This window comes from Fulvivirga sp. M361 (assembly GCF_007097395.1).
Classification (GTDB): Bacteria; Bacteroidota; Bacteroidia; order Cytophagales; family Cyclobacteriaceae; genus Fulvivirga.
Genome location: NZ_VKDC01000007.1, coordinates 230,687 through 288,357 on the forward strand (window position 1 = coordinate 230,687; position 57,671 = coordinate 288,357).

General features: G+C 41.5%; 41 protein-coding genes (2 of these 41 running past the window's edge). 21 read left to right on the forward strand and 20 right to left on the reverse strand.

Features of this window, described 5'->3' with window-relative positions; genetic code table 11:
- From FNH22_RS10250 to FNH22_RS10265, 4 genes are all read right to left on the reverse strand, one after another.
- Window positions 1–843, reverse strand: partial view of a PKD domain-containing protein gene (locus FNH22_RS10250; RefSeq protein WP_143398267.1) — the start only. Its footprint begins 1,014 nt before the window's first position; only the first 843 of its 1,857 coding nucleotides appear in the window; its start codon is at window positions 841–843; the stop codon falls past the left edge of the window.
- 10 nt (window positions 844–853) lie between these two features.
- Complete coding sequence (locus FNH22_RS10255; protein ID WP_143398268.1) at window positions 854–2,290, reverse strand: RagB/SusD family nutrient uptake outer membrane protein; 1,437 nt, start codon at window positions 2,288–2,290, stop codon at window positions 854–856.
- A gap of 12 nt (window positions 2,291–2,302) precedes the next feature.
- A complete protein-coding gene (locus FNH22_RS10260; RefSeq protein ID WP_221420252.1) occupies window positions 2,303–5,407 on the reverse strand; it encodes a TonB-dependent receptor in 3,105 nt (1,034 codons plus the stop codon).
- 261 nt (window positions 5,408–5,668) lie between these two features.
- A complete protein-coding gene (locus FNH22_RS10265) occupies window positions 5,669–6,394 on the reverse strand; it encodes a FadR/GntR family transcriptional regulator (protein ID WP_143398269.1) in 726 nt (241 codons plus the stop codon).
- An 816-nt stretch (window positions 6,395–7,210) separates the two neighbouring features.
- Here FNH22_RS10265 and FNH22_RS10270 point away from each other — a divergent pair.
- The 4 genes from FNH22_RS10270 (at window position 7,211) to FNH22_RS10285 (ending at window position 15,611) form a co-directional block, all read left to right on the forward strand.
- Window positions 7,211–7,552 carry a hypothetical protein gene (locus tag FNH22_RS10270; RefSeq protein WP_143398270.1) on the forward strand — a complete coding sequence of 114 codons (342 nt, stop codon included), beginning with the start codon at window positions 7,211–7,213 and terminating at the stop codon, window positions 7,550–7,552.
- 112 nt (window positions 7,553–7,664) lie between these two features.
- Window positions 7,665–10,883: a hypothetical protein gene (locus tag FNH22_RS10275; RefSeq protein ID WP_143398271.1), complete on the forward strand. Its 3,219-nt coding sequence runs from the start codon at window positions 7,665–7,667 to the stop codon at window positions 10,881–10,883.
- A 31-nt stretch (window positions 10,884–10,914) separates the two neighbouring features.
- Complete coding sequence (locus tag FNH22_RS10280) at window positions 10,915–15,201, forward strand: DUF6443 domain-containing protein (RefSeq protein WP_185154163.1); 4,287 nt, start codon at window positions 10,915–10,917, stop codon at window positions 15,199–15,201.
- A 5-nt stretch (window positions 15,202–15,206) separates the two neighbouring features.
- Window positions 15,207–15,611 (forward strand): hypothetical protein, encoded by a 405-nt coding sequence (locus tag FNH22_RS10285; protein WP_143398273.1) that lies wholly within the window; start codon window positions 15,207–15,209, stop codon window positions 15,609–15,611.
- 13 nt (window positions 15,612–15,624) lie between these two features.
- Here FNH22_RS10285 and FNH22_RS31980 read toward each other — a convergent pair whose 3' ends face one another.
- Window positions 15,625–15,780: a hypothetical protein gene (locus tag FNH22_RS31980; RefSeq protein WP_185154164.1), complete on the reverse strand. Its 156-nt coding sequence runs from the start codon at window positions 15,778–15,780 to the stop codon at window positions 15,625–15,627.
- Window positions 15,781–15,870: 90 nt separating this feature from the next.
- Between FNH22_RS31980 and FNH22_RS10290 the strand changes: the two genes are divergently transcribed.
- The 4 genes from FNH22_RS10290 (at window position 15,871) to FNH22_RS10305 (ending at window position 18,739) form a co-directional block, all read left to right on the forward strand.
- Entirely contained in the window at window positions 15,871–16,335 is a 465-nt protein-coding gene (locus FNH22_RS10290) for a hypothetical protein (protein ID WP_143398274.1), read from the forward strand.
- Between the two features lie 376 nt (window positions 16,336–16,711).
- Window positions 16,712–18,049, forward strand: coding sequence for an IS4 family transposase (locus FNH22_RS10295; RefSeq protein WP_185154165.1), 1,338 nt, complete (start codon window positions 16,712–16,714; stop codon window positions 18,047–18,049).
- A 5-nt stretch (window positions 18,050–18,054) separates the two neighbouring features.
- Window positions 18,055–18,381, forward strand: coding sequence for a hypothetical protein (locus FNH22_RS10300; RefSeq protein WP_143398276.1), 327 nt, complete (start codon window positions 18,055–18,057; stop codon window positions 18,379–18,381).
- Window positions 18,362–18,739, forward strand: a complete 378-nt coding sequence (locus FNH22_RS10305) for a hypothetical protein (protein ID WP_143398277.1) — start codon at window positions 18,362–18,364, stop codon at window positions 18,737–18,739. Before FNH22_RS10300 ends, FNH22_RS10305 begins: the two co-directional genes overlap by 20 nt.
- Before the next feature lie 496 nt (window positions 18,740–19,235).
- Here the strand turns inward: FNH22_RS10305 and FNH22_RS10310 are convergent, their stop codons facing one another.
- The 4 genes from FNH22_RS10310 to FNH22_RS10325 form a co-directional block, all read right to left on the reverse strand.
- Window positions 19,236–20,585 (reverse strand): GntP family permease, encoded by a 1,350-nt coding sequence (locus FNH22_RS10310; protein ID WP_143398278.1) that lies wholly within the window; start codon window positions 20,583–20,585, stop codon window positions 19,236–19,238.
- A gap of 87 nt (window positions 20,586–20,672) precedes the next feature.
- The gene (locus FNH22_RS10315) at window positions 20,673–21,167 is read right to left on the reverse strand and encodes a gluconokinase (RefSeq protein WP_255518024.1); all 495 of its coding nucleotides are present in this window, start codon (window positions 21,165–21,167) and stop codon (window positions 20,673–20,675) included.
- A gap of 12 nt (window positions 21,168–21,179) precedes the next feature.
- Window positions 21,180–23,420, reverse strand: a complete 2,241-nt coding sequence (locus tag FNH22_RS10320; RefSeq protein WP_185154166.1) for a glycoside hydrolase family 3 N-terminal domain-containing protein — start codon at window positions 23,418–23,420, stop codon at window positions 21,180–21,182.
- A 283-nt stretch (window positions 23,421–23,703) separates the two neighbouring features.
- Entirely contained in the window at window positions 23,704–24,741 is a 1,038-nt protein-coding gene (locus FNH22_RS10325) for a LacI family DNA-binding transcriptional regulator (protein WP_143398279.1), read from the reverse strand.
- A gap of 243 nt (window positions 24,742–24,984) precedes the next feature.
- On the opposite strand from FNH22_RS10325, the gene FNH22_RS10330 reads away from it, so the two are divergent.
- The 10 genes from FNH22_RS10330 (at window position 24,985) to FNH22_RS10375 (ending at window position 40,133) form a co-directional block, all read left to right on the forward strand.
- Window positions 24,985–28,029, forward strand: a complete 3,045-nt coding sequence (locus FNH22_RS10330; RefSeq protein ID WP_185154167.1) for a TonB-dependent receptor — start codon at window positions 24,985–24,987, stop codon at window positions 28,027–28,029.
- 19 nt (window positions 28,030–28,048) lie between these two features.
- Entirely contained in the window at window positions 28,049–29,458 is a 1,410-nt protein-coding gene (locus tag FNH22_RS10335; protein ID WP_185154168.1) for a RagB/SusD family nutrient uptake outer membrane protein, read from the forward strand.
- Window positions 29,459–29,468: 10 nt separating this feature from the next.
- Window positions 29,469–29,990, forward strand: coding sequence for a DUF5004 domain-containing protein (locus FNH22_RS10340; protein WP_185154169.1), 522 nt, complete (start codon window positions 29,469–29,471; stop codon window positions 29,988–29,990).
- A 6-nt stretch (window positions 29,991–29,996) separates the two neighbouring features.
- Window positions 29,997–30,821 carry a hypothetical protein gene (locus tag FNH22_RS10345; RefSeq protein WP_143398283.1) on the forward strand — a complete coding sequence of 275 codons (825 nt, stop codon included), beginning with the start codon at window positions 29,997–29,999 and terminating at the stop codon, window positions 30,819–30,821.
- 10 nt (window positions 30,822–30,831) lie between these two features.
- The gene (locus tag FNH22_RS10350) at window positions 30,832–31,971 is read left to right on the forward strand and encodes a SusE domain-containing protein (RefSeq protein WP_143398284.1); all 1,140 of its coding nucleotides are present in this window, start codon (window positions 30,832–30,834) and stop codon (window positions 31,969–31,971) included.
- Window positions 31,972–32,063: 92 nt separating this feature from the next.
- The gene (locus FNH22_RS10355) at window positions 32,064–35,102 is read left to right on the forward strand and encodes an alpha-amylase family glycosyl hydrolase (protein ID WP_185154170.1); all 3,039 of its coding nucleotides are present in this window, start codon (window positions 32,064–32,066) and stop codon (window positions 35,100–35,102) included.
- 375 nt (window positions 35,103–35,477) lie between these two features.
- The gene (locus FNH22_RS10360; RefSeq protein ID WP_143398286.1) at window positions 35,478–36,839 is read left to right on the forward strand and encodes a TrpB-like pyridoxal phosphate-dependent enzyme; all 1,362 of its coding nucleotides are present in this window, start codon (window positions 35,478–35,480) and stop codon (window positions 36,837–36,839) included.
- Between the two features lie 37 nt (window positions 36,840–36,876).
- Window positions 36,877–37,242, forward strand: coding sequence for a cupin domain-containing protein (locus FNH22_RS10365; protein WP_143398287.1), 366 nt, complete (start codon window positions 36,877–36,879; stop codon window positions 37,240–37,242).
- A gap of 104 nt (window positions 37,243–37,346) precedes the next feature.
- Window positions 37,347–38,399, forward strand: a complete 1,053-nt coding sequence (locus FNH22_RS10370; protein ID WP_143398288.1) for a hypothetical protein — start codon at window positions 37,347–37,349, stop codon at window positions 38,397–38,399.
- 597 nt (window positions 38,400–38,996) lie between these two features.
- Window positions 38,997–40,133, forward strand: coding sequence for a glycerate kinase (locus FNH22_RS10375; protein WP_143398289.1), 1,137 nt, complete (start codon window positions 38,997–38,999; stop codon window positions 40,131–40,133).
- Window positions 40,134–40,442: 309 nt separating this feature from the next.
- Here FNH22_RS10375 and FNH22_RS10380 read toward each other — a convergent pair whose 3' ends face one another.
- On the reverse strand, window positions 40,443–40,817 hold the full coding sequence (locus FNH22_RS10380; RefSeq protein ID WP_143398290.1) for a hypothetical protein: 375 nt from the start codon (window positions 40,815–40,817) through the stop codon (window positions 40,443–40,445).
- Window positions 40,818–40,916: 99 nt separating this feature from the next.
- Between FNH22_RS10380 and FNH22_RS10385 the strand changes: the two genes are divergently transcribed.
- Window positions 40,917–43,346: a bifunctional aminotransferase class I/II-fold pyridoxal phosphate-dependent enzyme/GNAT family N-acetyltransferase gene (locus tag FNH22_RS10385; RefSeq protein ID WP_143398291.1), complete on the forward strand. Its 2,430-nt coding sequence runs from the start codon at window positions 40,917–40,919 to the stop codon at window positions 43,344–43,346.
- A 6-nt stretch (window positions 43,347–43,352) separates the two neighbouring features.
- On the opposite strand, the gene FNH22_RS10390 is transcribed toward FNH22_RS10385, so the two are convergent.
- Window positions 43,353–44,819, reverse strand: coding sequence for an ATP-binding protein (locus FNH22_RS10390; RefSeq protein WP_143398292.1), 1,467 nt, complete (start codon window positions 44,817–44,819; stop codon window positions 43,353–43,355).
- A gap of 169 nt (window positions 44,820–44,988) precedes the next feature.
- On the opposite strand from FNH22_RS10390, the gene FNH22_RS10395 reads away from it, so the two are divergent.
- Window positions 44,989–45,840: a sterol desaturase family protein gene (locus tag FNH22_RS10395; protein ID WP_143398293.1), complete on the forward strand. Its 852-nt coding sequence runs from the start codon at window positions 44,989–44,991 to the stop codon at window positions 45,838–45,840.
- A 129-nt stretch (window positions 45,841–45,969) separates the two neighbouring features.
- On the opposite strand, the gene ggt is transcribed toward FNH22_RS10395, so the two are convergent.
- Complete coding sequence (gene ggt, locus FNH22_RS10400; protein WP_143398294.1) at window positions 45,970–47,670, reverse strand: gamma-glutamyltransferase; 1,701 nt, start codon at window positions 47,668–47,670, stop codon at window positions 45,970–45,972.
- 91 nt (window positions 47,671–47,761) lie between these two features.
- Between ggt and FNH22_RS10405 the strand changes: the two genes are divergently transcribed.
- The gene (locus FNH22_RS10405) at window positions 47,762–48,394 is read left to right on the forward strand and encodes a TetR/AcrR family transcriptional regulator (protein WP_143398295.1); all 633 of its coding nucleotides are present in this window, start codon (window positions 47,762–47,764) and stop codon (window positions 48,392–48,394) included.
- Here FNH22_RS10405 and FNH22_RS10410 read toward each other — a convergent pair whose 3' ends face one another.
- The 8 genes from FNH22_RS10410 to FNH22_RS10445 form a co-directional block, all read right to left on the reverse strand.
- Entirely contained in the window at window positions 48,395–49,414 is a 1,020-nt protein-coding gene (locus FNH22_RS10410) for a glycosyltransferase (protein ID WP_185154171.1), read from the reverse strand.
- Window positions 49,395–50,108, reverse strand: a complete 714-nt coding sequence (locus tag FNH22_RS10415; protein WP_143398297.1) for a tetratricopeptide repeat protein — start codon at window positions 50,106–50,108, stop codon at window positions 49,395–49,397. Before FNH22_RS10415 ends, FNH22_RS10410 begins: the two co-directional genes overlap by 20 nt.
- Entirely contained in the window at window positions 50,080–50,403 is a 324-nt protein-coding gene (locus tag FNH22_RS10420) for a hypothetical protein (protein WP_143398298.1), read from the reverse strand. Before FNH22_RS10420 ends, FNH22_RS10415 begins: the two co-directional genes overlap by 29 nt.
- A 64-nt stretch (window positions 50,404–50,467) precedes the next feature.
- Window positions 50,468–51,640: a glycosyltransferase family 2 protein gene (locus tag FNH22_RS10425; protein WP_143398299.1), complete on the reverse strand. Its 1,173-nt coding sequence runs from the start codon at window positions 51,638–51,640 to the stop codon at window positions 50,468–50,470.
- A gap of 458 nt (window positions 51,641–52,098) precedes the next feature.
- Window positions 52,099–53,172, reverse strand: coding sequence for a metallophosphoesterase (locus FNH22_RS10430; protein ID WP_143398300.1), 1,074 nt, complete (start codon window positions 53,170–53,172; stop codon window positions 52,099–52,101).
- An 88-nt stretch (window positions 53,173–53,260) separates the two neighbouring features.
- Window positions 53,261–54,946 carry a T9SS type A sorting domain-containing protein gene (locus FNH22_RS10435; protein WP_185154172.1) on the reverse strand — a complete coding sequence of 562 codons (1,686 nt, stop codon included), beginning with the start codon at window positions 54,944–54,946 and terminating at the stop codon, window positions 53,261–53,263.
- A 53-nt stretch (window positions 54,947–54,999) separates the two neighbouring features.
- Entirely contained in the window at window positions 55,000–56,283 is a 1,284-nt protein-coding gene (locus FNH22_RS10440) for an IPT/TIG domain-containing protein (RefSeq protein ID WP_143398302.1), read from the reverse strand.
- A gap of 171 nt (window positions 56,284–56,454) precedes the next feature.
- A protein-coding gene (locus tag FNH22_RS10445) for an IPT/TIG domain-containing protein (RefSeq protein WP_185154173.1) crosses the window boundary here: on the reverse strand, window positions 56,455–57,671 show its 3' portion. The gene runs 211 nt beyond the window's last position; only the last 1,217 of its 1,428 coding nucleotides appear in the window; its start codon lies off the right edge, out of view; its stop codon occupies window positions 56,455–56,457.

A 57,671-nucleotide genomic window follows, 5' to 3' on the forward strand; every position in this document is an offset into this window, starting at 1 on the left:
AAAAAAGTAAATCGCAATTTCATCGCTATCTCCCGAATTGAAGGTAACAGACCCGGGAACAAAAGTAGAGGGGTCTTCTTGATTGGTTCCTGTGAATGATCCTATTGTTGCCGCTTTTGCCTCTTCTTCCGAACTAACGGGGCCACTTAAAACGGATACCGTTACAAAACCTCCGGGTTTATTATCCTCCAGGTTGTAAAAGAAGCTCAACCTGTAGTCTTGTGCAGTATCCACTTGTACCAGTTGATACCCAATTCGTTCACTGGTCTCGGTACCCGGTAACTTTACCGATTGTAATCCACTATGGACATTGTTATTTGGCTGTGTCGGATCAGACCTCTTTGAAATCTGTACAATACCTCCCAAATCCCCATTAAGCCAACAGTCACGTCCGTCACTTCTGCCTTCTCCATTATCACAACCCCCAGCACCGGGACTCAAAGGTTCAAAGCCAGACTCGAAAATGATCGGCTGGAACGGCCCTTCGGCAACCTCAATGTCCCGAAGCAGGGTATCTACAACACCTAGCTTGTCGGAAGAGATCAACCTAATGGTATAGGTGCCAAACTCGCCGTACGTATTTACAGGGTCCGCTTCCATGGAGGTGTTTCCATCCCCGAAATCCCATTCGAAATTAACGGCACTTTGCGATTCATTCGTAAAAGTTACCATCAACTGATTTTCTGCATCTTGTCGAAACGAAAACCCGGATTCAGGTGGAGTCAAATCCGCGATACTCCCCACATCGGGCAAGTCTGTTTCACAACGCATCAACGATGCTGCCACTACTAAAACTGCGCAGTATAACGAGACGAGTTTTAATTTTCTGCCAAAATTTTTCATAATATACAATTTAATTGCTGTAGCCTGGATTTTGAGTTAATACACCTCTTGAGAGGTTACGCTCATTCTGAGGTATTGGAAGAAGAAGGTCCGTACTTGTAAAAGAAGCTCCGATTTCCAACGCGTGCTCAGAAAGGACTTCTACTTCCGCACCAAATCGGAAGAGATCAAAGAACCGGTGGTTCTCATAAGCCAGCTCCATTCTTCGCTCTTCCAAAAGATCACTTTTACTGATAGAGTTTACGGGAGTGGTGAAGCCGGCCCTGTTGCGTACACTATTATACGCGTCAAGTGCTAAGGCATCACCCGTAGTTTGATTTACGCCCATTACTGCTTCTGCATACATCAACAGTACATCAGCATATCTCAAAACGATCCAATCATTTCCGGATTGTTCTAGTATCGAACCGTTGGGCAGGTATTTTGTGACAAAAAATGTCCCCGGATCATTACTGGATTCCGTAAAAAGGGCCCGGACGGTTTCACCTCTTTCGAAATATTTATTCCGGATATTTTCGGTGGTGAAATTGAAAAACCTAAACCCCTTATCCGTCCATTCTCTACTGTAGTTTTGGCTTGTTTCCGGGTTGTCTTCTACGTAGTTAATCGCAAAGATCACCTCGGAGTTTCCAGTACCGTCGTTTACTTCATTGTAAAAAACATCGCTGTAATTAGCCTCTAAGCTAAATTCTCCCGAATTAATGATCTCTTCACACAATAACCTTGCGGCAGTGTAGTTATTACCTGCATCCGTATCTTCCGCCCCTGCCAGCGTTAAATGCACTTTTGCCAGCAAAGCTTGAGCGGCTGCTTTAGAAGCCCTTGTACGATGGGTATTATCCAGGTTTTTTACTGCAATTTCGAGGTCTTCGATGATTTGATCGTAAATAATACTTTTTTCAATCCGTGTAAAGGAGATCTCCTCTTCCTGGGGTGTTATGACGCGCAATGGCATAGGAACGTCACCGAATAAGCGAACCAATTGAAAATAAACGTAGGCCCTCGCAAATTTAGCTTCACCTTCAAAGGCACCCCTTCTGTCGTCACTGGCAGCATCTAGGTTATCCAACACCAAATGTGTTCGGAAAATGATGTTATACATACTCTCATAGTAATTCCGCACGACAAAGTTTTCAATGTTTACGGCGTACACCTCGAACTGCTGGAAGTCTGAATCTTCATTACCTCCATTTTTAGACTGTGTGTTGTCCGTACGCATCTCCGTAAGGATAAATTCTATTTGCGTAGCTCTTAAATCACTAAAACTCGTACTATTTTCACCTTGTAACCCGTCATAGATACTTAGTATGCCATTCTCAAGTTCGTCATCATTCGTATAGTAAGAATCACCACTTACAAATGAAATAGGATCCGGCTCGAAGTAATCGTCGCATGAAAAGGCTGCGAGAAGTAGTAAGAAAGATAATTTGATATGAATATTTTTCATGATACTGATCCGTTAAAAATTAATATTGACTCCCAGTACAACCTTTCGTGCAATAGGAGCGCCACCCCTGTTGTAACCATAGGTTAAGGCGTTAAAATCACCCGACTGTCTAATGGTTTCCGGGTTGAAGCCAGTGTAATCACTGGAAGTTAAGAACAACAAATTAGTACCGGATACATATACCCGGGCAGATTTTAGTCCTAAATTTTCCATAACACCAGAAGGTAAGGTATACCCTATGTTCAGATTTCTTAAGGCTATGTAAGAAGCGTCTTGTACAATGGCATTGGTTTGGATCTTAGGTCGGACAAAACCGAAATTCGGAGTAGTGTTAGGGTTTGCCTCCATATCAGATCCACTCCAACCAAAGACATCAAAATCTCCAATGTTTCGAATTTCCGCTCCATGACTACCTTGCCACATGAAAGAAATGTCAAAATTATTGATGACTATTTCGTTGGAAATACTCCAGATAAAATCCGGGTAAGGGTTGCCCAGGATAGTCCTGTCATTATCATCAATGAGACCATCTCCATTCAAATCCTTCACATAAGTCACCTCGTTTTGCCCACCAATAAAATCGAAAGGTCGTTGGATGAATTCCAAAGGAACGGCTTCATCTACCACAAATCCATAAAAGTTTGAAATTGGATCGCCTACACTCATCAGCCATTCAGACCCTGATCGGCTACCGTCATCAGGAGATAGAATAGTACCATTGGCGTCCGCAAAATTGGTTAATGTATTTTTATTGGCCGATCCGATGAAAGTAGTATTCCAGCTGAACCCATCCGTATTTATATTGTTCGTGCGTACTTCAAACTCTACCCCTTCATTCTTTACCTCTCCGATATTAATAAGTCCTCCATCAAAACCTGTTGTTGCAGATACAGGCACATTTAACAAAAGGTCGTCACTCGTTCTTTGGTAATATTCCAGACTACCGGTGATCCTGTTATCGAAAAGTCCAAAATCAATACCAGGATTGATCTCAATAGACCGCTCCCATCTGAGGTCAGGGTTGGCAATGTTCAGTGCTCGAAACGCCTGGCCGATCTCATTTCCTTCCGCGACCGGTGTTGCTAAAAAGATGGACTGGTGAGCATACCATTCCTCTACATTGTTAATCAAGTTCACATTGTCGTTTCCTGTTACCCCGTAACTTGCTCTTAACTTAAGATTACTGAGAATAGACGAACCGGAAAGAAAATCTTCTTCAGAAATTCTCCAACCCAATGAGAAAGCAGGGAAAGTTCCGAATCGGGTATCAGGGCCAAAGATGGAGCTACCGTCGCGTCTTACACTAACGGAAGCCAGGTATCTGTCGAGAAATGCATAATTAACCCTACCGATAAAAGATAGGAGCCTGCGTTCTCTCTGGTAAGTGTTGCCGCCAACGAGCGCTACGGATGCTCCCCCCTCAATTCTGGGTATATTATCGTTAGAGAAACCTCTTGCCTCAGTTTCTGTCACCCGGTCTATTTCCTGTTCGCCGGAAATACCTATCGTCGCATTGATTTCATGATCGGCCACTCGCTTTGAATAGTTCACCAAAAAGTTTTGAACCAACCTGAATCGGCTTTGGTTGAATTCACGTGCTAACGCGTCCGAAGGGTCGATAGAATGCTGCAAGCCCTCATACCGTGTTCTCAGCACATCCTGAAAACTTATCGTGGCATTTGCATCTATATTAAAGTCGTTGTTGATCTTATACTTAGCGCCTAAGCTGGAAAAGACCTGGAAACGTCTGTCAATGATCTCCTGCTCCAGTACCCTGGCAACGGGGTTCACCTGGTTGGTATTACTTACGCCGCCCAGATCAATAGAATCTTGAAATATATAGTTGTTGAAATGCACCTGTCTGACATAATCGCCGACCTCCAGGTCAGGAAAACTCGCTATATCAACAAATTGTAGTGAGTGCTCGGTATGAAAAGTAGGGATATAGGGTTCTTGCCTGAATACTTCTCGCGTAGCATCCGGAAACCTCTTCCTGATAGTGTATGAAGGGTTAACATTCAGGGAGAACGAGAACTTGTCGGAAACTTTCGTGTTTACCCTCGCTTTAAAGTTGGCTTTTTTGAAGTCATCGGTCAGCATAACACCTTCATCGTGAAGATAACTTAAAGAAGTACTGAATTTTGTCCGGTCGTTTCCGCCACGCGCGCTGATGGAATGACTATTTACAAAACCACCATCAAAAAAAACATCCTGCCAATCTCTTGATCCGATTAATTGCTTGAATTGTGTACGGGGCGTGACCACTCCATTATTATTAGCGATTTCAAATGCAATCTGATCTTCCACAGAGTTGTCATAAGCATCGCTTCTGATAGCTTCCTGATACCCTGTGAACCCATTGTAAGTAAACTTGGTGGGACCTTCCTTTCCTTGTTTTGTGGTGATCATGATGACCCCGTTAGCCCCCCTTGAACCGAATATAGAGGCAGAAGCAGCATCTTTCAATACCTCAAAAGATTCGATATCGTTCATGTCTATATTTCCAAAAAACTCAGAATCAACAGGAGCGCCGTCAATCACCAGCAAGGGCCCTGAGCCAGCATTAATAGACCCAACACCTCTTACCAAAATAGTGGGATCTCCTCCTATACCGTCTTCAGAGGTCGTAGAAATTTGTACGCCTGATATTTGTCCGACTAGTGCATCATCTACACGCGCAAAAGGAAGTTGGTCCAGATTTTCATTGGTTACTTTTGAGATCGCCCCGGTCAAATGTGATTTCTTTTGTGTACCATACCCTATGACCACTACTTCTGACAGCTCGGTAATGTCTAATTCCATGGTAACATTAAAGGTTGTTCGGCCACTTACAGGAATTACCTGGGTTTTAAAGCCTACAAAAGAAAGGATCAAAACAGCATCCGGATCTACTTCCAATGAAAAGTAACCATCTACATTTGTAATCGTTCCCTGGGTAGTGTTTTCTACTTTTACAGTCACGCCGGGGAGTGATTCTCCATCATCCGAAACAATGGTTCCAGTCACCACTTTGCTTTGAGCACTTACATCAAGGCCATGAATTATTAGTGCAAAGAAGACAATCAACGAACCGAGTGCCTTTCTTTTTATTTTAAACATTTGTAAAATGTTTTTCATTTTTAAAGATTTTGTTGGATTAATTTCTTTTTTACATGAAGGAATATTTAGATTGATCATTGATTTTCAGAAAATGACTATTTTTGAAAGGTCAAAGAGCATCTGTTAACGCAAGCAATACCGATCTCCAAATTGATATTAAAACGTGTTAATGTTCCTCTGCGATGAATGGACTGGACCCTTGGGCAGTCCATTTTTTTTACTCTGAATTCATTTTTCTCATAAGGTGGTTTATAGATTAGGTGTTTGTTTTAATTTGGATTAAGAATGGTCGGTTTTTAAGGTTTTGACATATTCACTAATGTCTTTCAAATGCTCGCGCATTGCCTCGCCAACTTTTTTAACATTCTTATTCACAATATGATCTAATATTATTTCGTGTTGTTCTAACGCAATTTTCGACCTCTCTTCTCCACAGACTTTGTGTTTTGTGAAGTAGTGCATGATTTCGGGTGTGATGACGAGCATCAACGAGTTGAGAACAGAATTTTGACTGGCATCAGCAATTTTTAAATGAAATAGCAAGTCTTCTTCCAACGCCGGCCTGTTTTCTTGCAGCGCACGTTTGTATTCCGTAAGGGCGTTCGTGATGGTCAGGATATCATCCTCCGTTCTTCTTTCAGCTGCTAATTCGGCGGCATTCGTTTCCAGCAGTACCCTGGCCTCGACTAAAGATCGAAAATCACGTTTCTCCAGCTTAAGAACATCAGTGATCAGGCCGTTTAATGCTACTCTTCCCAGCCCTGCTACTACTGTTCCGCTTTGTGGAAGGGTTTTTAGAATACCATAGAATTCCAGCTTTCTAACGGCATCTCTCACACTGGTTCTTCCGATACAAAATCGTTCACTCAGCATTCGCTCCGACGGAAGCTTATCGCCCGGTTTTAACTGACCTGAAGCTATTAGCTGTCTGATCTGCTGAATGATCTTATCCACAGGCTTTTCAACTATAATCTCACTGAAGTTATTTAGTACATTATTCTCCATAATTTAAACTAGCATACCAGTAACTAGTCTGTCAGCAACTGGTTGACCAATTTATGAATCATTTTAATAAATACAAATGATTAAAGTCATTTTCTCGCAAACGATTGCGGGTAAAACGCAAGATAAACAGGCTATTGCGACCTGACTCTGTTACATATAGTTAGGTCGGCTTGAGGCCTGTTCATTTTTAGCATTACGCTACTTTATAAGGTATTCTGCCGGTATTTTTGTTGGTATCGGAGTGCTATGTTACTGCCCGCGCCCCGGGTTTTATTTTTCTACTTCTTTGCTGGAAAACTTTTCATGACGAAATGTAATCTTCAGGCTGCCTTTGTGGTTCGTTGTAAGCGATGAGCTATGATGCCACTGAGGTGCTAAATGATTCATTTGTGCTTAAAGTTTCAAAAAAGCTACTAGTAAAATCGGGTTAGCCCAAGGTAAATGGCTTCAAAATGGTGATTCAGGCAAGCACCAGAGAAGCGTTGGACTAAGGTAAAGAGAACTTGATCTATGTTCACCAGAATTTACGAGAGCTTAAATACTAATGTAATATATACTAATGTTTTGTTCGGCTTTATTGAGATACATTCTGTGATCAAAAAAATTATATAAATTTTTTGAACAATAATTCATTGAGCTTGGAGACAGTTGGACTATGCAATAGTATATATGTGCTTTATGACTTTTGTCATATGTAACCTTTGCTATCAATTTGGTTTTTTAAATAGCAAGGTCTTTTACATTTTTGTCTGGTGTCTTTAGCTTATTGTTTTATAGTCGATGCAATCAAAATAATTGCGTGTTCAGTCAATGAGTATGGCAAAGTTTAGAGCAAGGAATGCCGAATTTTATAAGTGTATATCAACTAATGTGCCTTCTTCTGATGCAGCAAGCCTGGGAATATATGGTGTTAATCTCATTAACGCATATACGGCGGTGTTTTCTTTTTCAATACCCATATATGAGTTGAAAGGTCGATATTTATCGTTTCTCATACCTATTAATTATTCTGCTTCAGGACCAAAAATAGACAAACTACCAGCATTAGTAGTCGATGATTGGAGCTTCGCTGCTGGCTGGTGCCATTGCAAGTTCTACAAAGAAAATCTGATTCAAAGAATTTTAGAATTTGAAAAAATAAGAGCTTCAAATAAATAGATATGAAAAACAGAAAGTAGTTATCAGGTTTTATCAAAGCATTAAGTCTGACACATGGATACAGAGATAGCACTATTCAAATGGGAAATCGGAGTATTAAAAAAATAAGTAGATGAGAAAACCAATATTATTAATTCTTGTATATTTAATAAGTTGTGCCGCTAGCATAGCCCAAAACGGTTCGATAACATTACCCACTACCCCAGAGGCTGCTGCACTACACAAATTTGTTGATGTACCTGTAGATTTGAACTCAGGTGTTCCAAAGATTTCAATTGATATATTTGATCTCAAGTTTAGAGATTTTTCTCTACCAATTAATATCAACTATCACAGTTCAGGCATCAGAGTATCTGAAATATCAAGTAACGTAGGTGCTGGATGGAGCTTAAATGCTGGGGGGCTGATTTCTACTACCGCTCGTGGTGCAGCAGATATGAACGGTAATGGCTATTTCAATAGTTCTCCTAAGACAATATATGATAAATACCTTATTAGTGGCTTTAATGAATATAATGGTACTGATCCCTATGATGATCATGATGCATTGGATGCAATTGCAACAGGTCAACAAGATGGTGAACCAGATCTATTTTATTATAATTATTTAGGAAAAGGGGGAAATTTTGTTTTTGATGAAAATCTTGATATTCGACAGATTCCACATAGTTCAAGCTTAATCGAGTTACAAAATAATAAATTCTTAATAACAGATGAGAAGGGAGTTGTATATCAGTTTGTTCAACGAGAAACCGCGAAGGTTATTGCATCATCTAACTCGAATTGCCCCAAACCAGATTGGTTTAATGGTAATGCCTTTTTAACTTATACTCCGACATGGCATCTCCAAAGTATTGAAGCCCCAAACGGTGATTTGGTAACCTTGCAATACGAACCGGTGAATTATTCATATGATTTTATTTCAAGCCAATATTATTCTCTTTGGAAATTTTGGGATGGACTTCAACAAACCGGTTGTGGAGGTTGTGATAATATTCCCTTAACGACATGCACGAATCAAATGGAGGTGACTGGTGTGAGGCTCGTATCCATTAGTGCAAGTAATGGACATACAATAGCATTTTCTTACAATTCTACTCAAAGAGAAGATCTTCCTGGTACTAATGCCCTAAAACAAATTGATATTTCGAACGGTTCTGAGTTGGTCAAATCTTGGACGTTGAACCACAGCTATTTTGGGAATTCTGAAAAACTTAAGCTAACCACTATTGGCGAAAATGGAAAACCACCTTATATTTTTTCATATAATGAAGCAACAAGTTTTCCATCAAGACTGTCTTATTCACAGGACCACTGGGGGTATTATAACGGTAAAACCAACTCTAAATTAGTTCCAGGTACCTTTATCAGATCGGAGTGGTTGAGTGGTGGAAATAGAGAGCCTGATCCGGCTTATACACAATTAGGCATTCTTACTTCAATTCAATATCCGACTGGTGGGAGTACGGTCTTTGAATATGAACAAAATGACTATTGGTTTGAAGGTGATGAAACGGTTAAAACTGGGAAGTTCAGCCCTAAATTAGCATTGACGAACACAGAAATACTATACCCTGCCATAACCAAAACTTTCACAGTTTTAAAACCAGGTTGGGCTACTATTAACTATAATATCCAATATGACGATGGAAGCTCGAACAATCCTCCTCCCGGAAATATTTGCCAGGCAAAACTCACGTTAGCCGGTCAGGAGATAAGTTCAATTATTTCAAGTACTCCTATGTCAGAGATTGTATTACTCAATCCGGGAGTATATCAAATGGAATTGCTAAGTACAGCAGACGGGTTTTCCGGATTCTATCAAATTAATTGGGTTGAAGAGGATGTTGTTTTTAAACAAGAAAATAAGTTGGGAGGTGGCGTAAGAGTGAAAAGAATAGTCGATAAACCGTCTGTGACATCTGAATTTAAAATAAGAAAATTTTCATACAATGACCCCTCTAATACAATGAGATCAAGTGGGATTTTTAATAATAACATCAAATATACCTATGATTCTTACACAAGAATGATTTGTTCAGGAAGTATTAGTGAGTGTAAGAAATTTAATACAACTTCATCTAGTGTATTGCCCGTTAGGGATATTCGTTATCAATATGTTACTACATATTATGGTGAAAATGGAGAAGGCGGAAAAAGTCTCAATGAATTTTACAGATTCGATGATTTATATCCCTACGCTGATACATGGCCATTTACGAATACTACAAGTTATAATTGGCAGGATGGTATGCTTAAAGAGACTCGTCACTTTAAGCATCTTAATGGCACTTATGCCGTAATACAAAAAGACCATTATGAATATGAACTCAACAACAATCGGGGTTCTTACACATTGGAGCAATTCCCAAATTTAAATAATATTCTTGCCGTTCAGGTAACAACTCTTAGGCCTTATAATCTCATCGGCCTCATACCATATTCCAGTATTCTTGACGCTAAAGTATATTGGCATATTTCAGCATGGAATTATTTGAAAAAACATACTAAAGAAGTGTACAGCCAGGATGACTCGACCCAGGTGACCACGTTTATTACGGATTACCATTATGATAATCCTGACCATATTCAACTGACAAGGGAGGTTACTGCCGACAGTAAAGGCAATACCCTTGAAACAAACTATAAATATCCCTTGGATTTTACTGCACCAGCTGTGGCTATTTCAAAAATGAATGAAAAGCATATAATCACACCAGTAGTAGAACGTACCCGGTGGATAACAGAAGGACCTGACAAATCACTTCTTTCTGCAAGTGCTACAAACTACCAGTATGTGATTGACAATGACATAATAGTGCCACATCAGAGCTTTGAATTAACTCCTATCAATACAATAAATTATACCGAGTCTGTTGACGGACAGGTGTTTGACAATGACTATAGATTGTATAAGACGTATACTAAATTTGATTCCAAAGGGAATGTGCTGGAATATACAAGTATAGATGGTTTGCATACCGCATTTATATGGGGATATAATAATTTGTATCCCATAGCAAAAATTGAAAATTCCACTTATGCTGCGGTTTCAGCTATTTTAGGGGCTGACCTGGGCTTGTTAAATGGTAATAGTCTAACGGAAGATCAGATCAGGACAAAAATCTACAGTTTACGGAGTCATGCTAATATGGTCAATGCACGGGTCACCACATATACCTACAAGCCCTTAATAGGTGTATCCTCAGTAACTGACCCAAATAGTATTATTACATATTATGAGTATGATAACTTGGGACGGCTAAGACTATTACGGGATAATGATGGAAATATCATTAAACGTTATACTTATAATTATAAAGCTCCCTAATGGTATAGGAATGACCCTCAATTTTATAATTATGAAAAGATATCATATATTTTTCTTAGCTCTGTGTTCAAGTGTATTAACAGTTTGTGAAACATATGCTCAGTCCAATGAAAACTATGTACGTGTAGAAACCATGCTCACACCTGTAACCACCCAGGTGGCTGTTGATGCACTGTCGGTATCTGGAAAAACTACCGTCTATGACTACTTCGATGAGCTGGGCAGGCCAGTTCAGCAGGTGGTGATGTCAGGAAGCCCGATGTTAAAGGATGTAGTAAAACCCGTGGCCTATGATAAGCTCGGGAGACAGCAGTTTGATTATCTGCCTTATGTAAGTGCTTCAAAAAATGGTACTTATAAGGTAGATGCGCTGAGTGGTACTACTGGCTATACAGACAGCCGTCAATACATTTTTTATCAGGGTACCGGTAAAGTAGTCAGTGATACCAAACCATATGGTGAAAACTCTTTTGAGCCATCTCCGTTGAACAGGGCGCTGAAATCTTATGCTGCTGGACAGGCATGGGGTAACCCATCTACAGGAGGAGGTAACAAACCTATAGCTTTTAGCTATGGGACTAATGCAGCCTCCGAAGTTATAAGCTGGGAAATACATGATGACGGCACACTTTCAGTTGCTGCCGGGGGGTACTATGGTCCCACTGAGCTTTACAAAAGTACTACCACTGACGAAGAAGGAAATAAGATCATTGAATATACAGATAAGCGGGGCAGGGTAATATTGAAAAAAGTACAAACGGCTGAGAGCCCTGTGGAAACGCGGCACGCCGGCTGGGCCTGTACGTACTATGTGTACGATGTTTTTGACAATCTGCGGGTAGTACTACCGCCGGAAGCTCTCAGACTGCTCACTTTGGGTGGGGTAGCCGCTTATGAGCTGAGTGGAGGTAACCTTTTGTCCGAAAACAAAACCTTTGGTCCTTTAGAATCAGGAGATGCCAACGTTTATTACTACACTCATGGTGTGACAGTGACGATGTCCCCGGGCTTCACTTCAGGTGAGGGGTTTCGAGTCTTAACATTTATCCAGGCACCTACCCAACAATTTTTGGATATGTGGGCCTTCCAATACAAATATGACGGAAGAAAGAGAATGATTGAAAAGAAAGTACCCGGTGCAAAGCCGGTTTATATGGTATATGATAACCGTGATCGGTTGGTCCTGACCCAGGATGGTAATCAAAGGGATGCATCAGTAACCACAGGACGAGAATGGACCTTTACTAAATATGATGCCCTTAACCGACCCATCATGACCGGAATATATACCCATGGCAGTGTAGTGACACAGGCGATGATGAGCGGTCTGGTCAGTACCACGGTATTTTATGAGAGCTACAATGGTAGTGGTGCCTATGGGTATACTAACACGGTTTTTCCTACCACGGCTATAGAGCTACATACCGTAACGTATTATGATACTTATGACTTTAAAAATTTGTTACCAGTGGGTACTTTCGATTATAGGAACAACTTGCTGAACGGGATTCCTTCTCTAGCATTTAGTAGTGTGAAAGACCTGGTGACAGGCACCTGGGTTAGAGTATTAGGTGGAAATGATTTCATGGCCAGCGTCAATTACTATGATAAGTATTACCGGGTAGTGCAGAACGTTTCACACAACGCCCAGTTGGGTATTGATATAATGACCAATTTCTATGATTTTCCGGGAAGAGTATTAAAGACCAAAACCAATCATAATTACGGTTCTGTTTCAGCGCAGACTATACTTCGTGAGTTTGAATATGACCATGCCGGAAGGTTGGAAAAAATATGGCATACCTATAATGGAGGTACACCGGTATTGCTGTCGACCAATGAATATAATGAAATAGGGGAGCTGATAGATAAAAAATTACATTCAGAAGATAACGGGATAAGCTATGCCCAGTCAGTAGATTACCGCTACAACATTCGTGGCTGGCTGACCCGGATCAATAACAGTGGCCTGTCAGAGTCGGAATCTCAGGCAGACAATGACTATTTCGGTATGGAACTGGGCTATAACAATGCTCTGACAGGTGTATCGGCCACACCCGTTTACAACGGTAACATCAGTGCAGTTAAGTGGAGTGAAGATCTGGGAGACAGTCAAAGAGGTTATGCCTTCAACTATGATCAAATGAATCGGATCACGGGCGCAAACCATTTCAAGAACAATGCATCGACATCCCATTTTGGGATAAGTGGTGTGGGATATGATTTGAACGGTAACATCAAAACGCTGACCCGGAAAGACGAGGCAGGGGACAATATGGATGTCCTCAGCTACGATTACGGGTCGGGCACCACGCAAAGCAACCAATTGCTATCCGTATCCGATGCGGGTAACAACAATGAAGGTTTCAGGGACGGAAATACCCTTGGCAGTGACTATCTTTATGATGCTAATGGCAATATGACCAAAGACCTTAACAAAGGCCTGTCTGATATTATTTATAACCACCTCAATCTGCCGCAGCGGGTGGAAAAGGACACAGTTAACTACATTCTTTACACGTATGAGGCATCCGGAACAAAGCTGAGGCAGCAGGTGTATGAAAATGGTGCTCTGGTCAAAACGACAGATTATGTGGGCGAATATATCTATGAAAACGGCGAACTACAACTGGTCCAACACGAGGAAGGGCGTATCGTTTTTGACCCGGCCACCGAGGCGCCGGAATACCAGTACCACCTCAAAGACCATTTAGGCAATAACCGGGTGACGTTTACGACGAAACCTAAAACGATTGAGTTCACAGCGAACTATGAAAACGACCCGGCAGTGCCTGATGACCTGGGATTGTTTGAGAAGGTAGATCACATCACTCTTACTTCCAATGACCTGTTCGACCATACCGATGCAACAGGAACAACGTACACGCACACACAACGACTAACAGGAGGATTAAACTCCCAGATCGGTTCGGTGATCGCTGTCCCTGTAGGTATGGGAGACACGCTCCACGCAGAAGTCTTTGCGAAATACAAAGACAACTCAGGCAATGGCAACAACAGCGGGGCATTGGCTTTAGCCAACCTGTTGGTCACTGCCTTTACAGGGGGTACAGGTTATACGAATGAACTGGGCAACCAAAGCATTCACAACAACTTCCAATCGGGTACTTTGATCGGTACCACAGGATTTGCTCATGAAGATAGTGATGCTCCTATGGCCTTTTTGAATGTGATGTTCTTGCCGGAAGGTGAGCTGATCAGTTTGGACAGTGCGGTATCTTTTGCCTATGATCAGATAGATGCCGCAGCCCAGCAGCCTAATGCATCTGTGAAAGCCACCCATGACCGATTGCATATTGATAACTTTCAGGCTCCTGGCAATGGGTATGTGCTGGTGTATCTAAGTAATGAGAGTAGTGTGATGACGGAGGTGTATTTTGATGACTTAAAAATAACGGTTAATGAGCATCCGGTGATACAGACAGATAACTACTATCCCTTTGGGTTGACACACGGTAACGGGTTCCAGAGGGTAACCAGTCTTAAAAATGACTTCCTGTTTACTGGGAAGGAGCGAATTAATGATCTTGATTTGAGTTGGTATGACTTTGGAGCCAGGATGTATAATTCAAGCATTGGTAGGTGGCATAATCTAGATCCATATGCTGATAAATATTTTCCATTATCACCATTTGCTTACGTGGCAAATGACCCTATTTCTTGGATTGATCCTGATGGCAAGCAAATTATTAATCCTCAAAAATTTGTTTTAAGTAATAAACATCTGATAAAGGCATTGAATAAATTTGATAAAGCCGTTGCAAAGATCACAGGACAAAAGAGAAGTGATTTTACCTTTACTATAACCGGTGGAGATCGATACAAAAAAGATGGCAAGATTTATTCAGCTACTGATGATTCGTGGATTAAACATTCTCATAAAAATTCGAGGCACTTGCGAGAACGGGGTGGGTTAGCAGTTGATGTTCGTAAATCTAAGTTTTCTGATAAAGTTTTGAAGAAGGCAGCTAAGAAAGCAGGGTTGAAGTTTGTTTCAGGCTCGAACTATACGGATGGTCATTTTCATATGGCGCTGGACCCAACCGAACACACTCAGAAATATTTGGATGATCCCAACATTAATAAAAACTATATACCAGGGGAAGCAGACTTTGCATTGCCAGATCAAAGTACAGCTGACATTGAAACTACGGAGGAAAACGATGAAAATTTAAGAATAGAGATAAATAACTTTGTAGAAGGAGAAAGTGATACCAATATCTTAAACAATTTATGGGGTATAATCAAGAAGTTTTTAGGAACGGACAATGAACCTGTAAGCTCAGAAAATTATTAATAAAGATGCGATTTAATTTAGTTACCATAGTACTTATCCTAACAACAGCATGTTCAAATCAAAATGCTAGTCAACCCGATTTTTATTTTGATTTTGTATCTGTTAGTGTTGGGCCAAGTAAGTATGATAATGTCTCCGGTCGATTTAACCGAGTTTTAATCAATAATAAAAGTGGGAGACTTAATTTAATTGTAGAGAAAATATTAACAGATGATGAAGGGTTTGATAAGAGATTGGATAAACGCATCGTTATAAACAACCTCAATTTTGGGAGTGAGACAATTTATGATATCCATGTTACTAAATGGGTCGACACAGATACTTTTCTAGTAAACAAAGACAATGAATGTTATATGGTAGAAGTGATACCTGACGATGTTAGGGTAATCAAAGGTTGTAATAACCAGTGAAACACCAAGGTGCTTACTCTTGCCTAAATCGACCTAATGCATATCCAATGATACCGCCAACAAGAGTTCCAATGGTTACACTATCAATGATTTTATAAAAGCCAAGAAGCACCACCGCTACGAGAAGGATAAAGACCAAGCCTCCCATCTGAGCGTAGTATTCTTTCAAGAAACTAGGTTTAGATTATATCTACACCTTCTTATCCAAGAGAGCAAACTACACCTAGGAGGGTAGATCACGATAAAAAAGGGAATTTAATTGGAGAATCTAAAAAATAATAATACGAGGTTTACGGTTTACTTTGTTGCAAGCTTTACTTTATTTGCCCTTGAAGGTTGTACAATTACAAAAGAACAAGACAGGACAAAAAGTAAAGGGATCATTCTTTTTTCAAAATATAATACAGATTACTTTTTCCCCTTAAAAGCAGATCAAGTAAACTTTGAATTAGAGGACTTTATGTCTTATAATTATGACACAGGGTTTGTCGTCATATGGTATCAAGCAAAATGGAGGGATGATATATTGGGCAGTTATTCAACTGATATTTCGAATGATCAATCCTTTAAGAAAGTTGCTTTTGTTCAAATAGATTATTTGAAACCTAAGCCACATTCTCTTGATAGTGTATATTCTTTTGCGTTTGATTACTTTGGCGAAGAGAAATATATGATATACGATAATAAGGATCGTGAATTTAAAGGTATAACAGGTTTAAAATAGAGCTTAATCCCTCTCTAACTTCAGGCAAAGGTTGAAGTCTACGAATGGAAACGAGCGTCTATGACCCCATCTGAGCGTAATATTCTTTCAAGAAACTAGGTGTAAATTGTATCTACACCTTCTTATCCAAGAGAGAAAACTATAGCGTAGATTGCAACTCATAGCCGTCAAGATAAGCAAGAGGATTTGAATATTTTTAGGGATTAGGCAAAAGCATCCTTTCTAGGACACCCAGTGTTTTTTCCCATATCTTTATGTTTTATTACAGTATTGAAAAAGGGGGTGTGATTACCCTTAGCCCCCTTTTTCTTGATGTAAAGATACTTCATAGGGAAAGAACGAGCTTACTAAATCGGTTGAAAAGTATGCTGAAATTTTGGCTAAAAACTTCAGTCAAACCATTGATATACAGCTTGTTGAAGATTTAGCAAAAAAGAGTGGTTTTGTACAGCGTAGTTCTAAATTATCAGTTCGAGATTTTCTTGAGATGTTGATGTTTGGTAACCTTCAGTCTGCAGGAGCCAGTTTAAATGATTTTTGTGCTTACCTTTCTGAAGAACAAGGGTTTTCTATTAGTAAGCAAGGAATTGATGAGCGCTTTAATAAAGAAGCTGTTGATTTTTTAAAGTCATTACTTAGTACTGAGCTAGAAAAAAAAATTCAGGTTAACCTATCCTCCAGCGACGGTCAACATTTTAATAGTTTACGGGTCAAAGATTTCACCAGATGGAACCTATTGGCTAACTGTTCTACAAAGTATAAGGGGTATGGAGGCAATCAAGGCGTATCAGCTGCTATGGTAAGTATTCAGTATGAATACGATTTGTTAACTGGTAAAATCATAGATCTTTCGGTTAACAGTGGAACCAGGAATGACCATAAAGACTCCATGGAACTAAAAGAGAATATAAATAAAAACGATTTGGTCATTCGAGATCTGGGGTATATATCCAGGAGCTTTATAGAAAATGTTATAAAAAAAGAGGCATACTTTCTTAATAGGTTACCTCCGCAATTAGGCGTTTATCAAGTAAAGGATAAACAAAGAACAGTCAATTTTAAAGATATTGTACAAACGATGAATCGAAAAAAGATTGACCACTTAGATCAAGAAGTTCTTGTTGGCGATAAACAATATCATAGGTGCAGAATGATTGTTACCAAAGTGCCAGATCATATCTACTCAAAACGAATGGCTCTGGCAAAGAGAAGGGCAAAAGACAAAGGCTATAGTGTGAGTAACGAATATAAATCTCGTGCCAGGTTGAACGTATACCTCACTAATGTTGATAACAAGAAAATGTCTACCCAGATGGTAGTTAAGCTTTATAAAGCCCGATGGCAAGTAGAACTTATCTTCAAAGTGTGGAAGTCTTTAGGAAAAGTCAACGCTCTTTCGAAAATGAAAGTAGAACGTTTTGAATGCCAACTAATGGCTAAACTTATTTGGCTGGTGACCAATTGGAAGATGTTTTTCGTTGTCAATAGCTGGATGTACAGCACTAGCCAAAATAATATGTGTAGTCTATGGAAATTCTTCAAACAAACACTTCGAAAACCACTCCTGTTAAGGGATATGCTCTGGAGAAATGCATCCATTGAAAAGTGGTTATACTCCACTTTTCAAAAAGCAAACCAAAACCTTAGACTAGAAAGGAAAAAGGGGAAAACTCCCTTTTACGATATATTCAATCAATTTCAACTCTTAACTTGACGGCTATGAGTTACAAACTATATCTAGGAGGGTTGGATGTGGCAGATATAGCTTCGCAGGGCTTCCTTGGTTTAAATACACCTCAAAGTGCAGCTTTTGGTGCGGTTGTGGATTTCAAGCCTTTCTCAAATGATAAGTTTCAAGTCAATCTAAACTCTGATGCGGCTGTAGATTTTGTTACAGGATATGTGGCAGGACGCGTCTCAAGCATTCCGGGTATTCAGCGTAGCGGAGTAAAACCATTGATCCAGGCTGGAGCAGATTTATCCATGAAAGTTATAGCAAATGGTGTAAAAGTTAACATAAGGCAAAATGAAAATAGAGAACATTAAATTTGGTTTATCAATAGCTTTTTTTGCTGTATTGGTGCTATCTGTTATTGGATACTTGATGTACGAATATATCACTAAATCTAATTCAGAGGTCAGATATACTGTATGTACTATGGTAGATAATTATTCCTCTTCAAAAGATATTGGTAAGAAGTATGAATATACTGCCAATGGAGAATTGTTCGAGAATATATGTACTTCTCATGCATGTGCCGAAGCTAAGTTAGGTTCAAAGTATGTATTAAAGTATTGGGTAGATGATCCAAAACTGACAGAAATATATTTTGATTCCCCCATTGCAACTGATATAGTAGTCCCAAAAGATGGTTGGAAAGAACATCCATATCGTAAAAAATGAAAAGTTCACAGAACCTGTTCGATAAGATACTTATAGTTATGGTGGTGATTCTGTCAAGCTATTTTGTGTTCAACAATCATGGGTTGTTAGTTATTATACTGGTATTAGTCTCAAACTCGTTGTTATTGTATTTTGGAATAGTACGTCCTCTGGTAAAGAATGCAAAACAACCCAAAAGTTGAATTTATAGAAAGGGTAATTTATAGCGTTGGTCTTTTTACTTCTCTCTCAATCGCTCGGGTTTCCGAGTGACAACTATAAAATAGGCCTCCGGCCGGGATGGATTATGAATACGAAAAATTCATGGAAGGGCTGGTAGAGATATCGGTTTTTGTAAGTGTACAGAAAGCTAATTGTTTTTAAGCCTTTCCTATTTTTATTAAGTCGGCTTGTTTCTTACTAGTCCGCATTTATACTAGACCTGTTACCGTTGATCAGACATTGAATCAGGCTCGTTTGAGCTAAATTTCAGAAAATGAAAAGAAACCGAGATACATCAAACACCAAAAAACAAAGACAGCAACATCACAACCACAAACCCGGTCAAGGCCAAAAGAGAGGTCATGACCGTCCAGCTATGGAAAGTTTCTTTTTCCGTAATTCCCAGGTATTTGCTTACGAGCCAGAATCCACTATCATTGACATGGGAAGCCATGGACGCTCCGGAGGCAATGGCAATAACCAGCAACGCTTTGGACAATTCAGAAACTTCACCTGTCAACGTAGGGGCCACAAGACCGGCGGCAGTGATCATGGCTACGGTAGACGAGCCCTGTAAAACCCTTACCAATACTGCAGCCAGGAAAGCAAAAAATAGAATCCCCATGCCGGCATCCGCAAAATAGGTGGCCATCATTTCACCGGCGCCGGTATTGATCATCATCTGTTTGAATACTCCACCTGCGCCTGTCAGAAGAATGATGATCCCTGCTGGGGCCATGGATTTCGTCGTAATGTCCAGCATTTGTGATGCGGAAAAGCCTTTTTTGAGCCCCAAAAAATACCATGCCAGCAGGTTGGCAATTACCAGGGCCACAAAAGGGTGACCGATCATTTGTAACCATTTTTGAGCAATGTAATACATAGACTTTTCATCGGTTAAAAAACCGGATAAAACGGTATTCGCAACGATCAGAACAATGGGAACGGCAATGATGATAGATATTAATCCCACAGGAGGAGGGGAGAGGGGCGATGGTGAATTATCTTCAAAATAAGGGGCATGCACCTTTATTTTCTTGCCAATGTATTTCCCGAAAACCGGTCCACATAAGATCGCTGTCGGTATACCTGCTATAAAGCCGAAAACGATTACCCACCCCAGGTCTGCTTTAAGAATGTCGGCTACTGCCACAGGGCCTGGTGTAGGAGGGATAAAGGCGTGAGTAATGGCCAGGCCGGCCAATAAGGGAATGGCGTATAAGATGAGAGATTTTCCGGTCTTGCGTTGTAGTGCGTAGACCAAGGGGATCAAAATGATAAAAGCCACATCAAAGAAAACAGGGATGGCCACCAAAAAGCCTGTAAGCATAAGCGCCCAGGAGGCTCTTTTTTCTCCGAACTTTTCCAATAAATAGTTGGCCAGTGACCCGGCACCCCCGGAGTGCTCCAGAATGGCCCCGAAGGTTGATCCCAATCCTACCACCACAGCTACAAAGCCCAATGTATTGGCCATCCCCTCCTGGATAGTGCTGATGATGTCCAGGGGGTCCATTCCGGCGATGATACCAACGGCTATGCTGGAGATCAGCAATGAAATAAAGGCCTGGAGCTTAAATTGCAGTACAAGTAAAAGCAAAAGGCAGATCCCCAGGATTACAGCGGCCAATAGAGAAAGATCGATCATCGGAGCTATAGGGTTATTGGTCAATGACTGATTTTATACCTTTACGCAGGATGTTGGCAAATATCGAAAATAAAGTCAGGATCTTTTTCACGAGAGTATATTCAGTTCTGCCCGTATTTTATCTGCCATTTCCTGTGGAAATAGACGAATATCTACTTTTATAGCGTAGTCCGGAATTTCCAGATCATGAAACTGTGATTTCAACAGATCCGCTTTCATAAAATGGTCTTTCCGGTTTTCCAGTCGGCTTCTGATGAGTTCATACGTTCCGTCCAGGTAGACCCAGTGTACATGGTCTACCTGTGACGATAACTGTTGCCGGTATTTTTCTTTCAAAGCCGAGCATGCCAGGATGGCTCCCGTAGACTTGCTACAGGTTATCAATTTATCATTAAGTATCTCCAGCCAGTTTTGGCGATCATGGTCATTCAGCGGGTGCCCGCTTTTCATTTTGATGATATTTGCTTTCGGGTGGAAATCATCTGCATCATAGAATGGGAGGTTAACCTGTTTTGACAATAATTGACCTATTAAGGTTTTTCCACTGCCGCTTACTCCCATAATGATGATGACCTGTTTCAAAAGCGAATGGTTTTAGTTTTCCTTCAAAGAAAAAGAATTTTGAAGTCCTGAAGATGAGTTAGGGCCTACCCATACACGAAACAATCCGGGTTCCGCCCTTTTTTCAAGTTGGTGGTTCATAAATTCAAGGTCTTTTGAGGATAAGCGGAAGGATACTTTTTTAGTTTCCCCTTGATCCAGCGAGATTTTCCTGAACCGCTTGAGTTCACGAACGGGGCGTGTTATGCTGCCTACCACGTCCTGGACATAGAGCTGGACTACTTCCTCACCATTTCGGGTACCGGTATTGGTGACGGAGACGGTGACCGTTAGTGCTTCATTCATTGCCAGTTCTTTATGGGATAACGAAAGCTTTGAATAAGCATAATCCGAATACCCCAAACCATATCCAAATGGGAAATGAGGAGAGAAGCCTGCGTCCAGGTAATGGGAATTGTTGCCCAGAGAGCTTTGCCAGGCCCCTACGGGGATCTCATCGATGTGAACGAACGATGTGCTATCCGCAGGTCTTCCGGTGTTTTTGTGATTGTAAAAAATGGGGCACTGACCCGCCGTTTTAGGCCAGCTTACCGGTAGTCTTCCTCCCGGCTCACTTTTGCCATAGATCATATCGTATAAAGCCGGCCCTCCCATACTTCCCGGATGCCAGCACATAAGTACCGCATCCACTTTATCGATAATACGTGAGATCGCGATCGGCCTTCCTGCCATGATCACTAAAATAATGGGTTTGCCCAACAGGGCTAATTTTTCAATGAGTGACTCTTGTGCACCCGGCAAGCCGATATCCGCCCGGCTATGGGCTTCTCCGGATAGAATGGCTTCCTCACCACCTACAAAAAGGATTACATCCGACTTTTGGGCCAGTCTCAAAGCCTCATCAAACCCTTCTTTGGAACGGTCCCTGCTGAACGTTAGCCCGGGAGAGAAAAGCACTTCAGGACTTTGCTCGTTAAAGGCTTTGAACGGAGTGATTGATTGGTCTGCTTCACCGTCAAATGTCCAGGTACCCAACTGTTCTCTGGGTGCATTGGCCAAAGGGCCGATTAGAGCAATTTTCGTCCCCTTTTTTAAAGGAAGCAATTGCTCATTTTTTAGCAGTACACTGCTTTTGATCGCAGCTTCTTTTGCCTTTTGCAGGTGATCAGGAAGGTAAAACCTTTTTTCGGTGTCTTTATCCCTGTAAGGACGTTCAAACAAGCCCATGCGGAACTTGACCTTCAAAATATTTTTTACATAAAAGTCAATTTGATCCTCGGAGAGGCTTCCTTCTTCAATCAGACTTTCAATATGATCTTCATAGGCTTTGCTGGTCATTTCCATATCCAAACCGGCATTTGCAGCCAGTTCGGCCGCATGTTTTTCATCCCGGGCAAAACCATGGTCGATCATTTCGGTAACGGAATTCCAGTCACTCACTACAAAACCGTCGAAATGGAGTTCCCCCCTGAGCAGGCCTGTCAGTAAGAATTTGTTACCTGAAGCCGGTAATCCGTTTATTTCATTAAAAGAGGACATTACGGTAGGCGCTCCTGCTTTAATGGCAGCTGTGAAAGGAGGAACATAAAGATTTCTAAGCAGTGGTTCATGAATGATAGCCGTATTATAATCTCTGCCCCCAATGGCGGCACCATATCCTATCAGGTGCTTAGCACAAGTCACCATAGAAGTAGGGTCTTTCAAGCTGTTTCCATGGAATCCCTCTACGTATCCTTTTGCCAGTAAAGATGCCAGGTAAGGATCTTCACCCGGAGATTCAGCGATTCTTCCCCAGCGACTGTCCCGGGCAATGTCAAGCATAGGAGCGAACGTCCATCGTATCCCGACGGAAGAAGCTTCTATGGCTGAAATTCGCCCACACGCCCTGGCTACTTCAGGGTCCCAGGAGGCGGCGATACCCAGCGGGATGGGAAAAATGGTCCTGAAACCATGGATGACGTCCCTGGCAAAGATCAAAGGAATGCCATGCGGGCTTTCTTCTGTGGCCAGACGTTGAAGTTCATCCACATAATCGGTATTCATGACATTGAGAAAAGCCCCGACCTTTCCCTCTCTCACAGCTTGCTTCAGTTCCTCAGGAAGGGTGCCTTTAACGCGGCTGGAAGTACCACGAAGAGCAGTCTGCCCGATTTTTTCCCGGAGTGACATGATGGCTACTATGGAATCAATACGAGCGTCGAAGGACATTTGTGCAAATCCACAGAAGCTGTTTACGAGCAGAAACCCGGTTATTAAGACATGTAAGCGCTGCATTTCCCGTTTAATTTGAGGGTAGAAGTAAGAACATATAGCGTGTTTTACTGATTAGGTGATCTGAGACCATTGTAAATGTAATCATTGGAAGCAGCCGTACTGACTTTATCAGCGTGATTGATACATTTTTCCAGCTAATTAGGAAGATTACCCATGCCCGGTCAGGAAATATAATAATGTGTAATGAGCTAAAAGTAGCTTATGGATATTCCAAAGCTTTTTCATCAGGAAAGCTTTGCAAACAGAAATGGCAATGTTTCTACTAAGGGAAACAATAATCCACTCAATTCATTAACTTCCTGGAAGATTGCCGAACGATGAGTTTGGTCTTTAATACTTTGGTCTCCGGCTCAATGATATCTTCCTCTTTTGCTTCGATCTCTTTGATCAGGAGCCTGGCAGCTTCCTGGCCCATTTCAAAACCGGGCTGATCAATGGTGGTCATGGTAGGTTCGGTAAGAGCGGTAAAGCGCCAGTTGCTAAAACCTACTATACCAAATTCTCCGGGTAACTTCAGGCCATGTTCACGTGCTGCCAGCATGGCGCCGAGCGCAGAAGTGTCATTACTGGCAAAGACTGCGTCAGGAGGTTCGCTCATCCCGAGTAGTTTGGTGGTAAGCGCCCTTGAAGGCCGTTCATCATCCGCCAGGTTTTCATAAACTACGTAGTCGGGATTAAACTTCAGGCCGTGGTCTTCCAGCGCCGTTCTGTAACCTTTCAAACGTTCATCACTTATTTTAAGGTTTTTGGCTCCTGCTAAATGGGCTATTCGTGTGAAACCCTGGTCAATCAGATGTTGCGTAGCTTCATAGGCCGCCGCATGGTCATCTACCACCACCTTACTCGTATTTAACGCATCACAGACCCGGTCGAAAAATACCATAGGGACGCCACGATCATAAACTGACTCAAAATGATCGTATTTGGAAGTTTCTTTGGACATAGAAATGATAATACCGTCTACACGGTTGTTGAATAGCGCTTTAACATCTTTGACTTCCTTTTCATAGGATTCATTGGACTGTGCTACGATCACGCTGTAACCTGCGCTGTATGCGATATCTTCAATACCACTGATGACCGTCGAAAAGAACCAATGTACAATCTGTGGGATGATCACACCAATCGTGTTGCTCTTACTATGACGAAGGCTAAGGGCAATACTGTTAGGTTGATAGTTAAGTTCATCCGCTAAATCAGTAACTGCTTTTTTTGTTTCGGGACTAATGTCCGGGTGGTCCTTCAACGCTCTGGACACGGTGGAAGGGGAGATACCCAACGCGCGTGCAATATCCTTGATAGTGACTTGACTACTTCTCATGGCTAAGGTTGAGTAATTTAGGTGTCAACAAATATATACTGTCTGAGTCAATTATTACCATTTGGAGGCGACAATATGAGGAGGATCATGTTATAAAAAGCCCTCTTTTTTCGAGGAAAAAATGCTACGTTATCCGCAAACGTTTGCGGTTCCGATTTCGTGATTATTTTGCATAAAACGCTAGTTTTTATGCCATTATCGTAGTTAAATTCGATGTGTAATTCAACCTTATTTCAGAATTTTATGAAGAAAAATTTACTAGTCCTTTGGGTCCTGGGATTTCTATTCCCCTGTTCAATATTCGCCCAGACAACTGTGCGGGGAACAGTGACCGACGCTTCGGATGGAGCACCTCTTCCGGGGGTCAACATCCTGGTAAAAGGTACCTCTACAGGTACGGTAACAGATTTCAGTGGCAATTTTTCACTGACTGTAAACGAGAGTGATGTCCTTGTTTTCTCTTTTGTGGGATATAAACCGCAGGAATTAACAGTGGGTACTCAATCTAATCTAACTATTTCAATGGATCTTGACATAGCCCAACTCACGGAAGTTGTAGTAGTGGGCTACGGTGTACAAACAAAAAGGGAAGTGACCGGCTCTATTTCCAAAGTAGACGGACAGGAGCTAATGAGTACTTCAGTACCTAGTTTTGAGGCCGCCTTGCAAGGAAAAGCAGCAGGCGTTCAGGTAATTCAGGGTAGTGGTACGGCAGGCGCCGGCTCGATGATCAGGGTAAGGGGTATTGCTTCCCTGAGTGCCGGTGGTGATCCGTTGTATGTGGTAGATGGTATTCCCATCACACAGGATTACTTCCTTAATGATAACAGAGGGGCTTTCAACAACAACCCTTTAGCGACCATTAACCCCAATGACATTGAATCCGTAGAGATCTTAAAAGATGCCTCTGCAGCCGCTATTTATGGTTCTCGCGGTGCGAACGGGGTTATCCTGATCACCACTAAACGTGGTAAAAGTGGTAAACCAACCTTCAACTTCAGTACTAAATTTGGTATATCTCAACCTACCCGAGAGGTGGACTTACTGTCCTCTGAAGAATGGTTGCAACTCAGACAAGAGGCCTGGGAGAACGATGGTAACGTAGGACTGGCCGAATTACCGGGACAAGTTACCTGGGAGCAAGCCAGGCAAACAGATACCGATTGGATTGACCTTACCACACAGACGGGGATCAGACAGGAATATAATATTAGTATGTCTCAAGGGAATGAAAAACTGTCTACTTATATAGGCTTTTCTTACAGTGATAATGAGAGTTTCCTTGTTGGTAATAGTTATGAAAGGCTTAGCGGTAGGGTTAACCTGGATTATAATTTTACCGACAAACTTAAAGCATCCGTTACCACATCCTTGAGTCAGGGGGTTAATAACCGGGTAAGTGGTGCCTGGGATGGTGGATTAGGCGCTGCAATGTCAGATGCTTTGGTCATTTACCCGGTAAGAAACGACGATGGCTCTTTCTTTACAGGAGGTAATAATCCTTTGAGAAAGCAGGAGCTGAATGAGTGGAGAACACGTGAAAACCGAGTGCTGTCTACGTTGAAATTCAATTACGCACCCATTGACAAACTCCAGATCAACGTTTCCGGTAGTCTTGATTATATGGATATTCTGGATGATCAATTTGAACCACAGGAAATCACCAATACAGAAAACATCGCCAAGCGCTACCCGACCTGGGTAACCAATTATACGCTTTCAGCAACGGCAGCCTACGATCTCAACGTAGATCAGAATCATAGCTTTAAATTCTTGGTAGGCGGAGAATACCAGGAATCACTTACTGAAAAGTGGAATAAAATAGAAGCATTCGGTGTGGATGGCCCGTTGTTTGATGATCCGGCCATTCCGGACAGGTTTGATGACAATGATAATCCTTTACCCAATCCGGTCTATGAAACAGCGCCGGATGAGATATGGTCTTTCTTAAGTTATTTCACAAGAGTAAACTACAATTACAAAGACAAGCTATTTGTAAAGGCATCTGCTCGTGTGGATGGTTCCTCGAGGTTTGGTAGCAATAACCGTTATGGTTTCTTCCCAAGCCTGGGAGCAGGTTATGTTTTATCTGAAGAAAGCTGGTTTCCTAAAACTACAGCGATCAATTTCTTGAAGTTAAAAGCAAGTTGGGGGATTACCGGTAATGCGGACATTCCTAACTACCAGCGATGGGGTACCTTCCAGCGGAGAGAAGGAGATGACGGGAACCGTTACAATCAACAGCCTATCATCTTTCCTGTCAGACTGGAAAACCCGGACTTGAAATGGGAAGTTCAACGTACGTATGACATAGCGGTTGAGATAGGATTCCTGAATGATCGTATCACTGCGGAGGTGGCATACTTTGACAAGAACTCCAGTGACGTGCTGATAGATAGATTGGTACAAGCTTCTACAGGTTTTGAAAGGTACTTTGAGAACATCGCCGAGATCAGTAATAAAGGCTTTGAGATCGGCATCAAATCGAGAAATATTGATGGTGTGTTCGGATGGACTACGGAGATCAATGCTTCTCATCTTAAGAACGAGGTATTGGATATTGGAGCTACACCTCCTGATGCCATTGCCGGTTCCGGTGATACCCGGGTGGTGGAAGGATTACCTGTTGGAGTGAACTTCCTGAACAGGTTCGCCAGGGTAGATCCTGAGAACGGGCTCCCGATTTTCCTGGATAAAGAAGGAAATGAAACATATGAGTTTAACCTGGATGATAGAGTGCCCGTAGGAAATGTGGTTCCGGACTGGACAGGCGGTATTACCAATACATTCAATTATAAAAACTTTGATTTAAGCATTCTTTTCACCTTCACGTTAGGAGGAAATATTTATGACGATTCCGGCAAGCGGCAGCTGGGTGTAGTGTCAGATTGGAATATGAGGAGCGAGATCGCCGATAGGTGGAGACAGCCAGGGGATGTGGCCAAATTCCCAAGATTAACAATGGAGGCGAACAACTATGGTGGATTGGCTAGTTTCTGGAATTTGAATACCACCCAATTCCTTTATGACGGTACATTTGGAAGGATAAGAAATGTAACTTTGGGATACAATTTACCGGATGAATTCGTAAGTAAAATGAAACTCAGAAATGCCCGGGTCTATTTCAATGCTACCAACCTGCTCACTTTCACAAAATTCCCGGGGGCCGATCCGGAAATTGTGCGTGATCATGAAGGGCCCCAGGGTAGAAACCTAAGCCCTAATGTGACTTATCTTACTGCACCGCAAGAGCGTGCTTTCACGTTGGGTGTGAACATTGGCTTTTAAATCTAAAATGGTAGAAAAGATGAAATTATTAAAATATACGTGCTTTATCATCATGGGTACTTTGATGGCTTGTGATGATCTGTTGGAGCTTGAGCCGAAAGGCGAGATCATCGCTGAAGAAGCGTTGCAAACTCCGCAAGATATGCAGGAACTTCTCAATGCGGCTTACGATGCATTACGAGGAGAAGGAGGTGATTTTTTAGGAGGCCGGGTTCAGGCGATCTCGGAAGTGATGGCAGATAATATAGACGGAAGTCAAAATAATCTCAATGATGCAGATTTTAGAGCCTACTATGATAGGTCCAGTTCTTTTTTTACAGGGTATACCCAGAACATGTTTGATGAACCCCATTTTGTCATTTACAGGTCGAACGTGTTATTACAAAACCTGGACATCCTGGAAGGATCTAACGATGCAAACCGTATTGAAGGAGAGGCTAAGTTACTACGAGCCTTTTGTTACTTTGAGCTCATAAGGCTGTTTGCACATCCTTATGGTTTTACACCTGAAAATACCCATTTGGGAGTTGTACTACGTACTGAACCTTCTCCCGAAGCGAGAGACCGGGATACTGTGGCAGAGGTCTATGCGCAAATTGTGCAGGACCTGGAAGATGCTACTACATTACTTCCTGATGAGAACGGTGTGTATGCGGATTCCTGGGCGGCAAAGGCCATATTATCGAAGGTTTATTTCCATATGCACAACTTTCAGCGTGCGTTTGACCTGGCCAATGATGTGATAGAGAACGGGCCTTACGCCTTTAATACCAGCGCAGATGAATTTACGGAAAGATTTTCTCCGGGAGGATCAGATGAAGCTATTTTCTTTATGATAAGTAATGTCAATGATCATAGGGGAACGCAGTTTACAACGCATTTCAGATCAGATGGAGATAACCCACCCACCTTAAGAATTTCCGAAGAACTGCATGCCCTGGCGACTTCCAACCCAAGTGATTTGCGTGCTCAATGGTATGATGTGTCTGATGAAGGTGCTCAAAATCAGGCCATTTCAATTACTAAATTTGATGGGGTTAACTTCTTCAATGTCCCATTATTACACGTGACTGAAGTGAAGTTCATTAGAGCAGAAGCAGGTGCCGAATTGAACCAGCCCGCGACATTAGCCACCGCTATTGGTGATGTTAACGATATCAGGGTAAGAGCCGGGCTAACCCCTTTGCCTGGTAGCACAAGTCAGACGACTCTACTCAGTACGCTCCGAACAGAAAAGAGATTGGAGTTGGTGGCTGAAGGTCAAAGATTTCACGATTTACGAAGAAGGGGAGTGAACGGTGAGTCTACGTTAAAAATACGTGGAGCTAACTGGGACTGCCCGGGTATGGCGATCCAGTTTCCGGACATAGAGATAGCCGGCGCTGGCGGAACAGATGTTTTTACTCCGAATCAGGAAGGTGGATGTTAAATAAATGATAATGAAAATAATTAAAATATATATACCGTTCGTTTACCTGATGTTAGCATTGAGTGTGCTGTTATCAGGTTGCATAGATGATTCGCCTGAAATAGGCGAGCCTTTCAATCGTACCAGCGAAATTGCAGGTACATGGACATTGACAAAGGTGATGCAAAATGATGAAGATGCCATCAGTAAAGGGTTTCCTGCTTTTGTTCAAAGTTTAGAGGTGACCCAGCTGTTTCCATTCGAAGAACTTGTACTAAGTCTCGGGTTTGATGATCAGGGTAACCCATCGAATTTTCAGGTCAATCCCGGAGATGCGCCTAATATCGTAGATGCGTTGGAAGGGACATGGACATTAGATGACATGGATGCACCTAGTGAACTCCAATTTGAAAACGGAAATACGCTCAATATAGAAACGTATTTGGGACTTGGAGATGGGATATTAAATCTTAAGCTGACCAGATATCAAGTGAATAGTAAAAATGAAAAAATACCTTTTTTGAGTTACCAGTATGAATTTATTAAGCAATAAAGGATTATGAAAAATATTATTTTACTTATACTAATGATTTTGCCTTCTATGATCGTGAAGGCTCAATCCGTGACTGCTAGTCCGGCCGTATTTACTGCTGTGGATGAGGTGACATTGACTGTGGATGTTTCAGGATCCAGCCTGGAAGGGTATGCGGACAGGGTGTGGATATGGACCTGGCTTCCGGGAGGGTGTCCGGGAGAGGCAAACCCTGATTGTGATGCACCTACCAATATTAACCCTGCCGGAGGAGAGGATACTGAAGGTGCTTTAATGACAAGGGATGAGACAAACCCTAATATTTATAGAATAACAATGACTCCCGTCGATTTTTATGGAAGGACTCCTGCAGAAATAAAGGAATTAGGAATTAAACTAAAGAGCTCAGATTGGTCGGATGGAATTGATTCTGGTGAAAACCTTTTTATAGATGTTCAGCCTTTGGTATTCATTCCGAGTCAAAATCGAAATTTTCCAGTCAAATTCACTACCGCTGATATTGTTACCTTGTATTTTGATCAGTCTTTAGCTGAGAATTCAGCAATGAAAGAATTGGAAGAGATCTATGCCTATATCTTTGTAGAAGGTACTAAAGCGGATGGTAGTGCTTTTAGTGATGTTAAAAAGGCAGAATGGGGAGATGTCTCTACCACACCTGAACTTCAGTTAACGGACAGAGGCAATGGTATATTCTCTCTTTCATTTATTCCCGAAGACTTTTTTCCGATAGAGGAAGGAGATCAGATAACAAAGATCAACTATATCTTTCGCAGTGCTGATGGGAATACTCAGACGGCTACATTCGATGCATTTCCATTGTTAATAGATTAACTACGAAGACATGAAAAAAATTAGTTATATATTTTTGGCCCTTGGTCTTTTAGCCTGTGATCAGGAAGATTTTCCAAGCACTACGGGCTTGGAAAGTCTAAGAGACTTCAATTTGAATCCCATTGAAGGGTCAACCGTAAATTTAAGTTCTATCAATCGGGATGGAGAAATAGTGGTCGAGTGGGGAGAGGCCAGGAGTGGCCTTAATTCAGATGTAATATACACCTGGATGCTGGATGAAGCAGATGGTGACTTTTCCGATCCTATTTTGTCCTTCAAATCAGATCAGGAGGGATTATCCAATTCCATTACCTTTACTAACCAGGCGTTAGATGATCTGCTTATAGATTTAGGATTAAGCATTGGAGAACAGCTAGAAGGTCAATGGACGGTTTCTGCTACTAATGGTGATATTACAACGGTGGCTGACCCCGCTGTTATTACCATAAGAAGGTTCATAAACGAAATAGCGCCATTTAATCTTGCTACACCGGCCGATAACCAATATGCAGGATTATTTGACAGCGATCCTGACAGTGAAGTTGTAATACAATGGGACAGTACATTTGCAGGGTTCGGTACAGATGTTACTTATCAATGGGTAGCAGATACTGCTGGCGGCGACTTCTCGGAACCACTGGTGACATTAGATGCTGAGCAAAGTGGTACAGAAAATGAGTTGACCATCACTCACCAGGCATTACTTGACCTGTTAGCAGATCTGAATGTGCCGATGGGTACTTTTGTGACATTGGACTGGAAAGTTATTGCGGCTACTGAGGATATCACCAAAATATCTGAGGATGTGTTTTCTATTTCATTAGTAAAACCTGTGGGGCCTTCGAAATTCATGGTGGGAGCAGCCACCCCGGCAGGATGGGGTTGGGACAATCCAATAGAAATGTTTCAGGTCCAAGAGAATACATGGGTTTCTTTCCTAAATTTTTCTAATGACGCGTTCCGGTTTTTTGCCGTCAGAGGAGATTGGGATTCGGGCAGCAATTACCCATTTTATGAAGGTGAAGGGTTTACCATTGATGCAGCCTTCGAAGATGCTAATGACGATAGTAACAATTTTAGATTTATAGGAGAGATCGGTGCATACAAAATAACACTTGATGAAAATAATAAGGCTATCACATTAGATTAATATAATACTTCATTTGAAAGAGGGTCTATAAAAGGCCCTCTTCTCTTTTTATGAAAGCAATATTTAGCTATCTTCTCTCACTGGTTTGTGCAATGTCAATAGCACAAACGGTTACGACTGACCCTTCCTTTGCCCTTGCCGATCAACCATTGACCATTACCGTTGATGTAACTGGCACTAGTTCTTTGGAAGATGAGACCAACGTCTGGATCTGGGCATGGTTACCTGAGCTGGAACCTGATTTTGATGCTCCCACGAATGTGAACCCCGCCACATCGGCCCAGGATCTGGCTAAATTTACTTCTACCGGGCAGGCCAATGAATACAGTATAACGTTTACGCCTACCACCTTTTTTAATAAACCTGCGGATGAGATCACGCGTATTGGTTTTCTCGTAAAGGCAGTTACGTTTGATGATGGGAAAACCATTGATTTATTTATTGACATAAATAAAGGGGATATAGCTGTTAAATTTACCCGACCGGACGCTCCGTTTCTTTTCGCGGATCCATCAGGCACCATTAGCGTTACAGCGGATGCGTCGATACCTGCAGACCTTACTTTGTTTGTTGACGGGGAATCAGTACAGAGCGTGAGCGAGGCCAGTCAGCTGACGTTTGATTTTGTAGCCGCATCCAGTGGCTCTGTTCCGGTCAGAATTGAGGCGGATAACGGGGGGAGTATGGTTTCTGATGAATTTACGTACGTAGTACGGGCAAACCCTACAGGTACAAGGCCGGCAGGGATCATTCAGGGGATCAATTATGACGCAGATGCTACTAAAGCTACTTTTTGCCTGTTTGCTCCGGGTAAAAATTCCGTGTACCTGTTAGCAGATTTTAATCAATGGACGGTTTCAGAGAACTATCAACTCGCAAAGGACGGTGATTATTTCTGGCTTACGGTCAACGGCCTTACTCCCGGGAAAGAATATGCTTTTCAATACCTTGTAGATGAAACATTACAGGTAGGAGATCCCTATGCGGATAAGATCCTGGACCCTGCTGAAGATGGGGCTATAGACGAGATAACCTATCCCAACCCCACACCTTATCCTGATAATGAGGTAGTCGAAGGGTGGGTGTCTGTGATGCAGACGGATCAACCGTCGTATCCCTGGATCGTAAATGATTTTGTGCCTCCCGCCAGGGAAGACCTGGTGATCTATGAATTACTTGTTCGTGACTTTGACGTGGCCCATAATTACCAGGCAGTTATTGACCGGCTGGATTACCTGGAAGACCTTGGAGTAAATGCCATACAGCTTATGCCCATCATGGAGTTTAATGGTAACCTGAGCTGGGGTTATAATCCTGCTTACTTTTTTGCTCCTGATAAATATTACGGTACGAAAGATGCGCTGAAAGGATTTATCGATGCCTGTCATGCACGCGGTATGGCAGTAATACTGGATATGGTACTGAACCATACCCACGAAAGAAATCCATTGGCAGCGCTTTACTGGGATGAAGCGAACAAAAGACCGGCAGCAGACAGTCCCTGGCTTAATCAGCAAGCTACCCATCCTTTTAATGTGTTTTTTGATTTCAACCATGAATCGCTCAATACACAGCATTATGTGGACACCGTAAACCACTACTGGCTGGAAGAATACCGTTTCGATGGATATCGTTTTGACCTGAGTAAAGGATTTACGCAAACCTTTACCGGAGACAATTTAGGTGCCTGGAATGCCTATGACCAATCACGTGTGGACATTCTGACCCGCATGGTGGATAAGATATGGTCGCATCACCCGGAGGCATATGTGATCTTTGAGCACCTTTCAGACAACCAGGAGGAAAAGGTATTGGCGGATTATGGGATCATGCTTTGGGGGAATATGAATGAAAATTTTAATCAGCTGACCATGGGGTACGAAGAAAGCTCCAATATAGATTGGGCCTATTATGCTACCCGTGGCTGGAATGACCCTAACCTGATCTCATACATGGAAAGTCATGATGAGGAAAGGCTGGTATACCGGAATCTGACGTTAGGGAACACTACCCGGGGAGGACATAACACGACCAATTTAGACATAGCGCTGGAGCGTGTTAAGGCTGCTTCTGCTGTTTATTATGCTATTCCCGGACCTCGCATGCTTTGGCAGTTTGGAGAGCTGGGATATGACATCAGTATCAATCAAAATGGTCGTACGGGTAATAAGCCGATACCCTGGCAAACAGCTGCTGACGGTCTTAGCTATGACACTGATGAAGACCGTGTTCGGTTGAATAAGGTGACGGCAGAAATTATCCGTTTGAAAACATCTTACAGCGTATTCAGCTCGCTGGATTTTACCCTTGATGAAAGTCAGTCACTTGTGAAAAAGATCGTGCTTAAAAATGACCCTTTTGTTGAGAGTCCGTTAACTCCGGATGATATGAATGTGGTCATTGTGGCCAATTTTAATGTAACCACTACGCCAACAGACCTGACCTTTCCACATACCGGAAACTGGTACCATTATTTTGCAGGAGGGGAGCTATTGGAGGTTTCGGAAGCTACGATAAATCTGAATTTGCAGCCTGGTGAGTTCAGAATATACACAGATGTGGCATTGGAAGAAACCGAGGCTGAATTGATCGGTTACGTTACACCTTTGGCGCCGGAGCTTTTAAGCTTAACGGAAATACAGGCAAAAGGTGTGCAATTGCAATGGTTGGACAATTCAGCAGTAGAAGTCAATTATAAAGTTTTACGCTCTGATAATGGTGGCGCATTTGAAGAGATCGCTACCCTGCCATCCAATACAACAAGTTATTTGGACGAAGAGGCAGTATCACTACAAGAATATGCCTACAAGGTAGTGTCTTCTAACAGTATCGATGCTGCTGAATCCAACGTCCTGACCATTACCACCACAAATGTAATTACCTCATTGGTCATAGAGCAGGTACCAGGCTTTTCAATATACCCTAACCCCACCCAGGACAGGCTGACCATTGATGGAGGTGCCGTAGTTTATGATTTGAGCATTACAGACCTTTCCGGTAAAGTAATACACACTGAAGGCAGCATAAGCGGGCTCTATCAGACATCTGTACAGCATTTGAACAAGGGTATGTATTTAATTGTAATACATAGTAAACAAGGTATAAATGTGGGGCGGGTAGTGAAAAAATAACCAGACAATGAGTGTTAAGCGGTGCTTCTAAAATGTAACACCCTTTGAAAAAATAGCTGATCTGAGGATAGATTAGCCAAAACCAAGCTACTTCCAGGTGATAAGAAGGCGGGCTAACTACTAGTGTTGAGCCCGCCTTTTACCAATCATTACCTGGTCCCACCTTCCGGAAGTCCTTTTGTAAAGCACAGGAGATATCAATGTTATTTGTGATGCTCACAATGACTATCGGGATTTCAGGCTGATAGACAGAATAATTTGTTCATTATCAGTTAATCTTATACTATTTTTAGTAGATTAAGTAGGGTGGGATGTACGTCATCGGACTTTGTAGGAATACGTATTGCCTCCCCATCAAGAACTAAAAATAGCACTATGAAAAACCGTAAAATCCTGTTAAGTGAAAATGAAATTCCTGACAAATGGTATAACATCCTTGCCGATATGCCGAATAAGCCATTGCCGCCGCTCCATCCCGGTACCAAAGAGCCTATTGGCCCTGATGCACTGGCGCCTCTCTTTCCAGAAGCGCTCATAAAACAGGAAGTGACCACGGATAAATGGATTGAAATACCTGATGAAGTGCGTGATGTGTACACCTTGTGGAGGCCCACGCCATTGTACAGGGCATTTGGATTAGAGAAGGCATTAGATACACCAGCCAAGATTTATTACAAATACGAAGGTGCAAGCCCCTCAGGGTCTCATAAGCCCAATACGGCCGTTGCACAGGCGTATTACAATAAACAGGAAGGTGTAAAAAGGATCACTACGGAAACAGGAGCGGGCCAATGGGGGAGTGCGTTGAGTTTTGCTTGTAACTTATTCGATATTGAATGTGAAGTTTATATGGTAAGGATCTCTTATGATCAAAAACCTTACAGAAAGATAATGATGAATACCTGGGGGGCCAAAGTGATGGCTTCACCTTCTGACAGGACAGAGGCGGGGAGGAAGATATTAGCGGAAACCCCCGATTCTACCGGTTCATTAGGTATTGCCATATCAGAGGCCATAGAGCGTGCAGCTACCCGTGATGATACCAAATATGCTTTAGGCAGTGTATTAAATCATGTAAAACTCCATCAAACGATCATTGGGCAAGAGGCTGTTGTTCAAATGCAGAAAGCGGATGCTATGCCTGATATTGTCATTGCGCCCTTTGGAGGTGGATCTAACTTTGCCGGGCTGGCCTTTCCGTTTTTAAGATATAACCTGGAAGAAGGAAAAAGTATCCGGTGCATTGCCAGTGAGCCGTCCTCCTGCCCCAAACTTACCCGAGGTGTATTTAAGTACGACTTTGGAGATAATGTAGGTATGACGCCACTATTGCCCATGTATACATTGGGACATAATTTTGTTCCGGCTCCCATTCATGCCGGTGGACTGAGATATCATGGAGCTGGTGTGATCGTAAGTCAGCTGCTTCGAGACAGGCTGATAGAAGCCACGGCACATGATAACCTGGAAGTATTTGAAGCTGGAGTTCTTTTTGCAAGGACAGAGGGTATCATTCCTGCTCCGGAAGCCACTCACGGTATTGCTACCGCTATTAAAGAAGCAGAGCGATGTAAGGAAGAAGGTGTTTCCAAAACGATCCTTTTCAATATGTGTGGGCACGGAAATTTTGATATGAAAGCCTATGAAGATTATTTTGCCGGTAATATTGTTAAGCATGAACTAACACAAAGCGATGTAGATAAGCTTATTGCTGAAATTGATACGCCTGATATATAATAGTGGCGTAAATCCTATGTTATTAGAATGATCAAATATGAATACAGTCAATATCTTAGAAAAATTCGAGAAGTTCAATGAAACATGGACCCCGAAAATAATTGGAGAACTCAACGGTCAATATGTAAAACTTGCCAAGATCGAAAATGAATTTGTCTGGCACAGTCATGAGGATGAAGATGAGCTTTTTATGGTATTCAAAGGTACATTACACATGCACTTTAGAGATAAAACAGAAGTAGTAAAGAAGGGAGAGCTGATTGTTGTACCCCGGGGAGTAGAGCATAATCCACGCACAGAAGGGGGGGAAGAAGTGTGGGTTTTGCTCTTTGAACCTAAAGCTACTAAACATACGGGTGTGATAGAACATGAACGTACGGTGAAGGATCAAAATTGGATATGAATTTCACCTTATCGACCCGTAATGGTTTGTAGTCCATATAAAAGGGTCCTCAAAACGTCTTCGAGAACTTAAAACCCAATGATAAAGAAGTAGAAATCATCAATATGGCATTGATCAGTAAAAAGAAAAACATTTATCCTGTAAGTCAACGGCTAAGGCAATACTTAAAGCGGCAACAGCGAGAGGTGAAGCTGCCCATCCAATACAGGGACCTGTTACGGTATGAGAATTCCATTGCTTTGCTGGATAAGAAACAAAATGATACGCTTTGGGAAACCGTTTTTTACGCTCAGCATGAAATGGAATATATCCATTATAGTTTAAAGAAGGTCTATGCCATGTTAAAGGCAGACGGTGACCTTTCTGTAATGGAACATCTCTATGTAGACCGTATCGATCTGTGTGTGTATGGAAATACGCAACCCTTTCGAGTGAGAGTAGTGAATCGGATCAATGACAATTTTGATTATTTTTACTTGAAGAAGGCAGATGCCTCGAGAGTTTATGGCCTGGAGTTGGAGCACTGGCTGTCGCCTAATCGCATTAGTTACTTAGTGGATAACGATACGCTCATCGAGCAGCATATTATAGGTGTTCCAGGTGATCAATTCATTCGTCAGTACCTTGAGGATGTGAACCTTAATAAAATACGACTGTCAAAGGAGTTTGTCAAATTTAATGAACGTTGTTTTATCCGGTTATTAGGTGATATGCATGCCAATAACTTTGTGGTCAACATTACTCCTGACTTTGATGATGTAGACTATAGGATACGGGCCATTGACTTTGACCAGCAGTCTTATGAAGGCCGAAAATCCATTTATTTACCTCAATATTTCAAGGAAAATAATCCGTTAATACAAATAGGGCTGGATTGCCTCACCATAGAAACAGTGAAGCAATATCAAAAAGAAGAGCGATCACTCATTGCCCGCAGGTATAAACTGGGTAAAAAATTCATCAAAGAATTGTTGAAAGCGATGTCTGAAGACGATATCTCCAAGCCGGAATATATTGCAACACTCCGTGCAGAACTTGCAAAACACTATAGTGATGATGGCTTTTTAATATGCGAAACTATGGGGGCATTGGTCCAAAAAAGCCTTAATAAAGTCCTTGAGCAGAAGCAGACGTATCATTTTCCGATATCGGACTGACTGAGACGTTATCCATATAACAAATATGAATTAGTCTGGTATTTTTCTTTAAGCGTTAACCCGTATTTTACAATATATAAGAGGACAGCATCTTAGTTATTCAATCGTGCATTGACAATCTTATAATTTTTCCGTATTTTATACTACGATTTATGTAATCAATGATGGGGTGAAATGTTTATCCTACCATAAAGTAGCATCACTTTGAAAAAAAAGTATGTTTAAACAGTTAATAAGTGTGTGCAAATTGGTGAATGTTTCATGATTACCTAACTTACTTAGAAAAGTACTATTTTGGTGAATTTTGTGATTTAACTGTGGTAGTGTGCTCATCAAACACGACTACCATGAATAAGTTCGCTTAAATACTGGTTAAGTATCTCATTTTTAATTATTTTCATCTAAAGAAAATGATAAAGGTAGTGTTAATTTTTGCGGAAAATATTTCTTTAGATCATTAGCATGTCGTATTTTCGGTTTTCTTTTGGATGATCTTAGGATAGGGTTGTAGGTAAAGTTTATTTGTTCAGAAGAATTGAGTTTTTGCCTTAATTTATGTATTTATAACAGGTTACGTGGAGTGCCTGTTCTTAATCTATGAGAGTATTAATAGCCCCTAATAATTTTAAAGAATCTATCTCAGCCAATGACGCGGCCGACGCCATTAAGCAGGGTCTTTTAGCAGCGAACCCTTCGATAAATACAAATTGCCTGCCTTTATCAGACGGAGGAGAGGGTTTTGTCAAGGCCCTGGTAGCAGCCACAGGAGGATCCATAATAGACGTCCGGGTAAGTGATCCTTTGGGTAGACAAATTGACACCTATTATGGTGTGATACATCAAAAAACAGCTGTTATTGAAATGGCACTGGCTTCTGGTTTGGAACTGATCCGGGAGCAGGAACGTGATCCCTGGATGACTACTACTTACGGCACAGGTGAACTTATAAAAGATGCTATAGATCGAGGGTATAAAAATATTATTATTGGGTTGGGAGGGAGTGCGACAAATGATGCCGGCATGGGTATGATCCAGGCTTTAGGAGGTGTTTTTTATGATAAAGATGCCAGAGTGCTTGGACAGGGCGCTAAATTCCTGGACCAGGTAAAAGATGCTGATATCATAAAATTTAGAAGAAAGACCAAGCGTGTACGTTTTATTGCAGCATGTGATGTTACTAACCCCTTAATTGGTCAGCGCGGGGCTACTTATGTTTATGGTCCACAAAAAGGAGCTGGCCCTGAGGCCCTGGAACGTTTGGAAAATGGCGTGGTAAGGTACAGTGAACATGTCAATGCCATGATGAGCCTTGATTATACGAGGTATCCGGGTGCTGGTGCAGCAGGAGGATTAGGATACGCCTTACTGACATTCATGCGTGCCAGACTTATACCAGGGTTTGACCTGGTAGCTGACTATACAGATCTCAAAATGAAAATTCAACAGGCTGATCTTATCATCACCGGGGAGGGCAAAATAGATGCTCAGACGATGGAGGGTAAAACCATCGCTCGACTTACCCGCCTTGCCAAAAAGCATAAGAAGCCCATCGTAGCACTGGCTGGAAGAGTAGATGATGATATTGATCTTAATGGCAAAGGTATTGAAAGGCTTTTAACCATTACGGATCGTGCCAAGAATGAACAAGATGCGCTGCAGAACGCTGGCTATCATTTAAAACTGCTGGCCCAGGAGATAGGGGAGAGTCTTTTCAAAATTTCCGATAGCAGATAGTGAGCTCTAAACGCAACTAAAAGCTTACAGCCCTTTCTTGAAGCAATGTTTTAATTCAATAAAATGAAGTCTTAAGAGAATGTGCCCTGGCTTAACAAAGAGGAGCTAGTAAAACTTTTTTCCAGGACTTTTTCAGCAAGATAGGATGACTTTTTAGGTTTTTAGCACGCTACTATTCAAAGTAAGTATTAGACTTTGTTCACTGTCAATATTCATCTGCAAGCACGTTAAACTGTAAAGCCAACGACATATCTGAAAAATCCAAGTTGCTTTTGAACCCGATAAAAATACCTTTGCGATTAACTGATATCAATTTTTGAATTGTTCAAGCCAGAGAAGGGCCTGATCTTTATTGGTAAACATTTTTGTCGGTTTGGCAGGTTTGTTGATTTGAATGAAGAAGTTGACAATCATCTTGAATACGCTCGACCTGACCAATATAGCATTAGCTGTAATTAATTCATTACCTTCTTTGGCGAAGTAATCTCGGGCCTCTTTAGTGATATTATGAGTTTTGGCAGAATCTACAAGGCAGGGATATTCATTGTTTTCACTAAATTCCAATCTTTCCGAGACACAAATCTTAGCCACGTTTAGGTCAATGACATCTACTTCTTTATAATAAAAGTGAAGTATTCCGTTTTCAACAAACATGGTAGTATATTCGTTTTCCCTGAATTTCATATAGTTATATGTCTTTTAGACTGAAACATTGTAAAATACTATAATGTTACTAATATTATTGATATTGATTTTAATTACAATCTACATAAACAAATTGGTATGGCAAAAATCAGACATAATAACATCATTGATACTGTTGATGAGGTGTTTACGTTAGCTAAGGAAACGGGCAGTCTGCATTTGTATGCAGATGACGAACCGTTGAACGGCCGCACACTTTCCATTCAGGGAAAAAGAGTTTTACATTTTGGCACCTGTGGTTATTTAGGGTTAGAGCACCATCCAAAAATTAAGGACGGCGCTATTAAAGCAATACAACGCTATGGGACGCAATTCCCAATGTCCAAGACCTATGTGTCCAATCCTTTGTATGAGGAGTTAGAAAGTTTGATAGAAGATATGTATCAGGCCCCCGTAGTTATTTCAAAAAACTGTACATTATCGCATTTAGCGACTATTCCAACAGTAATAAGAAATTCTGACCTGGTTATACTGGACCATCAGGTACATACCAGTGTTCAGGATGCGGTAAAAAAACTCTTGAGCAGAGGGGTGGTTGTGGAAATGATACGACATAGCAACCTGGAAATGTTGGAAGAAAGAGTGAAAAAGCAGCGTGGTAAGTTTGATAAGATCTGGTATATGGCTGATGGTGTGTACTCCATGTATGGTGATTTAGCCCCTGTGAAAGAGTTAATGGCCTTGTCAGATAAATACGATGAACTCTACCTGTACCTGGATGATGCGCATGGCATGAGTTGGGATGGAAAACATGGTACAGGGTATGTAATGGGGCAAATGGGGACTTTGCATCATAAGACGATATTGACCAGTACAATGGGGAAAGCCTTTGGTGCCTGTGGAGGACTTACACTTTTCCCCAATAAAGAGTGGCATCGTAAAGTGAAGACCTTTGGAGGACCGTTAACATTTTCAGTCCAAATGGAACCACCCATATTAGGTGCTGCCGTCGAATCAGCCAAAATACATTTGAGCCCAGAAATTGTTTCACTGCAAAATGAGCTTCAAAAGAAAATAAGCTATGCCAATTCACTGATCTCTAATACAGATCTTCCGATGATCTCCTCAAACGTTAGTCCGATATTCTATATTGGTACAGGTACAATGGCCATGGGAAACCTTTTGATCAAAGAACTGATAAAGGATGGTATATATATTAACCTGGCACCCTTTCCGGGCGTTCCTGCTAAAAATACCGGGACAAGAGTTACCGTATCCAACAGTAATACACTGGAAGATATTGAAATCATGGTAGATAAGCTTCAATATCATTTTGACGCATCACTGAGAGAGGTGAGGCTGACCCGTACCAAGATATGGGAAGCTTTTAAGATCGAGCCACCTAAAGAGACCAATAAAACCCCTGAACAGGCCAGTGAATTAACCTTAGATCGATGTGAAAGTATCCATGATGTAGATGAAAAAGTGTGGAATAACTTTTTAGGGCATCGGGGAATGTTCGACTGGCAAGGGTTGAGGTTTCTTGAAGAATCATTTTCCAATAACGAAAAAACTGAAAGCAACTGGTTGTTTCGGTATTACACCGTTAAGAACAAAGAAGGGGAAGTGATACTCATGACCTTTTTTGTGATTGCACTTTATAAAGAAGACATGTTCTCAGAAGTCTCCATATCAAAAACGATGGAGGAGAAAAGAAGAACAGACCCTTACTACTTTACTTCTAAAGCTATGGTCATGGGAAGTCTGTTCACGGAAGGGGACCATTTCTATATTAACAGGTCTTCAGTTCAATGGAAAGAGGCGTTTAGCTTGCTACTTGATGAGGTATATCACGAACAAAAGTTACACGATGTCAAGAACATTATTTTACGTGATTATATGGCACAGGATGAAGAAATACATCGGTTTATGTTAGAACAAAGCTTTGTTAAAGTAGATATGCCCGAATCTTGTGTTTTTGAAGATCTGAACTGGGTGGGGGAAGATGGTTTTGTGGATATAAGTTCTAAAAAAGGGAAAAGGCACTACAGACAGAAGATCAAGCAGTATGAAGAATACTATGACATACAGGTGAAAAAATCCTTGGAGAATGACGAACTTTCCCAGGCGATGAAGTTGTTTCAAAATGTAAAAAATAACAACTATGCCATCAACTCATTTGATTTTCCGGATAAACTGTTTCATACGATGAATGATGAATCCTGCTGGGAATTTTTAATGCTTTATCTCAGGACAGAAGAGAAAGAGGAGGCAAAACTGGTGGCCGTTGGCTTTTGCCATATCAACGTAGAACAGGTGTATAGCCCTATGCTTATCGGCATGGATTATGATTACGTCTTTGACTACGGTGTTTACAGGACAGCGCTATATCAAATGGTGAGAAGAGCTAATACACTTGGATGCAAAAGAGTTAATTTTGGGATATCAGCCTCTATTGAAAAGCAGCGGATCGGATGTGAACTGTATCCTAAAGTAGCCTATGTTCAGGCCAAAGACAATTATGAAGCGCAAATGATGCAAGCTACGATTGCTTTGCAGAATGATTGATACGCATTAAGTATCGTTTAAGGTGAACCAAAAGCAACTGCCTTTCCCTTTTTCAGATTCGAGCCAGATTTCACCCCCATAGTGCTCGATAATTTTTTTTACGATTGTAAGACCAATTCCAGTACTTTCTATTGTATCCCTTGGTACTAGTGTCTGAAATATTACAAAGATCTTTTCATAATGTACCGGGTCCACGCCTATACCGTTGTCCTTAATGTAAAAGTGGGTTTTATTTTCTCTCTCTACTATTCCAATATTTACCTCACCCTTTTCCTTGTCGTTATATTTGATGGCATTGGATATCAGGTTTTGGAAAACCTGTATCATATGTGTTTTGGCAACAGTTACAACAGGAAGCTTAGAATCTATGCTAAGGTTGATATGAGCCGGAATACTCAGCAGATCCACCACTTCATTTACCAGGTCATTCAGGTCTATGTCAAATGTAAGCTCTTTACTTAAACCTATTTTAGAATAGGCAAGTACACCTTCCAGGAAACTGTAGAGACGTCGCACACGCTTGGTAAGCATGGCCAGGTTGTTTTTGGACTCCGTGCTTAACACGGCTTCACTGTCTTCCAATATCCATTGAGCTAACATGGAAATACCACGAAGAGGTGCCTTCAGATCATGTGACGTAATGTAAGCAAATTGCTTAAGTTCTTTATTTGAATTCTCCAGGTGCGTTACCAGTTCTTTTTGTTTTGCCTCTGCCGCTTTTCTTTCTCGTATGTCGCGTGCAATGATCACTACACCTTCACGACTTTTCATAGGAGATAACTGGACTTCCAGGGGGATAAGGTTGCCTTCAATGTTCTCAACATTAAGTTCAACTTGATAAGACTCGTTGTTTTTTATGATATATTCTATACCTGCAAGTGTAAAATGCGTTTTAACCTCTTTTTCCGTGAGTTGGCAGCAAGGTAGTGCTGTTATGGTGTTACCTTCAACATCTTCGCCTAAAAGCACCTTGCCCGCTGCGTTGCAGGTTTCAATTATTCCTGTTTTATCTACCACGATCAGTATTTCACTCATACTGACGATAACATCATTCAAATAATGCTGCGATATCGTTTTTGCCTGTAATTCTTCGGCAAGCATTTTTAGACCTGTAGCCAACGCATCATATTCATCACCGGTACCCAGAATGGAAGCTTCTCTACCGAATTCCAGATCGGCCAATGCTAATATTACCTCAACAGCTTCGGTCATGCGTTCTTCCGAATACACTTTTGCTGATTCAAAATCGGATAATTGTTTCTTCGCAGTCCCTAGTTCTTGAGTAAGGCTTTTGTTTTTGGATATTAACCGATTATTAGCGATGCGAGCGTCCTGCAGCTGTTTATTCAGGGATTTGAGGGTATCCAGTATCTCCTTTTCAGATCCATAAGACTCGTCCGAAGCTCCTGACTTTTCCAGCCCGGACAAATAATGCTGGATCATTTTCACTCCTTTATCTGATATTAAAGACATGCAACCAAGGGGTCAATTTATTTAATTTATCGCCTCTATTGATCAATGGATATTACTGCAATATTCAAATTATTACAATCATTACCTCGCCAATCTTGTTTTTCTTTTATAGAAAACAATTTTATATCACTTAACATTGTTTATCGTAAATGGTTACATTCGTTTTTGTATGGAGGAATTTATCATTTTTTTTAGTGACATTCCTACTAGTTTTCGAGCAGGAATATTATTAGGAGGAATTTTCTTATTTTGGGTGTTAGAAGGGATTATTCCTTTGTTTCCATTTGCCTATAATAAGTTCAAACACGCGGGTCTTAATTTATTTTTTACGCTTACTACAGCTATTATTGGCTTTGGGCTCGCCTGGTTTTTGGTCCGCGCATCAGATTATGTAGCTACAAACGAATTTGGTTTGCTTTATTTGGTCGAATTACCGCTTTGGGCACAGGTCATTATAGGGGTATTATTGTTAGACCTTATAGGGGCATATTTTATACACTGGTTAGAACATAAAGTCAAATGGATGTGGCAATTTCATCTCATTCATCATACTGACACTACGGTGGATGTGACCACAGGTCTGAGGCACCATCCCGGGGAGACTTTTTTCCGGATATTTTTTACCATTCTTGCCGTGGTGATCGTTGGAGCTCCCATCGGTATTGTTATGTTATACCAAAGCCTGTCCGTATTATTTGCGCATATCACGCATGCCAATATCAATATGCCTGCGAGTGTGGACAGGGTATTGTCCTATTTTTTTGTTACGCCGAATATGCATAAGGTGCACCATCATTATGCACAACCCTTGACGGATACCAATTATGGAAATATTTTTTCGATATGGGACCGGTTATTTAATACTTTCGTACAGGTAAAAAATACAAAGACCCTGACATATGGTATTGATACGCATATGAGGCCGGAAGAGAATTCATCTTTGGTCAACTTGCTTTCTATTCCATTTAAAAAATACAGGCCTCCTGTGGGGGCTAAATTCGGTGAGGAAAAACCCGAATGAGAGAAAAATATTTTCATTACTCCATACCCAACTCTTCGAGCTCTCCCTGTCAGATAGTAAATAGTTAGTAGAATCGCTCAACCTTATTTAGGGACGGACATCCATGCTCTCTGCTCCCAGCACCATGCTCTAATAACCTGAGGCCATGTCATCACCCCTGGGATCGGCCCCTCCTTCAAGCCGTCCGTCCGGCAATACCAGGATGGCATCAACACGGCCATATGGCTGGCGTGGTTTGAGATTATGACCTTTACCCGAAAGTGCTTCCTGAGTAGGTGCGTCCAGTACATCTTGCTCATAGAAAACTATATCAGGTTTCCATTGATGGTGTACCCTGCCGGCAGAGACAGCTTCCTGCATGGTCATGCCATGTTCCAGTACATTAAGAACAGTCTGAAAAACAGAGGTAATAATGGTGGAACCACCTGGTGTTCCCACTACCATCAGGAGCTTTCCGTCTTTTTCTATTATGGTAGGGGTCATGGAGCTTAACATTCGTTTACCGGGCACTATAGCATTGGCCTCACCACCTACCAAACCATAAAGGTTAGGAAAACCAGGTTTTATACTGAAATCGTCCATCTCATTATTAAGAAAGAACCCGGAACCGGCCACTACTACTTTCGACCCATACCCACCATTTAGTGTGGTGGTTACGGAAACAGCCATACCGTTTTGGTCTACAATAGAAAAATGGGTGGTCTGTTCAGATTCTTTGTAGGCAAAATCCCCGGCGCTTATGCTATCACTGTTACTTGCTATTTCAGGAGAATAGTCTGACATACGCTTCAGGACATAATCTTCTTCCAGTAATTCAAATTGTGGAACATTATAAAAATCCGGATCTCCAAGATGTGTAGCGCGGTCTGCGTAAGTTCTTCGTTGTGCTTCTGTCATCAAGTGAATTGTTTGTCCGGAATTATGCCCCATGCCCGCCAGGTCATGGGATTCTACGGATTTTAAAAGCTGCATAAGCGCTATACCACCACTGGAAGGAGGAGACATAGATATGATTTTGTGCTCCTTGTATGAGCCAATAATTGGTGCCCTCCACTTAGCCTGGTAGCTGGTAAGGTCATCGTACGTAATAAGTCCCTTTCCCAGCTTCATCTCAGTGACAATATCATCAGCTGTTTTACCTTTGTAAAAACCATCTCTGCCGTCAGCGCTTATCCTTTTTAATGTTTCGGATAATTCCAGCCATTGGATGGTATCTCCTTCTTTCCATTCTTTGATCAGAAACTCCGGAGTGACCGTATTGTAGGAGATCAGATCTTTTTGATTATTATTCAACCCATTTGCTTCTTTAAGCGTAAGCGGAAAGCCTTTTGAAGCTAGTTCAATAGCGGGTTGTAACAGGTCTTTCCATGGCATTGAGCCATATTTCTCATAAGCCTTGACCATGCCATCTACAGAGCCCGGTACGCCGACAGCCAGGTGCCCACGCCTGCTGAGCAGTTCTATAACTTCACCGCTTTCATCCAGGTACATGTCTCTGGAGGCTGCCTGAGGAGCGGCTTCGCGGAAATCCAGTGCATCGGTTTCACCTTCGTTCGTTCTGATGATCATAAAACCACCACCACCGATATTGCCAGCAGCCGGATATACTACTGCCAGAGCAAATTGCGTGGCAATAGCAGCATCTACCGCATTACCTCCCCGTTTCATAATGTCCACACCTACTTCTGAAGCCAATGGATGAGCGCTAACCACCATCGCTTTTTCTGTGATAAGGCCTGGAATAGGTTCTTTGACGGCCTCTTTCGGAGCAGGCGAGCAACAAGTTAAGAGAACTGTGAACGAGGTAAGTAGAACAGATATATGCTTCATAAAAGATGGAAATATTCCTGAATATAATTAAATGCCTTTGATCAGTTGACATAAAGCCTAAAATAGAAGTACTTTACTCAGGTAAATATTTATGAAAGTAGGACGCAGGCAACAAAAATCAGCTCAACTAAGGCTCAAAATTCTTAGCGTAGCCACCAAATTAGCAGGGAAAAAATCTTTTGATCAACTATACGTTGAGACCATTTGTGAGAAAGTAGGAGTATCTAAAGTCACCTTCTTTAAATATTTCCCTCAAAAAGATGACATTCTTCTTTATTATTGGCGTGTATGGCTTTTTGAAAGGGCAGTAGAGTGTTCCATAGAGCCAAAGCAAGGTTTGGACGGTATATATTATCTCAATGAAAAACTGGCAGATACCTTTGTAAAGCATCCAGGTATCATATTGGGGTTGATCAGCTATATTACCAGGTTTGATCGCCCACCCGCCCCGATACCTTTGAAAGCGTTGGACAGGACATTACTGCATTCCAAAGAGGAAGTTGAGAAAATAGAGATATTGTCATTGCATCAGATGCTGGAAAACTTTGTATTGGAGGCTATTTTTCGAAAAGAGATCACGTTAAGCAGTGATACTAAAGAGATCTCCAAGGTGTTTTTGTCCATTATGTATGGATCTTTGGTTTCCGGACATCTTTTACAAGTCGATTACGTGAAATTATACCTAAAACGCAACATGGATATGGCCCTGAACGGACTGAAGTGATCAGGCCATGATGAAGAAATCTACTCCTTCCTTGTATCTAAGTTGTTGTAATAAGGTTAAGATAGCTTCCCTCCCCGCTCTGTCACGAACAAAAGACAAAATGAGCCTTGAACCGTTTGCATCCGCTTCGGGCAAGTCATTAAAATGAATGTATTTTGAAACGTTGTACCTTTTCTTTACATCAATAAAGCGCTCTATTGTAATCCCCCTTTTAATAAATGGGCGCAGCCGCCTGTTTACTTCTTTACCACTGCCAAATACCCAGATTTGTTTGATTCGATCTGAGTTACCTGCAAGCCAAAAGTGAAAATAATGTGCTTTTACGTCAAAGAATTTGCCCGGCGCATAGTTAAGGTTGGTTCTTGACAGCCGTTGCTTACTGTCATACCAGCATAATACCTCCTGGTCCAGTTTATGCATTCTCACACCATTCGATAACCATCGTAGCCAAAGCTCGTAATCTTCGGGTAATGACTGTTCATTGTACCCGCCATATTGAGCGATGAGTGACTTTCTGAACATTACCGAAGGGTGTGCAAATGGAGACTCAAAGAATCGTTTATGGACAATGTCTTCTTCCTTTACGATTGCATTTATCGTATCTACGTAATGCGCGTAACCTGCCTGAGTGGTGCGGTCTCCCATATAGGTCACCTGTCCGGATACCAGGCCCACGGAAGGGTTCTGATCCAGGTAGTATGCCTGCGATGAAAGTCGATGGCACGAGGATACATCGTCTGCATCCATTCGGGCGATGTACTCACCGGAACTCATTCGGATACCGAAGTTCAAAGCCCTGCCGATCCCGCAGTGAGGTAGAGTATAAATGGCAATACGTTGGTCGTCCAGGTCTCTCAGATACTTCAAAGTTCCATCCGTAGAGCCATCGTTGACGATCACCAGTTGCCAATGATCGTACTTCTGGCACAGCATCGAGTCAACTGCGCGTTTTAAGGTATTTGCTGCATTAAATACCGGGAGTACAACACTTACTTTAGGCTTACTTTTGTGTTCTGCCAAAGTTTTTGAGAAAATCAATGAACATCTTTTGTTCTTCTTTTGAAGTGATCAACGCTGTAAGGGTATTCAAATAGCTTTTAACGTTGACTTTATTACCTTCCACCGGAGGTTTGGGTTTATACCGGATAGGATCATTAGAAATGTCCTCTTTTTTTGGTTGATCTGTAGCCTTATGTGCAGGGTCTAGTGCATCTGCGCCGGCAAAGCTCTTTTTTGATTTTTCCAGATGCCCCATCTTTTCTTCGATAAGCCCTTTGTTATTAAGCGATATAGCATCTTCAGGGTCTAATGAAATTGCTTTTTCATAGTCTGCTATAGCGCCTTTTAAGTCGCCTGCCCGCTCTTTTATAAAAGCCCGGCTGCTGTACCTGAAAGGCTTTTGAGGTTCCAGTTCTACTGTCTTATCAAGGTCAGATAAAGCACTTGTCATATTCCCCGCCAGGTAATGTGCTACACCACGTTCGCTATAAAATAGTGCGTGACGGGGCTGTAATTCTATTAGTTGATCAAAATCTGAGATAGAAGCTTCGAGCTGTTTTAGCTTAAACCGGGCTTTGGCCCGGTTATATAGGGTATCGATATGTTCAGGTTCATGAGAAAGTACCTTGTCGAACAATGGTATAGCTTTTTCAAATGCCTCTTTCCTGCAGTATTCAATTCCTTCCTTAAAATAAGCCTGTACTATCCGGTTCATTGGTAGGTTCCTCTAATTCTTCAAGATTAGTTTCTTCTTCCTCTGTAATTTCCTCCTCTTCCTCTTTCTGCTTCTTTTCTTTCTTCTTTTTTTCTCGTGGAGCTTTTACGTATTTAGATTCTTTGAGTATTTTAACTCTCACGTACTTCACTCGTTTTTTCTTTCTGTCTTTCTTTTTATTGTAATAACTGTTGCGATTTACCGGCTTAACATGTTTTACCGTGATATACCTGGTTCTGCTACATCCAAAAAGGATCCCAATAAAAAGGAGTAATATCGTGATGAGTCGCACCAAAGAATCTAAACGTAAAGAAGTTCGTTTTTATTGAAAAAAGGAAGACTTTCTTATGTAATGATGATCAGGCCCGTTTGGCTTTTTCCCATACAGCCGATTGTTTTCCTCCTGCATATCTCAGAAACCCTCTATAAACCGACCAGTTCATGAAAGTGAAATAATAGGGAATAAACAACAACTTAAATTTTACTTTTTGACCACGTAGAGCATAACCAAGAAGAGAAAGTGTATAAAAAGCCAGCTGTGCTGCGAATAGGAGGGGATAGAAGGGGTGTAAGCCCAGTAGAAGATAGTTCAAAACAATTACTACAGGTAATAGCAATGGTGTTAAGGTCCATCGAAGTACCCTGTGCGACACATATTGAAAGGTAACTATGCCATACTTGAAAAAATTTAATAAACCGACCAGTTTGATAATGGATTGGATACCACCGGCAGCGATACGGATTTTCCTTTTTTCCTCTTCTTTTGTGGATGCTGAGCCCGTCTCCATGGCATAAGCATCGGGTTCATAGACCACTTTGTAGCCCTTAGTCACGATACGCATGCTAAGATAAAAATCTTCAATAATGATATTTTTAGGCACCATTTCATAGAGATCAGTTCTGACCGAAAATAATTCTCCGGCGGCGCCTACCACCGTCCCCAGTTCTGAATCCATTCTTTTGAGAAAGGACTCATACTTCCAGTAAGCTCCTTCCCCGGAACCTGCAGCATGTTCTTTATCACCCTGATAGATTTTTTTCTCCCCGGCTACAGCGCCTACCGCACTATTTTTGTAATGCCTGGCCAGGTGGACCATGGCCTCGGCGTTCAGGAAGGTATTGGCATCACAGAAAGCGACCAACGGAGTGGTTACAAATTCCATAACCCGATTAACCGCCGCCACTTTTCCGCCCCTCTTGTCCGTATGAAATACCCGGATGCGTTCATATTTGCCCAGTACCTCGCCGGAGTTATCTGTAGATCCATCTGTAACAAAGTAGAGATTTAGTTTCTTCTCAGGATATGAAAGCTCCAGTGTGTTTTTTACTTTCTCATCCAGAATGTCAGCTTCATTGTAGCAGGCAACAATCAGTGTAAGTTCAGGTAGCTCATTAAAATCATAATAATTCTCAGCGGCAGGTTTCAAGATCCGCTTGATCTTTACCAGTAAATACAATACAATTCCGTAGCCTAAATAGGTATAAATGATGATACTTAGGCTTATCCAGAAGACGAATTCAATTAGGTCCATGAAATGCTTAATCTATAGAAAAGTAAAATTATAAGAGTAAGCGATAAATGTAAGTCAATACACCAATAATAATCTGATGAGTTCAGGATTAAACTTTAAATGAATAATGTTTTGTCTTTTATCAGGAGGGTCTTTGTCAACTTCATTATGGTTTTTATTGCACCGGTGATGAACAAATAGCCAAGAGCTTACCGGTTACTTGCCATTCATAACTTTGGTGATCTTATGATAATCTGCATAATTCAATATGAGCACAAGGACCAGACTTATGATAACGACAAGCATGACACATACCTTGACAAGAAAACTTAAAACCTTCAACACATTTTTGGGATCAGATAACTAATGGCTCTCAAAGTTTAAAACAATGAGTCATCGGATATCCCCTATGCATTGTGTGTTTTTTTGTGCTGATTATCCGTCAGTTAATTCATTGTGTAATAGGTTGAATTACTTCTTTAAAACGCGACTCTCTCTCCTGAAAGTAAGCCTCGATAAAACTGATCATTTTCCCAAATCAAAATTTCACCCTTTTCACCTTTTTTGATGCTCGAATCAACGCTGAATATTGTTCCGTCGAAATGAGACTTCACCTTTTTCATAGAAGTATGGCCTACCACAATGTGTTTTTTATTTAAATGTTCAAGGATTTCCGTTGCCTGTTGCTTGGTGAAATTCTCGTCTTTAAAGTATCCCCTATACCATATGGGCCCGTCAGATTTTGCCAAAAACTTAGCCGTATCATTTTTTGCAATGTCTTTCTTCGTTTTGTCTATTATTTTTTTGTAAAACAGGCGGTTAGTGGATTGAATGTCAAAACCTTTACTTGCAAATTCAGGAGAAAAGCCCGCATGTGCAAAAGCTATGTCGTTAATTGTAATAGCCACAGGTTTTGTCCTTAACCAGTGACCTATTAATGTATTTGAACCGAACAATTCATGATACTTCATGTCCATCTTTTCAGATATTAACTGGTACTTGTCATGGATGTATCTTAAGTCACCATTCAAAACCATGACTTCATGATTCCCCAGAAGTAAGTGTACTTTTCCTCCTGCTTTTATAGCTTCCTTTTCCAGCTTATACAAAAACCAAAGAGTTTCCGTTACGCTATCGCCTCTGTCGAATACGTCTCCGACAATAATAAAATGTCCTTTTCCGTAACTCCATTTTCCTTTTTTATTGATGATTTTTTGGGCTTGGAGTAACTTAATGAATAGGTCATATTGTCCGTGAATATCGCTGAGGACCGCGATTTTGGAAATGCCTGTAAAACGTTGCCCATAATCTATGTTATCCGACGGGTTTAGATCAAGGTATTTGGATTGAAACGCTTCGCACGAACTGATCTTTAATTTTTTGAAGCGATCTTTGTCATACTCCTTTTGAACCAGTTCCCCACCTTCAATCCATTTTACTATGATTTTGTCCGTATCATAAAATATGTACGGACAATCATCAAACTGCGCTTTTAAAAGAGATGAGTGAAGGCAAATACATGCCAGTATTATTGTACGAATAATGAGACTCATTTTAAAGTGGTTTTTATTTATCAGGTATTATTTGAAACATAACCTCGCTGACAACATTTAATTTTTGTTGTCCAGCCAGGGTTTGGTTTTATGGTTGATGGACAAACATCGTGGTAAATTCCTTTTCCTGGCCAATGATGCGTACATAATAAACTCCCGGATTCCATTCCTTAAGATCTAATTTAATCTCCTTTGAAGCGGATATATTTGATAGCTTCTGTTCATAGACCACGTGCCCACTCACATTTGTTACATACAATGTAGGATGCCCCTGTTTAAGGTCAGAATATTGAATGGTCAGGATATCCCGTGCAGGATTAGGGTATAATGTCAAAGTATTTTTGTCCGGACCTGGTCTCACGCCAGTGACCAATGGGGCACTGGAAATCACAATATTATCGATGGCCATATCACCTCTGGAACCACTGCCTGTCTCACCTACAAATCTTAACTGGATGGTGTTGCCTACATACTCATCAAGAGTAATAACCGCATTATTCCATTGATTGCCTTTGTTTCCTTGCTGCACCCATACGCTTGCCCATGTAGCTCCTTCATCTTTTGTTAGTTGCAATGAAAGCTTGCCTATGTCCGTACCAAACAGGTGATATCCAAAAGTGACATTAAGTGTACTCCGATCTTGCAGATCAAAGCAAGGACTACTTAAAATACCCGTGGCATTCATGTAATCAGACGCTTCGGTATACATAAAATAATCACCATCCAACGCTTCATCCGGCCCGGTGTTACTTGAGGAGGTACGATGTCTGATCCTCCATCCAAAATCATCATCAACATTCTGTCTCCATTCGGTTCCTCCTGCAAAATCTTCAAAACTTTCTTCATAGGGAAAAGAGGTGATCGTGGATATGCAGCTATTTTCAGGTGCAGTTTGTGAACAATCCACCAGGTAGTATCGGTCCATCAGTAACGAAGCTAATATCCGTTCTCGCTGAAGTATTGAAAACCTGTTTCGGCAGGTTGCTTGTCCTCTTCCCATGTAATTAAAGCCATCCGGGGCATACCGATCACCGGCGCCATCCACAGCAGTTCCGTTATATATGCATGCATTGAAATCACTTCTGTCCCCCGGGTCCGGAGGCGTATCACATATAAAATCACCTGCCACCCGGCAATTATTACCGCTAACTAATTCATTTCCCCGGGAAGTCTCGTAGGTATGAAGTAAAGAAAAATAATGGCCTAACTCATGTTCTACTGTACTTGTTAAGGCTCTTTCACTAGTTATAACAATTCTGTCTACCTGATCCTGGGGGAATTTGGCATAACCATTCACGTCTGTTATATCAGCAAAGAAATAAATGTTCAGAATGAATTTGTCATCATATTGATCGAGTAACGGGTCGTGTAGGTCTTTTTCAAAATTAGTATGTAGGAAGGTATCATCGATGAACTTGGTTTGCCCGCAGGAAGTAAATGAAATTCCCATTATTGAGAATGACGTATTTATATTGTCTATAACCTTTAGCAGGTCCTCGTCGCTTACCGCAGCATCGTTACCCTCCGTCGTCCGGCTTACATGGAATTGAACTGGAATACTCGTACTGGTAGCTCTGCCTTGAAGCCTGTCCTTGTAATGTCTATTTACCAACTTCTCTCGTTCTGTCAAACTGTTTTCTAAGTAATCCAGGTATTGTTGGTTGGGAACCGTACCACATTCCTCTTTGGACTGGCCAATAGAGTTTTCTATTTGACTTTGAAAAAGGATGAACAGTATTATTATTCTATAATTGATTATTTTGATATACTTCATAGTGAACATTTTTTATAAACCTGTAGGCATACTTTAGATATGCCTTATTCAGATTACTGTAAGTTTGACCTTACAAAAAACTCATCTCTCTCTGCACCATCAATGTCTTTAAAATAGAAACGCGCCAGCATGGCATCTCCATTATAATTGAACTCGCCAAACAGCGCTCCGTATTGACCTCCATTATTGCTATGATAAACATCAGCCCACCATGGATTCAGGTCCAGGCCTGCTTCTCCGTCCCTGATGCTTCTGCCACCAAGGCCGGAAACAAAGGCAAATGACCTGCCTTCATCGTCTGAAGTCGCCAAATTGTCTTTTATAAGATTAACAGTATTATTTGTGGTGGAAATAGTTTGTGTCTGAAAGTTGCTCATCTCGTAGGTCCGGCTATAAGAATGCTCATGAGCCGTGGCTATTATAGCTCCACCTTTTCGTGATTCCTCATATACATCCCATCCGGCCTCATCTGCTTTGCCGCCAATTTGCATTAGTCGCTGATTTTTGTGCCAAAATGATATCCTCCAGATGGCCGAATTTCCACTTAATTGATCACGGATATAATTACCTGCCTCGGTGGAAGTAATACCAAATTCATCTGGTGCAGATGAAACAAAAAAGATCCCCTTGTATGAAAACGAACTCATCACACCCAATTGTCCTGTCCACTCAATTCCCAGTCTTTTGAACCTGCTTTCCAAAAGCTGTTGGTACCCTCCGCTGATATTCCAAAGGTGATCATCATGATTGCCCACCACATAGAAATATGGAAAATCTTCTCCTAAAACAGCATTGACATTGTTTTCAAATATCAATGGTGCATTACGATCATAACCCAGGTCACCCGAATGTACTACTACATTTGTTCCTTCGCTTTTAATAAGAGATAAAACTGCATCTGCCGCTGCATCAACCTCAGAATCTCCGATAAAAGCGATTTTGAAGTTTACAGGGGTTTGATCATTATTTATTACCACTTTTTCTTCAACAGTAAAAAACGGGCCTTTTACGGTTTGATTTGCAATGGTCACGGATATATTACCGGTGGTAGCACCTGCCGGGACTTGTGTGGAGATCTGACTTACTGAAGAAAAAAATATTTCAGTGGCTTTGATGCCATTAAAATCAACGGTAACCTCAGTAGCATTAGCACTGAAATTACTGCCATTGATCGTAATTGCGTCTCCCACTTCCCCTTTTAAAGGGTTTATTGAAGTGATTGTTGGCAGAGGAAGCTCTTCCGTTTTATCACCTTCATCACTTGAGCAGGAGCTTTGCATTCCCACAAAGCACCAAGTGGTTATCCAAACCAAAGCATAAATATTTTTCTTATTCATGGATGCAGGTAATTATTGATGTTTTTGATTCATATTGTATACTTAATAGCACAATACTATTTCTTTCCGAGAAGTTGGAATATTCTTCAATGTCGGCTGAACAGACCAGCGCTATCATTAAAAAGGGAACAGAAGAGTGCTTTTTTCAGAAGCACTCTTCTGTTCAAAAGATTAATTAAAAGTGATGGATAATTCGGCTCCATCATCAGCTCTGGAGGATGAATAATTTTCAGCCTCTCTTCCTCCGGAAGTGCTCGTGGCACTAAGGCTTACACCACTTGGTTCTATAATTATATTAATGCTATTTCCTGACTCCCAATCGTCGCGGTTCACAATTTCCTGGATTATACTGGACAGGTCAACTGTTTTTTGAGCATCTGTTCTATCTCCTTCATTGACCCATGGCGGAATATCCCAAATTACGTTTGCCGTGGTAAGTGGCCTTCCGGAAAGCTCCCGGTTAGATTCTTCATAAGGGGATGCATTAGCGCTATTTTCTCCAAAAATAATAACCTGTACGGGGTCCGAACCGGTATCGTCACATTTAAATTGAATGCTGGCCTCTTGAACGTCTGCTCCCTGTGGTATGTTAACCTCATTAAATCGCAACCCAATTTTAACCAACCCCTGGCCGCTACTCATTTCTCCAAATTCCAGATCGCTACTGCTTAAATCCATATCACCTACTGCGTCATCACTGCCCGCTTGTAATATCATAATCTCTTCTACGTCATCATCGTCACTGGTAAGAGGGATTAACAGGGTGGTACTGGTTACCGTAAATTCAGGACCAGCCACTGAAGCGCTACCAAATACGGTAATACTGACAGTCCCCGTAACAGCGCCCACCGGTACCCTAACCGTGATAGATGTAGTTGTAGCTGCTATGACCTCGCCTTCTATACTTGAGTCTGCCTCCCTTCCCTGGAAGCTAACCGTATTATTTGTTAGTATTTCACTAAAACCAGTCCCTGCAATGGTGACCTCTATTCCAGGGGTTCCCATGGTTGGGTCTATGGAAGCCACGGTTACTTCAGGTCTTGTGACCGTGAATACAGAGCCTGTAACAGGATCGTTCCCAGCCACGGTCACGGTAATAGGGCCCGTCAAAGCTTGTGTGGGAACCGTAGTAGTAATGCTTGTAGATGTGGATGCTGAAACATCAGCTAATTCTCCATTGAAACTAACCACATTGTCTGTTGGTATTTCACTAAAATTAGTGCCTGTTATAATAACCGATGTGCCTGGTTCGGCAGTTGATAGTGAATAGGATTCAATTTCCGGCAGTTCGATTGTAAATGTAGGCCCTCCTATAGCAAATGAAGTTCCCACTACGAGATTTACAATGCCTGAGGTAGTAAAATCAGGTACTTCAACTGTAATCGTTG

Excerpts from the sequence above, each read along its gene's own strand:
- FNH22_RS10255 (WP_143398268.1), bottom strand. The coding sequence starts at position 2,290 with ATGAAAAATATTCATATCAAATTATCTTTCTTACTACTTCTCGCAGCC.
- FNH22_RS10260 (WP_221420252.1), bottom strand. The coding sequence starts at position 5,407 with ATGAAAAACATTTTACAAATGTTTAAAATAAAAAGAAAGGCACTCGGT.
- FNH22_RS10265 (WP_143398269.1), bottom strand. The coding sequence starts at position 6,394 with ATGGAGAATAATGTACTAAATAACTTCAGTGAGATTATAGTTGAAAAG.
- FNH22_RS10270 (WP_143398270.1), top strand. The coding sequence starts at position 7,211 with ATGGCAAAGTTTAGAGCAAGGAATGCCGAATTTTATAAGTGTATATCA.
- FNH22_RS10275 (WP_143398271.1), top strand. The coding sequence starts at position 7,665 with ATGAGAAAACCAATATTATTAATTCTTGTATATTTAATAAGTTGTGCC.
- FNH22_RS10280 (WP_185154163.1), top strand. The coding sequence starts at position 10,915 with ATGAAAAGATATCATATATTTTTCTTAGCTCTGTGTTCAAGTGTATTA.
- FNH22_RS10285 (WP_143398273.1), top strand. The coding sequence starts at position 15,207 with ATGCGATTTAATTTAGTTACCATAGTACTTATCCTAACAACAGCATGT.
- FNH22_RS10300 (WP_143398276.1), top strand. The coding sequence starts at position 18,055 with ATGAGTTACAAACTATATCTAGGAGGGTTGGATGTGGCAGATATAGCT.
- FNH22_RS10305 (WP_143398277.1), top strand. The coding sequence starts at position 18,362 with ATGAAAATAGAGAACATTAAATTTGGTTTATCAATAGCTTTTTTTGCT.
- FNH22_RS10310 (WP_143398278.1), bottom strand. The coding sequence starts at position 20,585 with ATGATCGATCTTTCTCTATTGGCCGCTGTAATCCTGGGGATCTGCCTT.
- FNH22_RS10320 (WP_185154166.1), bottom strand. The coding sequence starts at position 23,420 with ATGCAGCGCTTACATGTCTTAATAACCGGGTTTCTGCTCGTAAACAGC.
- FNH22_RS10325 (WP_143398279.1), bottom strand. The coding sequence starts at position 24,741 with ATGAGAAGTAGTCAAGTCACTATCAAGGATATTGCACGCGCGTTGGGT.
- FNH22_RS10330 (WP_185154167.1), top strand. The coding sequence starts at position 24,985 with ATGAAGAAAAATTTACTAGTCCTTTGGGTCCTGGGATTTCTATTCCCC.
- FNH22_RS10335 (WP_185154168.1), top strand. The coding sequence starts at position 28,049 with ATGAAATTATTAAAATATACGTGCTTTATCATCATGGGTACTTTGATG.
- FNH22_RS10340 (WP_185154169.1), top strand. The coding sequence starts at position 29,469 with ATGAAAATAATTAAAATATATATACCGTTCGTTTACCTGATGTTAGCA.
- FNH22_RS10345 (WP_143398283.1), top strand. The coding sequence starts at position 29,997 with ATGAAAAATATTATTTTACTTATACTAATGATTTTGCCTTCTATGATC.
- FNH22_RS10350 (WP_143398284.1), top strand. The coding sequence starts at position 30,832 with ATGAAAAAAATTAGTTATATATTTTTGGCCCTTGGTCTTTTAGCCTGT.
- FNH22_RS10355 (WP_185154170.1), top strand. The coding sequence starts at position 32,064 with ATGTCAATAGCACAAACGGTTACGACTGACCCTTCCTTTGCCCTTGCC.
- FNH22_RS10360 (WP_143398286.1), top strand. The coding sequence starts at position 35,478 with ATGAAAAACCGTAAAATCCTGTTAAGTGAAAATGAAATTCCTGACAAA.
- FNH22_RS10365 (WP_143398287.1), top strand. The coding sequence starts at position 36,877 with ATGAATACAGTCAATATCTTAGAAAAATTCGAGAAGTTCAATGAAACA.
- FNH22_RS10370 (WP_143398288.1), top strand. The coding sequence starts at position 37,347 with ATGGCATTGATCAGTAAAAAGAAAAACATTTATCCTGTAAGTCAACGG.
- FNH22_RS10375 (WP_143398289.1), top strand. The coding sequence starts at position 38,997 with ATGAGAGTATTAATAGCCCCTAATAATTTTAAAGAATCTATCTCAGCC.
- FNH22_RS10380 (WP_143398290.1), bottom strand. The coding sequence starts at position 40,817 with ATGAAATTCAGGGAAAACGAATATACTACCATGTTTGTTGAAAACGGA.
- FNH22_RS10385 (WP_143398291.1), top strand. The coding sequence starts at position 40,917 with ATGGCAAAAATCAGACATAATAACATCATTGATACTGTTGATGAGGTG.
- FNH22_RS10390 (WP_143398292.1), bottom strand. The coding sequence starts at position 44,819 with ATGTCTTTAATATCAGATAAAGGAGTGAAAATGATCCAGCATTATTTG.
- FNH22_RS10395 (WP_143398293.1), top strand. The coding sequence starts at position 44,989 with ATGGAGGAATTTATCATTTTTTTTAGTGACATTCCTACTAGTTTTCGA.
- ggt (WP_143398294.1), bottom strand. The coding sequence starts at position 47,670 with ATGAAGCATATATCTGTTCTACTTACCTCGTTCACAGTTCTCTTAACT.
- FNH22_RS10405 (WP_143398295.1), top strand. The coding sequence starts at position 47,762 with ATGAAAGTAGGACGCAGGCAACAAAAATCAGCTCAACTAAGGCTCAAA.
- FNH22_RS10415 (WP_143398297.1), bottom strand. The coding sequence starts at position 50,108 with ATGAACCGGATAGTACAGGCTTATTTTAAGGAAGGAATTGAATACTGC.
- FNH22_RS10425 (WP_143398299.1), bottom strand. The coding sequence starts at position 51,640 with ATGGACCTAATTGAATTCGTCTTCTGGATAAGCCTAAGTATCATCATT.
- FNH22_RS10430 (WP_143398300.1), bottom strand. The coding sequence starts at position 53,172 with ATGAGTCTCATTATTCGTACAATAATACTGGCATGTATTTGCCTTCAC.
- FNH22_RS10435 (WP_185154172.1), bottom strand. The coding sequence starts at position 54,946 with ATGAAGTATATCAAAATAATCAATTATAGAATAATAATACTGTTCATC.
- FNH22_RS10440 (WP_143398302.1), bottom strand. The coding sequence starts at position 56,283 with ATGAATAAGAAAAATATTTATGCTTTGGTTTGGATAACCACTTGGTGC.